Origin of the sequence: Mesorhizobium sp. M0244, from assembly GCF_040321795.1 — a bacterium.
Classification (GTDB): domain Bacteria; phylum Pseudomonadota; class Alphaproteobacteria; order Rhizobiales; family Rhizobiaceae; genus Mesorhizobium.
The window spans coordinates 1-54,865 of sequence record NZ_JAMYSE010000010.1 but is presented as its reverse complement, the minus strand read 5'-3'; the positions used below and the strand labels follow the sequence as shown (position 1 = coordinate 54,865).

59 protein-coding genes and 2 pseudogenes (1 of these 61 cut by a window edge) are annotated in these 54,865 nt (G+C 62.8%); 22 read left to right on the top strand and 39 right to left on the bottom strand.

Annotated elements, in window-relative coordinates:
* Positions 1-97: the 5' portion of a DUF982 domain-containing protein gene (locus tag NKJ08_RS10280; RefSeq protein WP_352527113.1), read on the bottom strand. It extends 197 nt beyond the left edge of the window; 97 of the gene's 294 nt are visible here — the first part of the coding sequence; it begins with the start codon at positions 95-97; its stop codon lies beyond the left edge, outside the window.
* Positions 98-224: 127 nt separating this feature from the next.
* On the bottom strand, positions 225-428 hold the full coding sequence (locus NKJ08_RS10275; protein WP_352488465.1) for a hypothetical protein: 204 nt from the start codon (positions 426-428) through the stop codon (positions 225-227).
* Between the two features lie 290 nt (positions 429-718).
* Here NKJ08_RS10275 and NKJ08_RS10270 point away from each other — a divergent pair, with 290 nt between their 5' ends.
* Complete coding sequence (locus tag NKJ08_RS10270; RefSeq protein ID WP_502896056.1) at positions 719-1,303, top strand: sigma-70 family RNA polymerase sigma factor; 585 nt, start codon at positions 719-721, stop codon at positions 1,301-1,303.
* A gap of 50 nt (positions 1,304-1,353) precedes the next feature.
* Entirely contained in the window at positions 1,354-1,482 is a 129-nt protein-coding gene (locus tag NKJ08_RS10265) for a hypothetical protein (RefSeq protein ID WP_352527114.1), read from the top strand.
* A gap of 189 nt (positions 1,483-1,671) precedes the next feature.
* On the opposite strand, the gene NKJ08_RS10260 is transcribed toward NKJ08_RS10265, so the two are convergent.
* The 10 genes and pseudogenes from NKJ08_RS10260 to NKJ08_RS10215 form a co-directional block, all read right to left on the bottom strand.
* A complete protein-coding gene (locus NKJ08_RS10260; protein ID WP_352527202.1) occupies positions 1,672-1,890 on the bottom strand; it encodes a hypothetical protein in 219 nt (72 codons plus the stop codon).
* Positions 1,891-2,112: 222 nt separating this feature from the next.
* Positions 2,113-2,718, bottom strand: a pseudogene (locus tag NKJ08_RS10255) (class I SAM-dependent methyltransferase); the annotation flags it as partial.
* 158 nt (positions 2,719-2,876) lie between these two features.
* Positions 2,877-3,866, bottom strand: a complete 990-nt coding sequence (locus NKJ08_RS10250; protein ID WP_352527115.1) for a GNAT family N-acetyltransferase — start codon at positions 3,864-3,866, stop codon at positions 2,877-2,879.
* Between the two features lie 6 nt (positions 3,867-3,872).
* The gene (locus tag NKJ08_RS10245) at positions 3,873-4,937 is read right to left on the bottom strand and encodes a glycosyltransferase family 4 protein (RefSeq protein ID WP_352527116.1); all 1,065 of its coding nucleotides are present in this window, start codon (positions 4,935-4,937) and stop codon (positions 3,873-3,875) included.
* Positions 4,938-4,957: 20 nt separating this feature from the next.
* Positions 4,958-5,890 carry a glycoside hydrolase 5 family protein gene (locus NKJ08_RS10240; RefSeq protein WP_352527117.1) on the bottom strand — a complete coding sequence of 311 codons (933 nt, stop codon included), beginning with the start codon at positions 5,888-5,890 and terminating at the stop codon, positions 4,958-4,960.
* Positions 5,883-6,644 (bottom strand): TIGR04290 family methyltransferase, encoded by a 762-nt coding sequence (locus NKJ08_RS10235; RefSeq protein WP_352527118.1) that lies wholly within the window; start codon positions 6,642-6,644, stop codon positions 5,883-5,885. The genes NKJ08_RS10240 and NKJ08_RS10235 overlap by 8 nt, the downstream gene beginning before the upstream one ends.
* Positions 6,645-6,646: 2 nt before the next feature.
* Complete coding sequence (locus tag NKJ08_RS10230) at positions 6,647-7,447, bottom strand: nucleotidyltransferase family protein (protein ID WP_352527119.1); 801 nt, start codon at positions 7,445-7,447, stop codon at positions 6,647-6,649.
* Complete coding sequence (locus tag NKJ08_RS10225) at positions 7,447-8,550, bottom strand: CgeB family protein (RefSeq protein ID WP_352776454.1); 1,104 nt, start codon at positions 8,548-8,550, stop codon at positions 7,447-7,449. Before NKJ08_RS10225 ends, NKJ08_RS10230 begins: the two co-directional genes overlap by 1 nt.
* 14 nt (positions 8,551-8,564) lie before the next feature.
* Positions 8,565-9,161: a histidine phosphatase family protein gene (locus NKJ08_RS10220; protein WP_352776455.1), complete on the bottom strand. Its 597-nt coding sequence runs from the start codon at positions 9,159-9,161 to the stop codon at positions 8,565-8,567.
* Positions 9,158-10,261, bottom strand: coding sequence for an inositol-3-phosphate synthase (locus NKJ08_RS10215; RefSeq protein ID WP_352527122.1), 1,104 nt, complete (start codon positions 10,259-10,261; stop codon positions 9,158-9,160). The genes NKJ08_RS10220 and NKJ08_RS10215 overlap by 4 nt, the downstream gene beginning before the upstream one ends.
* A gap of 159 nt (positions 10,262-10,420) precedes the next feature.
* Here NKJ08_RS10215 and NKJ08_RS10210 point away from each other — a divergent pair, with 159 nt between their 5' ends.
* Entirely contained in the window at positions 10,421-12,253 is a 1,833-nt protein-coding gene (locus tag NKJ08_RS10210; protein ID WP_352781707.1) for a hypothetical protein, read from the top strand.
* 267 nt (positions 12,254-12,520) lie between these two features.
* Here NKJ08_RS10210 and NKJ08_RS10205 read toward each other — a convergent pair whose 3' ends face one another.
* From NKJ08_RS10205 to NKJ08_RS10170, 8 genes are read right to left on the bottom strand one after another with little or no spacing between them, the layout of a single operon-like run.
* The gene (locus NKJ08_RS10205; protein ID WP_352527124.1) at positions 12,521-13,567 is read right to left on the bottom strand and encodes a UDP-glucuronic acid decarboxylase family protein; all 1,047 of its coding nucleotides are present in this window, start codon (positions 13,565-13,567) and stop codon (positions 12,521-12,523) included.
* Positions 13,568-13,589: 22 nt separating this feature from the next.
* A complete protein-coding gene (locus NKJ08_RS10200; protein ID WP_352527125.1) occupies positions 13,590-14,699 on the bottom strand; it encodes a CgeB family protein in 1,110 nt (369 codons plus the stop codon).
* Entirely contained in the window at positions 14,696-15,790 is a 1,095-nt protein-coding gene (locus tag NKJ08_RS10195; protein WP_352527126.1) for a CgeB family protein, read from the bottom strand. The genes NKJ08_RS10200 and NKJ08_RS10195 overlap by 4 nt, the downstream gene beginning before the upstream one ends.
* A complete protein-coding gene (locus NKJ08_RS10190; RefSeq protein ID WP_352781706.1) occupies positions 15,787-16,917 on the bottom strand; it encodes a CgeB family protein in 1,131 nt (376 codons plus the stop codon). The genes NKJ08_RS10195 and NKJ08_RS10190 overlap by 4 nt, the downstream gene beginning before the upstream one ends.
* A 2-nt stretch (positions 16,918-16,919) precedes the next feature.
* The gene (locus NKJ08_RS10185) at positions 16,920-18,020 is read right to left on the bottom strand and encodes a glycosyltransferase family 4 protein (protein ID WP_352527128.1); all 1,101 of its coding nucleotides are present in this window, start codon (positions 18,018-18,020) and stop codon (positions 16,920-16,922) included.
* The gene (locus tag NKJ08_RS10180; protein ID WP_352527129.1) at positions 18,005-19,297 is read right to left on the bottom strand and encodes a TIGR04295 family B12-binding domain-containing radical SAM protein; all 1,293 of its coding nucleotides are present in this window, start codon (positions 19,295-19,297) and stop codon (positions 18,005-18,007) included. The genes NKJ08_RS10185 and NKJ08_RS10180 overlap by 16 nt, the downstream gene beginning before the upstream one ends.
* Complete coding sequence (locus NKJ08_RS10175) at positions 19,294-20,373, bottom strand: NAD-dependent epimerase/dehydratase family protein (protein ID WP_352776456.1); 1,080 nt, start codon at positions 20,371-20,373, stop codon at positions 19,294-19,296. The genes NKJ08_RS10180 and NKJ08_RS10175 overlap by 4 nt, the downstream gene beginning before the upstream one ends.
* Positions 20,370-21,476 (bottom strand): NAD-dependent epimerase/dehydratase family protein, encoded by a 1,107-nt coding sequence (locus NKJ08_RS10170; RefSeq protein ID WP_352527131.1) that lies wholly within the window; start codon positions 21,474-21,476, stop codon positions 20,370-20,372. The genes NKJ08_RS10175 and NKJ08_RS10170 overlap by 4 nt, the downstream gene beginning before the upstream one ends.
* Before the next feature lie 274 nt (positions 21,477-21,750).
* Between NKJ08_RS10170 and NKJ08_RS10165 the strand changes: the two genes are divergently transcribed.
* Positions 21,751-22,023: a hypothetical protein gene (locus tag NKJ08_RS10165; RefSeq protein ID WP_352527132.1), complete on the top strand. Its 273-nt coding sequence runs from the start codon at positions 21,751-21,753 to the stop codon at positions 22,021-22,023.
* A gap of 29 nt (positions 22,024-22,052) precedes the next feature.
* On the opposite strand, the gene NKJ08_RS10160 is transcribed toward NKJ08_RS10165, so the two are convergent.
* Together NKJ08_RS10160 and NKJ08_RS10155 are read right to left on the bottom strand one after the other, a co-directional pair.
* Positions 22,053-22,649 carry a response regulator gene (locus NKJ08_RS10160; RefSeq protein ID WP_352776457.1) on the bottom strand — a complete coding sequence of 199 codons (597 nt, stop codon included), beginning with the start codon at positions 22,647-22,649 and terminating at the stop codon, positions 22,053-22,055.
* A 1-nt stretch (position 22,650) separates the two neighbouring features.
* Positions 22,651-22,848 (bottom strand): hypothetical protein, encoded by a 198-nt coding sequence (locus NKJ08_RS10155; protein ID WP_352527134.1) that lies wholly within the window; start codon positions 22,846-22,848, stop codon positions 22,651-22,653.
* Positions 22,849-22,974: 126 nt separating this feature from the next.
* Between NKJ08_RS10155 and NKJ08_RS10150 the strand changes: the two genes are divergently transcribed.
* Together NKJ08_RS10150 and NKJ08_RS10145 are read left to right on the top strand one after the other, a co-directional pair.
* Positions 22,975-26,079, top strand: coding sequence for a CheR family methyltransferase (locus NKJ08_RS10150; RefSeq protein WP_352781705.1), 3,105 nt, complete (start codon positions 22,975-22,977; stop codon positions 26,077-26,079).
* Positions 26,076-26,435, top strand: coding sequence for a response regulator (locus tag NKJ08_RS10145; protein WP_352781704.1), 360 nt, complete (start codon positions 26,076-26,078; stop codon positions 26,433-26,435). Before NKJ08_RS10150 ends, NKJ08_RS10145 begins: the two co-directional genes overlap by 4 nt.
* 165 nt (positions 26,436-26,600) lie before the next feature.
* Here the strand turns inward: NKJ08_RS10145 and NKJ08_RS10140 are convergent.
* Positions 26,601-28,901, bottom strand: a pseudogene (locus tag NKJ08_RS10140) (FdhF/YdeP family oxidoreductase).
* Positions 28,902-29,048: 147 nt separating this feature from the next.
* Here NKJ08_RS10140 and NKJ08_RS10135 point away from each other — a divergent pair.
* The 5 genes from NKJ08_RS10135 to NKJ08_RS10115 all read left to right on the top strand — a co-directional run bounded on the left by NKJ08_RS10135 (position 29,049) and on the right by NKJ08_RS10115 (position 30,567).
* A complete protein-coding gene (locus NKJ08_RS10135; protein ID WP_254818791.1) occupies positions 29,049-29,267 on the top strand; it encodes a hypothetical protein in 219 nt (72 codons plus the stop codon).
* Positions 29,268-29,293: 26 nt separating this feature from the next.
* On the top strand, positions 29,294-29,731 hold the full coding sequence (locus NKJ08_RS10130; protein WP_352781703.1) for a GFA family protein: 438 nt from the start codon (positions 29,294-29,296) through the stop codon (positions 29,729-29,731).
* A 148-nt stretch (positions 29,732-29,879) separates the two neighbouring features.
* Positions 29,880-30,038, top strand: a complete 159-nt coding sequence (locus NKJ08_RS10125; protein WP_352527137.1) for a hypothetical protein — start codon at positions 29,880-29,882, stop codon at positions 30,036-30,038.
* Positions 30,039-30,165: 127 nt separating this feature from the next.
* Complete coding sequence (locus tag NKJ08_RS10120) at positions 30,166-30,345, top strand: hypothetical protein (RefSeq protein ID WP_352781702.1); 180 nt, start codon at positions 30,166-30,168, stop codon at positions 30,343-30,345.
* Positions 30,346-30,348: 3 nt separating this feature from the next.
* Positions 30,349-30,567 carry a hypothetical protein gene (locus NKJ08_RS10115; protein ID WP_352527139.1) on the top strand — a complete coding sequence of 73 codons (219 nt, stop codon included), beginning with the start codon at positions 30,349-30,351 and terminating at the stop codon, positions 30,565-30,567.
* A 42-nt stretch (positions 30,568-30,609) separates the two neighbouring features.
* Here NKJ08_RS10115 and NKJ08_RS10110 read toward each other — a convergent pair whose 3' ends face one another.
* Positions 30,610-30,876 carry a hypothetical protein gene (locus tag NKJ08_RS10110; protein ID WP_352527140.1) on the bottom strand — a complete coding sequence of 89 codons (267 nt, stop codon included), beginning with the start codon at positions 30,874-30,876 and terminating at the stop codon, positions 30,610-30,612.
* A 491-nt stretch (positions 30,877-31,367) separates the two neighbouring features.
* Here NKJ08_RS10110 and NKJ08_RS10105 point away from each other — a divergent pair, with 491 nt between their 5' ends.
* The 9 genes from NKJ08_RS10105 to NKJ08_RS10065 all read left to right on the top strand — a co-directional run bounded on the left by NKJ08_RS10105 (position 31,368) and on the right by NKJ08_RS10065 (position 39,130).
* The gene (locus NKJ08_RS10105; protein ID WP_352781701.1) at positions 31,368-32,030 is read left to right on the top strand and encodes a GntR family transcriptional regulator; all 663 of its coding nucleotides are present in this window, start codon (positions 31,368-31,370) and stop codon (positions 32,028-32,030) included.
* Positions 32,030-33,124: an LLM class flavin-dependent oxidoreductase gene (locus NKJ08_RS10100; RefSeq protein ID WP_352527204.1), complete on the top strand. Its 1,095-nt coding sequence runs from the start codon at positions 32,030-32,032 to the stop codon at positions 33,122-33,124. The genes NKJ08_RS10105 and NKJ08_RS10100 overlap by 1 nt, the downstream gene beginning before the upstream one ends.
* Positions 33,124-33,666, top strand: a complete 543-nt coding sequence (locus NKJ08_RS10095) for a flavin reductase family protein (protein ID WP_352781700.1) — start codon at positions 33,124-33,126, stop codon at positions 33,664-33,666. The genes NKJ08_RS10100 and NKJ08_RS10095 overlap by 1 nt, the downstream gene beginning before the upstream one ends.
* 91 nt (positions 33,667-33,757) lie before the next feature.
* Positions 33,758-34,735 (top strand): TRAP transporter substrate-binding protein DctP, encoded by a 978-nt coding sequence (gene dctP, locus NKJ08_RS10090; protein WP_352781699.1) that lies wholly within the window; start codon positions 33,758-33,760, stop codon positions 34,733-34,735.
* 57 nt (positions 34,736-34,792) lie between these two features.
* A complete protein-coding gene (locus NKJ08_RS10085) occupies positions 34,793-35,305 on the top strand; it encodes a TRAP transporter small permease (protein WP_352781698.1) in 513 nt (170 codons plus the stop codon).
* A gap of 3 nt (positions 35,306-35,308) precedes the next feature.
* Positions 35,309-36,619 carry a TRAP transporter large permease gene (locus NKJ08_RS10080; RefSeq protein WP_352781697.1) on the top strand — a complete coding sequence of 437 codons (1,311 nt, stop codon included), beginning with the start codon at positions 35,309-35,311 and terminating at the stop codon, positions 36,617-36,619.
* A 26-nt stretch (positions 36,620-36,645) separates the two neighbouring features.
* On the top strand, positions 36,646-37,359 hold the full coding sequence (locus NKJ08_RS10075) for a hypothetical protein (RefSeq protein WP_352781696.1): 714 nt from the start codon (positions 36,646-36,648) through the stop codon (positions 37,357-37,359).
* 43 nt (positions 37,360-37,402) lie between these two features.
* The gene (locus NKJ08_RS10070; RefSeq protein ID WP_352781695.1) at positions 37,403-38,161 is read left to right on the top strand and encodes an HpcH/HpaI aldolase family protein; all 759 of its coding nucleotides are present in this window, start codon (positions 37,403-37,405) and stop codon (positions 38,159-38,161) included.
* A gap of 12 nt (positions 38,162-38,173) precedes the next feature.
* Positions 38,174-39,130 (top strand): C-terminal binding protein, encoded by a 957-nt coding sequence (locus tag NKJ08_RS10065; protein ID WP_352527148.1) that lies wholly within the window; start codon positions 38,174-38,176, stop codon positions 39,128-39,130.
* A gap of 238 nt (positions 39,131-39,368) precedes the next feature.
* On the opposite strand, the gene NKJ08_RS10060 is transcribed toward NKJ08_RS10065, so the two are convergent.
* The 8 genes from NKJ08_RS10060 to NKJ08_RS10025 all read right to left on the bottom strand — a co-directional run bounded on the left by NKJ08_RS10060 (position 39,369) and on the right by NKJ08_RS10025 (position 46,701).
* Entirely contained in the window at positions 39,369-39,848 is a 480-nt protein-coding gene (locus tag NKJ08_RS10060) for a MaoC/PaaZ C-terminal domain-containing protein (RefSeq protein ID WP_352527149.1), read from the bottom strand.
* Between the two features lies 1 nt (position 39,849).
* Positions 39,850-40,926, bottom strand: coding sequence for a Gfo/Idh/MocA family protein (locus tag NKJ08_RS10055; protein WP_352781694.1), 1,077 nt, complete (start codon positions 40,924-40,926; stop codon positions 39,850-39,852).
* On the bottom strand, positions 40,919-41,248 hold the full coding sequence (locus NKJ08_RS10050; protein ID WP_352527151.1) for an L-rhamnose mutarotase: 330 nt from the start codon (positions 41,246-41,248) through the stop codon (positions 40,919-40,921). The genes NKJ08_RS10055 and NKJ08_RS10050 overlap by 8 nt, the downstream gene beginning before the upstream one ends.
* 10 nt (positions 41,249-41,258) lie before the next feature.
* The gene (locus tag NKJ08_RS10045; RefSeq protein WP_352527152.1) at positions 41,259-42,371 is read right to left on the bottom strand and encodes a mandelate racemase/muconate lactonizing enzyme family protein; all 1,113 of its coding nucleotides are present in this window, start codon (positions 42,369-42,371) and stop codon (positions 41,259-41,261) included.
* Between the two features lie 4 nt (positions 42,372-42,375).
* Positions 42,376-43,473 (bottom strand): ABC transporter ATP-binding protein, encoded by a 1,098-nt coding sequence (locus NKJ08_RS10040; protein WP_352781693.1) that lies wholly within the window; start codon positions 43,471-43,473, stop codon positions 42,376-42,378.
* 1 nt (position 43,474) lies between these two features.
* Positions 43,475-44,341: a carbohydrate ABC transporter permease gene (locus NKJ08_RS10035; RefSeq protein ID WP_352527154.1), complete on the bottom strand. Its 867-nt coding sequence runs from the start codon at positions 44,339-44,341 to the stop codon at positions 43,475-43,477.
* 2 nt (positions 44,342-44,343) lie between these two features.
* A complete protein-coding gene (locus NKJ08_RS10030) occupies positions 44,344-45,240 on the bottom strand; it encodes a carbohydrate ABC transporter permease (protein WP_352781692.1) in 897 nt (298 codons plus the stop codon).
* 141 nt (positions 45,241-45,381) lie between these two features.
* Positions 45,382-46,701: a type 2 periplasmic-binding domain-containing protein gene (locus tag NKJ08_RS10025; RefSeq protein WP_352781691.1), complete on the bottom strand. Its 1,320-nt coding sequence runs from the start codon at positions 46,699-46,701 to the stop codon at positions 45,382-45,384.
* Between the two features lie 159 nt (positions 46,702-46,860).
* On the opposite strand from NKJ08_RS10025, the gene NKJ08_RS10020 reads away from it, so the two are divergent.
* Complete coding sequence (locus NKJ08_RS10020) at positions 46,861-47,649, top strand: IclR family transcriptional regulator (RefSeq protein ID WP_023716659.1); 789 nt, start codon at positions 46,861-46,863, stop codon at positions 47,647-47,649.
* A gap of 67 nt (positions 47,650-47,716) precedes the next feature.
* Entirely contained in the window at positions 47,717-48,553 is an 837-nt protein-coding gene (locus tag NKJ08_RS10015; RefSeq protein ID WP_352781690.1) for an amidohydrolase family protein, read from the top strand.
* 65 nt (positions 48,554-48,618) lie between these two features.
* Here the strand turns inward: NKJ08_RS10015 and NKJ08_RS10010 are convergent, their stop codons facing one another.
* The 7 genes from NKJ08_RS10010 to NKJ08_RS09980 all read right to left on the bottom strand — a co-directional run.
* A complete protein-coding gene (locus NKJ08_RS10010; protein ID WP_352781689.1) occupies positions 48,619-49,584 on the bottom strand; it encodes an ABC transporter permease in 966 nt (321 codons plus the stop codon).
* Between the two features lie 5 nt (positions 49,585-49,589).
* The gene (locus NKJ08_RS10005; protein WP_352527159.1) at positions 49,590-50,540 is read right to left on the bottom strand and encodes an ABC transporter permease; all 951 of its coding nucleotides are present in this window, start codon (positions 50,538-50,540) and stop codon (positions 49,590-49,592) included.
* Positions 50,537-51,280: an ATP-binding cassette domain-containing protein gene (locus tag NKJ08_RS10000; RefSeq protein WP_352527160.1), complete on the bottom strand. Its 744-nt coding sequence runs from the start codon at positions 51,278-51,280 to the stop codon at positions 50,537-50,539. Before NKJ08_RS10000 ends, NKJ08_RS10005 begins: the two co-directional genes overlap by 4 nt.
* Positions 51,273-52,010 carry an ATP-binding cassette domain-containing protein gene (locus NKJ08_RS09995; RefSeq protein WP_352781688.1) on the bottom strand — a complete coding sequence of 246 codons (738 nt, stop codon included), beginning with the start codon at positions 52,008-52,010 and terminating at the stop codon, positions 51,273-51,275. The genes NKJ08_RS10000 and NKJ08_RS09995 overlap by 8 nt, the downstream gene beginning before the upstream one ends.
* Positions 52,011-52,067: 57 nt before the next feature.
* Positions 52,068-53,255 carry an ABC transporter substrate-binding protein gene (locus NKJ08_RS09990; RefSeq protein WP_352776462.1) on the bottom strand — a complete coding sequence of 396 codons (1,188 nt, stop codon included), beginning with the start codon at positions 53,253-53,255 and terminating at the stop codon, positions 52,068-52,070.
* A 22-nt stretch (positions 53,256-53,277) separates the two neighbouring features.
* Positions 53,278-54,420, bottom strand: a complete 1,143-nt coding sequence (locus NKJ08_RS09985; protein WP_352781721.1) for an extracellular solute-binding protein — start codon at positions 54,418-54,420, stop codon at positions 53,278-53,280.
* Between the two features lie 20 nt (positions 54,421-54,440).
* On the bottom strand, positions 54,441-54,865 hold a 425-nt coding region (locus NKJ08_RS09980), incomplete at its 5' end, for a CoA transferase (RefSeq protein WP_352781687.1).

Here is a 54,865-nt window from a genome sequence, read left to right as displayed (position 1 = left end):
TTAAGACGTCATAGGCCTGCCAGATATTTTCGACATGGCGAGGGAAACCAAGGCCGACGAGAATTGGAACGGGGCGGCCAAACGATTTTTTTGCCATCTGTGTCTCCGCGAAAGAGCCTGTCGCGTCAACGCTCGAGGCGGACACGAGGCCGATGCCCTTTAACGCGGGATTGCTGCACGGGTTGCAGCGGGTTTGTTCGATCGTGCGCCGGCCGGTCCTGGCGTCACTTGTTGGTCCGCATCTTTTGCCGGGGATTGATACCGCCTTGAGGCGTGGTGTCGTTCTCGACATCGCCTTCGAACGTGTTGTTGCCCTGATCGAGCCGGTCGCCCTCCTTGATCGTTCCCTTGGAACTGCCGATGCCGGGATCGTTGGCAAGGTCGCTGTCGGCCGGCGTTTTGCCTTTGGCGTGCTTGTTTCCTGTCATGGATTCCTCCTGTTTTTTGAGGTGGCGGGCTGTCCTTGAGGGTGGCGGGCCAAGGCCCGCTGCGAGATCGCGCTTTGACGTGCCAATGGCGGCGCCCCGGATTATCGGACGACCTCGATTCGAACTCCGCGATGCCGGTGGTTGTTCCGTCAAGAATATCGCTGCCGGCTGGATTGCCCAGCCAAGCCGGTTTCTGGAGCCGGGTGATTTTCGCCAACCGGAACGATCTTTCGCCCAATGCATTTAACTGGTCTGCGCTCACGAACTCATTCTGGACGGGAGCTGGACCATTGCCTTCCACAGCCTACGCCTTGGCGAACCGCGAAACCGAAGAAGTTTCCATCGTCCATCTCATACCCGCTTTAAGGGCTTTCGCGCGTACCTTCTGCCGCACTCCCGATGATGCCGACGACCTGGTCCAGGAGACGCTGACCAAGGGACTGGCCAACATCGACAAGTTCGAGGCTGGAACGCGCATGAAGTCATGGCTTTTCACCATCATGCGGAACACTTACTACACGCGTGTCAGAGCCGCCGTGCGGGAAGCGCCCGGCCTGCTCGACTGCGCTTCCCTGCGGCCGATCTCGGAAGCGACGCAGGAATGGTCTGTCCAAGGCAAGGAAGTTCACCAAGCCATCCAGAGCCTTCCCGAGCACCAGCGCGAGGTCCTGATGCTGATAGGCGTGCTGGGCGTCAGCTATGAGGAAACGGCCGAAATATGCGGTTGCGCGGTGGGAACCGTGAAAAGCCGGCTCAACCGCGCACGCGCCGGCGTGCTGGAATACCTTGGCGAAAGCTCCTCGCAAACCCTGATGGAACGGCGCAGCTATCTGTCCGAAGGACAACTGGACTTCGAAGCCGAGAGGCGCCGCTAATACATGTCACGCTAGTTACTGGTTTCGCGCAAGCGCCTTTCGACAAGCGCATGCTGCAATTCGATCGCAAGTTTGGTCAGCCGGTCAGGAACCTTTTCCTGCTCGATGGCCGCAAGCAAGGAAGCAATTTCCCGGTCTATCGTCAGATCGGCACGCGTGTTGACGGAATCTTCCCTTGAGCGAGACATCGCGTTCTCTTGGCAAATGTTGGTCCCTTCACCTCACTCTGGTGGCAGCAGTGCGACTTTGCAAGAATTTGCACGCCATCCGTGCGAACGGCTTCGATCCTTGCACAGCTTCGTCGGCGGTTGGGCTCTCGCCGCCTGCCAATTGCTCACCGGCTGCAAGCCCACATGCGGCCGCAACGATCAGTCTTCAGGCCGCCGATCCGCCGAATGATCCTGGTACTGCTCGGATTTGACCCTATTACCGTCGAGCCCGCGCTCCTTGGTGTGCTGCTTCTTGTCTCTGTTGGACAGAACAGTGTTCTCCCCGATCTTATCCTTGGGAAGATCGGTCATTGCGCCAGCGCCAGCGCCTTTGCCGTGACTGCCGCGACCGATGTGCTTCTTGCTGCCGGACGCCATCTTGTCCTCCTTCATACTGTCGAATAGCGGCTTTTCCCGTTCGGCATCCGAACCAGCGTTGGGCCGCAATGTTCCGCTGGAAATCGTAAGCAGGAAGGCATCGCCATCCCAGTGCCGGAACGGCCTTTCGCCGCCGACGAGGACTTGCATGCCATTCGCATTAGCGAAGTCATGAACATCGGCGCGATCCAGCGCCGGCGATCCGCGATATGAATAATTCAAAAGCACGGCCATGCCCGGCCTCTTCAGCACGCGCGCGATTTCCACGAAATGCCGTTCCGCGAGGCCAGCCAGCACCAGATAGGGAAAGCTGTCGACGGCCAGCACGCGGTCGAAGCTGGCATTGCCGAAATCGGCAAGATCGAAACCCTGGGTAGGGCGGAATTCTACATTGCCGAGCCCGGTGCATCGCCGCCGGGCGATCGAGATCATCGCCGGGGATATGTCGATGCCGACGATCCGGCGCGATAGAGGGGAGAGCGCGCGTTCGAAACGACCGATACCACAGCCGATATCGAGTATGTCGCGTTCGGTGCCGGTAAAGCCTCGCCTCTCCAGCCATGCGCCGATCTCAGCCGTCGCGGCCGCGAGTTTTTCCTCATCGCCCAGCGACGACAGCTGGACGCTCGCCGCCGGGGAAATCGCCGCCGCCGCGTCAAACCCGGCTGCCAGCCGCTTGACGACCGCATCGTCCGTCTCTCCCTCACCGCGTTCGTGCCGAACGGCAGCACCCGTTTTGCGCAGCGTGGCGAAGATCTCGGGCCTACGCTGAAGCAGGTCGGCAATCCGTTGCAGTTTTGCCGTCTTTCGCGGATCGGCCGAGTGCATATTTAGCGCAAGCTCAGCCAAATCTGCAGCATCGATTCCTGTCTCGAAACGGAGTGCCAGCCTGGCGATGACGGCTTCGACACAAGCACCGTCCGCCATGCAGTCCTCCAGCACCAGCCTTGCTGAAATCGACTGCTCGGATCTCAACTGGGTCGCGCTCATCGCGCCGCGCTCCGCGTCCAGATCTTGCGCATGGTCCACCGGTCGACGGCGCCCCAGCTGTATTTGTAGGCTTCTTGTCCGCGCAGAAAATCGAACTCTTCCGCGCCTTCGCAGACCGCCTGCCTTACCGCTTGGCCAATGAGCAACGCGCCGGGACTTTCCTCGGCGTAGGCCGGATCGAAGCCACCGAGATAGGCATAGGAGCGGCCGTGATGATGGAATCCGTAATAGGCGCCCACGATCGCGCCACCAATGGCGACAAGCCAGCATCGGGCAAGCGCCTGAGCAGCCAACTGCGGCAGCGCCTTACGGTGGAATGCTTCCACGCGGCCGTCGGACAGGACACCGTCGCCGTGTGCGGCCCAGCGCGCGCGGTGAAGGCGGATCAAATGATCGAGGAATGTCTGTGGGTCGGACAGTGCGCGTTCGATGGACACCCGGCCACGTCTCGAAGCGGCTCTGTGGGCGCGGCGCAGTTGGCGTCTTCGCCGCGCCGGAACGCAGCTTTGAAGCGTCTCGTCACCACCAATGGAAAGCACCGGGCAAGCGGCGTGGCCGACAGCCTGGCTCGTTTCGAGCCCGGCATGCCTGATGGCGAGGCCGGCGCCGCCGGCCGGCAGGTCCTGCAAGATCCATTGCGACCAATCGACGGAAAGAACCGCGCCGGCGATGGCGGCGGCGACCGGTTCGGCGATCTCGGGAAGACAAAGGACGTCCAGATAGTCGCTCAACGAAATCCCGAGCGGAAGCAATCGCGCGCCGGCTTCCTGGTGTTCCAGATAGAGCGGCGCCAGGCCGACCAGATCATCGCCACGCCAGACAGCGACCGTCGCAAGCTCACCGGGAGCGAATGTCCGCCACCACGGCACCAGCCATGCGGGCGACTGGAACGGCGTCGCCGAAGGACTGCGCGACCAGAGCTCCCACCAGTGCGGTTCGAGGGCTTCGAGGCCCGCCGGATCGTCGATGATCTCGCTGCGGAACATGTCCGTTCACTTCGTCGCCGCGAGCTGTCCGCTGTTCGTGCCAAGCCGTGCCAGCGCGTGGTAGGCGTCCATGTAGGAAGAAACCATGCGGTCGAGTGAAAAGCGCCGGCGCGCCTCGGCCCGGCACGTCTCGGGATTCAGGCCGGATGCTGCAACGATGGCTTCCGCCATATCGTCGACACCCCCGACGAGATACCCGGTCTTGCCATGCTCGACCACATCGGGCAGTGCGCCATTCGGGAAGGCCACCACGGGGGTCCCGCAGGCGAGTGCCTCCATGGCGACGAGCGAACTGGTTTCCGCGGCAAGGCTCGGGATGAGCAGGCAGCGGGCCGCGTTGAGCAAGCGCCGCTTGGCGACGAAGCCAAGCGGACCGAGGAAGCGGCGCCGGTCGTCCAGCCGCGGCTCGACCTCGTCGCGAAAATACGCGGTGTGGGTTTCGTAGGGGTAGACTTTGCCGCCGATGACCAACGGCACACCGGCTTTTTGGGCCGCGTCCAGCGCCAGATGGATGCCCTTTTCCGGGCAGACGCGGCTGAGCACGAGCGCAAAGTCGCGTTTGGCCTGCCGTTCACTCAACGCATCGATGTCCACCCCGTTGGGGATCGGTTCGATCAGCCTGGCGCCCGGTGGCGCGGTTCGTTGCTGAGCCGCCGATACCGCATGCAGCCACAGATCGTTCCGCGCCGGATTGAGAGCGTCGGCCGGATACCAGTCGAGCGGCAAATGCAAGGTCACCAATGTCGGCCCGTCGCCTGGCAGATAGGCATCAAAATCGATGCCGTGCAAATGAACCACGTCGATCGGCCAGCGAGCCCGTGCGCTGGCGATTGCAGCGCGATGCCCACGCTGCGCCCGACGCTTCGCCGCTTCATCGAGCACGCCCGGTTCCGCCGGCGTCTCGATGAGAGTGCCCGCAGCGCTCGAGCCCTGGCAGCCGATCACGATCGAACGGTGTCCGGCCTGTACGAGCGCCTGGTCGAGCATCGACAGCACCTGCTCGGCGCCGCCGACCGCATCCGGCCCGACCGGGGCGAGGGGATAGGCGACGTTGAGGACGGTGAGCGTCATGGCTGGCGAGCCGAAGCTCCTCACGCTGCGGAGGCGCGCTGCCTGCCGGCGGAAGGGGCAGCGATGCTGCTGGCATAACGGCGCGTCATTGCCGCGCAGAACTCGGCGAATTCCTCCGGCACCAGCGGCGGACTGGCGTGGTGCGGCATCATTCCGCAGTGTTCCGGCGTGAAGCAGAAGGTGACCGTCACGTCGAAGTCGGCCAATGCCTCCATCTGCCGGTCGAACCAGTCAAGTGCGTTGGGCCTGAAACTGTCGGCCCAGGAAAGCCCGGTACGCAGATTGGTGACGCCGAGCCGTTTCATCCAGGCGACGGCGTCATCCAGCCGGTGATCTTCGAAATGGAACCACTGCACCAGTCCCATTGCCGGCGCGTGATGCAGGAATTCCTCGAGCGCCGGCTTTGGCGTACCGTCCTGGCGCAGCAGGCCCATGTAGAAATGGCGGTAGTAGGAAGAGCCTTCCGCCTCGCGATGGCGCGTCGTCGCTTCCCATTCTCGCGGCAGGTCGTAGAGGCTGTACCATTGGATGCGTGGCGCGTTGCCGATCAGCAGCTCCGCAGTCCGGCGCAGGCCCCAGACCTGTACCTCCTCGGCGCCGAAGGTCGACACGCCGACCTCGCTGACCCATACCGGAAGATCGGTGACAGCCGAAATCTCGCCGATCTTCTGTGGCCATGCGTGGATCTGCCAGAGGTTCCAGTCGAGCGGAAAGCCGTGCACGGCGACCGCGTCGACATGATCGAGCACGCCGAATTCCTTCATCCGTGTCATGAAGCCAGCATCGATCGGCGAGATGCCGCCAAGCACCTTGGTCAAGGCCGGATTCTCCGAGGCGATCGCGTCGGCGGCCAGAATTGCCATATTGGCGAAGCGGCTCCAGTCGGGGTCGAGCTCGGGATCCCAGTGGGATTTGTTATTGGGCTCGTTCCAGATCATCGCGGCTTCAATCATTTATCTGTCCTTTCGACGGGTAGACGGCGCCGCCACCGGCCGGTATGTCGGCGGTGCGGCAGAAATAGACCTCCTGCTCCGGATGCAGCACGATCTCGAAGCCGGCGCTGCGCAGCATGGCTTCGGTGCAGGCGCGATTGGGAATCCACCAGTTGGTCGGGTCGTCGGCGTAACGATGCTCGATGAAATGCAGCTTTGGGAACTCCGGCCGGTCGAACAGGTCGTGGGTCCAGAAATGATAATTCTGCTCGAGTGCCGGCACGTCGGTGCTGCCGCGCTGCATCGACTGGAAGATCATCAGGTCGTCGGCGACGTGCTTCCGGATCAGATCGAGAGCGAGCAAGGGATGGCGCAAATGGTAGAGCACCCCCATGAACAGCACGATGTCGAACCGCTCGCGCAAGGCGCCGACGTCGTAGACCGAGAGCTGCTGGAATTCGATGTCGCAGTCCGCTACCTCGGCGGCAAAGCGGGCCTGCGCCAGATAAGCCTCATCGAAGTCGATGCCAAGCACGCGGCCGGCGCCGCGCCGTTTCATCTCGATCGAGTAGAAGCCCGCATTGCAGCCTATGTCGAGTACCGCTTTGCCGGAAAGATTGGCGGGGATGGCGTCGGCGAATTTGCGCCATTTGATCAGCGGATAGTTACCAAGGAAATGGTCGGGAGCGGTTTCGATGCCGGCCAGCTCCATATTGTGGAACCATGGGCCGAGCGCATCGATACGGCGGCGGATTTCGGCATCGGAATGCAGCATGGCTAGCCTCCTTCGCCTGCGAGGATAGGGACGTGCTGGTGGCCGGGCAGCGTCACGGCGGCTTGGTCGTCCTTGCTCCCGGCTCTGCTTTCAAGCAGCCGAAGTGCCGTGCGATAGCCGTTGAAGGTGCCGACATCGACATAGGCGGTGCCGGCCTTGACGCCATAGGCTTCACCCCCCGCGGCCAAATAGGCGTTGACCAGCGTGCCGATATATTCATCGCACCGGTCCCGTTCCCGCCATAGCGCGGCAAGCCGGTGAAGGGTGCGGCCGGGCATCTTGAACGCACCCCAGATCCAGTTCGACGCGGCATTCTGCTGCTTGACCTGGATTTGCTTCACCCGGCTGTCCTGGTCGACAACGACGGCATCGAAGAATTCCGGCTGGTCCACCGGAAACAGCAGAAAGGACAGGCCATCGTCCGGAAGGGCCAAGAAGCCGTCTTCGGGAAACCAGATCGTATCGGGCAGCCCGACCAGAACGGTCTCGTCCGGTGCGACCAGCGGTGCGGCGCGAAAGATGGCGTCGCAAAGGCCGACTGGAGAGGGCTGCACCACAAACAGCGCAGCCGCATCGGCATAGCCGGCAGAATAATATTCGAGGATATCCGACTTACCCGAACCGATGACGAAGCAGATCTTGTCGGCCCCCGCGCGCACCATGCGGCGCACCAGATATTCGCTGACCGCGCAAGGCCGCTCGGTGTTGCCGTCGATGCGGCTGCCGACCGGCAGAAGTTCCTTCGAAAAGCCGAGCGGCTGGATGCGGCTTCCCCGTCCGGCTGCGGGCACGATGCCCAACATCAAACTGCCTCCTTCAACGGCTCGCCAAGCGTGGAGCCTTGCAGTGAATCGGACAGGATGCGATCGAATTCCTTCGCCCGCCGTGCCGAGGTGTGTTCGTCCAGCACCCGCTCCCGCGCACGGCGCCGGATCGCATCAAGCTCGGCGTCGGACAGGTCGAGCGCGGCGACCACGTCGTCAGTGCTGTTCGCCACGACGATCTCCTCGCCGGGCCGGAAAAAGGCGTCCAATCCCGGCCATGTGTCGCTCACCATCGCAGCGCCGCAAGCGGCAGCCTCGAACAGCCGGCCGGATGGGCACCAGCCCCTTTCGGCCATCGCCTCGCGGGTCACGTTCAGGGTCAGCCGCGATGATGAAAAGAAGGCCGGGTGGTCGGCGGGCGGCAGGTGACGGACGAAGAAAATATTGTCGCTCCACGGGAATTCTTGCGGATATTGTGCACCGCCAATGACGAAACGGCGCTCCGGCAGGCGCGCGGCCGGGCTGACCAGCAGCCTTTCGACCCCGGCCTGGCGGTCTGCTGCATAGGTTCCGAGATAGGACAGGTCGCCGCCGAACTCTGGCCTGGGCGGGGCCGGGCGGTGTCGCTCTGGATCGACATGGCCGTAGAGCGGCATGACGCGGCGTGCACCCAGCATCGACTTCAATGCGTCGATGGCGGTGCCTCCCGTGTAGCTCAGCACGAGATCGAAATCGCGAAGCCCTTCCGGCCCGAAATAGGCCGGAGGCGCACCTTGTTCGATCCGGGCCAGCGTCACCGGCGTGTCCAGATCGTAGAACACCTTCAGTCCGCGACAGGCTTGGTGGGCAAGGCGCGAGGCGCTCACGGCATCAGGGCAATAGGAGGTGACAATGACGACATCGGCCTCATTCATCGCCTGCTCGGCAACGCGCTGGATGTCCTCCCAGTCCGGATAAAGGACAATGCTGCCGCCATCCAGCTGGTCGAGGTCGCGCGTCCCGGCGTAATAGGGAGTGTTGCGTTCGAAGAAGGTGATGGACCAGCCCAGCCCGGCCATCGCCCGGATCAATCCGCGCCACAGCGTGGCGTGCCCGTTGCCCCACGACGATGTCACGGTAAGACCGAAAATGACCATGCGCATCCGGCAATTCCTCGTCAGGCAGCTTCATTGAGTCTGATCAGCTTCGACCCCCAGTCTCCCCAAACAACCGTGGTGATCGACGCTGGGTCGATATCGAAGCGAAAGCAGTCTCCCAGCGACAGGCCGAGCACGTTGCACACGGCGGCCTTGATGACGTCGGCATGGCTGACCAGTGCAACGCACTGGTTCTGGTATGGGCCGCGAACCTCCTCGATCAACGAGACGACGCGTTGCTGCACGTCCAGCATGGTCTCGCCGCTCGGCGTTCTCGCCTGCTGACGCTGGTCGTTCCACGCCCGCCAGTCGGCGTCCTGGTTCAGTTCCTCGAAGGTCTTTCCCGACCAGGTGCCGAAGTCGACCTCATCGAGTTCCTCATGGATCGCGATTTCACCGGCATTGCAGGCGATTGCGATCGGATTTGCTGTCTCGCGCGTGCGTTCGCGCGGGCTGCAGAAGATTGCCGCTATCGCCTCGCGTGCCATGCGGTCAGCCAGATGCGAGGCCTGTGCCCTGCCGGCTTCGCCGAGGCACACGCCAGCCATTCGTCCCGCAAGATAACAGCCGACATTATCGTGCGCGGCGTGGCGGACCAGAAAAAACGTCGTCGTCATTCCGCGGCATCGAGCATCGGCTCGTCCTTACCGGCGATGAAAGAGAGCGTGCGCAGGCGGGCTTCTGCGTCGGTGAACTGCTCGGGCGGCGATTTCATGAAATAGCTGCAGGGACCGGTCAGAGCGCCCGCGATGCCGCGGTCGAGCGCCAGCTTGGCGCAACGCACCGCATCGATCACGACCCCGGCCGAGTTGGGTGAATCCCACACTTCCAGCTTGAGTTCGGCGCTCAGCGGCACGCCGCCGAAGGTCGTGCCTTCGACCCGGATATAGGCCCACTTGCGGTCGGTCAGCCACGGAACGTGGTCGCTCGGCCCGACGTGAATGTTGCCGGGCTCCAGAGGAACGTCGATCTGGCTGGTGACGGATTGCGTCTTCGAGATCTTCTTCGATTCCAGCCGCTCGCGCTCCAGCATGTTGAGGAAGTCGGTGTTGCCGCCGAAATTGAGCTGGTAGGTGCGGTCGATACGCACCCCGCGCTCGCGAAACAGGTTGGCGAGTAGCCGGTGGACGATCGTCGCACCGACCTGGCTCTTGATGTCGTCGCCGATCAGCGGCAAGCCATGCTGTTCGAAGCGCCGGCGCCACTCCGGCCGCGAGGCGATAAAGACCGGTATGCAGTTGACGAAGGCGCAGCCCGCCTCGAGCGCACACTCGGCATAAAAGCGCGTTGCCTCCTCAGAACCGACAGGCAGATAGGACACCAGGACATCGGCGCCGCTTTCGGCGAGGATCTTGCTGATGTTGGCGACCGGCTCGTCGGCCTCCTCGATCTCGTCGCGCAAATATTTGCCGATGCCGTCCAGCGTCGGCCCGCGTTCGATGCGAACACCGGTAGCCGCCACATTGGCAAAGCGGAAAGTATTGTTGGGCGCGCTGTAGATCGCCTCCGCCACATCGCGTCCGACCTTGCCCCTGGCGACGTCGAAAGCGCAGACCACTTCGATGTCCTTGACATGATAGCCGCCAAGATCGGCATGCATCAGCCCGGGTATGGGCTCATTGCTCCTTGCGTCGCGGTAATAGGTGATGCCCTGAACAAGGGAGGAGGCGCAGTTGCCGACGCCGACTATACCGATCCGAACTTTCTTCGATCCCACGAAACCGCTGCCTATGCTGTTGAAGGTAAGTTCTTCGTGCCAAACCGCCTGCCTCCCGGATTGTTCCTTGCCGGCTGCAAAAATCGTGCAACCGACGGTGGATCAAAGTAGCGCTCGCCGAGTTGTGCAGCGGGGGGCAAGGCCAACCGGGATGGGACAATGATCGTCTATGGCGACCACAAGCAAATGGAGAGCGCGCAATATCTTCGCGGCTCGGCCTGCGAAGCGGCCGAGCACATTGCGGACATGCCAAGCGGGATCGAACGCCACGCAGCCCTGGTCGGCCTGTTCATCAAGCTCTCGGAACTGGTCCAGGGCCTTGCCGATGCTGAATTCGAAGCCAACGGCACGGACAGGAATTCCCCACAGCGGATCGCGGGCGCAAATCTCTTGGTCGGCTTGGCCCGGGACGTGGGTAGATCGTGCGAGGCCGGATTTGCAATCGACGGCCCGGTCGGTGCGGACGTGCCGCGGATGATGGCCGAACTCGATTGCGATGGCGAAATCCTGACCGGCACGGCTGAAGGCTACGCCCATTATGCGCTCTATCCGGAGAGCTATTTCGTCGCCGCGCGGCAGTCGGGTCTCGATGCGAACACATGCGTGATTGGCATCCGCAGCATCGGCCTAGGGCTGGCAGCGATGGTGGCTGCAGCCATCGACACACCGGCACCCGTCAGCGTCCGTCCGACCGGTCACCCGTTTCGCAGGCGGCTTGCCGCCGATCCGGAGCTGATCAGCGGCTGGAGGACGAAGCCGTTGGCCCGCTTCGCTGTCGTCGATGAAGGCCCGGGCCTGTCCGGCAGCTCGTTCCACGCCGTCGTCGCATGGCTGCAAGGGCTAGGCATCGATGCCGGACGCATCCATCTGTTCCCAAGCCATTCAAGTGGCCCGGGTCCCGAGGCTTCGGCGGACAGTCGCGAGGCATGGATGCGCTGCCAGAAACACACCGCCGACTTCGAACGTACTTTCCTAGCTGGATCCGCTGTCCCGACGCTGCGGGACTGGGTAGCCCGGACGATCGGCAGCACAGCGGTCAGCCTGACGGAAACATCCGGCGGAGAGTGGCGTCGCCTGCACTACGGCTCGCAGGATCATTGGCCACCCGTTCACCGCGGCTTCGAGCGGCGGAAGTTCCTCGCTTCTGCAGGCCGGGAAAAATGGTCGGTCAAATTCGTCGGCCTCGGCGAAATCGGAATGCACAAGGCCGAGACTGCAAGGAGGCTGCATGACGAAGGCTTTGCTCCGGAAGTCGCCGGGCTGTGCCATGGCTTTCTCGTAGAACGCTGGGTCGGCGGTAAAACGCTGGACCGTGCAAGGCTTTCGAAGGAAAAAGTGGTCGCTCATCTCGCGCGCTATCTCGCCTGGCGCGCAGCCAATCTGCCCGCCTCCGAGCCGGGTGCCTCGCTGGAGGCGCTTGCCGACATGGCGGTGCAGAATACAAGCGAGGCGCTGGGGGAAAGCCGTGCGGCGGAGTTGCGGAACTGGTTCTCGAAGCAGGCTCCACCCAAGAACATGCAGCGGGTCGAGATCGACGGGCGGCTTCATCCGTGGGAGTTCATCCTTTCGCCCGGTGGAAGGCTGGTCAAGACGGACGCCCTCGACCATTGCCGATCGCACGAGCTGATCGGTTGCCAGGACATCGCCTGGGACATTGCCGGCGCCCGTGTCGAGTACAGCCTCCCCGACGCGGCGACTGCGGCGCTTTGCAAAGCTGTCGAGGCGAGAGCCTCTCGTTTCGTCGACGCCAATTTGGTCGAGTACTACGAGCCCTGCTATCTTGCCTTCCAGTTTGGCTTGTGGAGCATGGCTGAACGATCTGGCGACGGTCGGGAACACGACCGGCTGGCGGCCGCGGCGGGGCGCTACACTGCAGCGCTGCTTCGTTTCCTGGATAGCCTACGGGACCTGCGGCCGCTTGAGCAGGATCAGTCCAGTCGGCGCAGCATATCCGCTTCCTTTTCGAGGATGGCGACTACCTCTTCGCGCTGAAGATGCGTCATCATCAGGCTCACGCAGCATTCCAGATAGGTGATGGAAGCCCGCCGCAGGAAGGCAGCCGTCTCCCTTGCGGCCATTTGCTCGATGTCTTTGGCGGATCGCTTCGGATGCACAAATCGTCTCCATGCCGGTACCCTGGCCGAACCAGAAGCTGGACAGCTTGTTCCCGCGACGAGAAAAAGTGACCGACGACCCGACGCGAAACGACCCGCGCTCTCCGACATGATTCGTGCGAGCGGCTGGGCGATTCCCCGCCGTTCAGGCCGGCAGGTTTTGCAGCCGGCCTGATGCGGAATGCACGCTGGCGGCAATCGGGGGTCTTCTGTCGACCATCTGGGCCGCCTCAAGCTCGGCAAAATAGCTGATTGTGCGCATCAAACCTTGCCTAAGCTGCACTTTTGGCGACCAGCCAAGAAGCTTTTTTGCACGGGAAATATCCGGTTGCCGACGGCGAGGATCGTCCTGCGGCAGTGGCAGGAATTTCAAGGCCGATTTGGTGCTGGTCATGCCTCTCACCAGGCCCGCCAATTGCAGGATGGTGAACTCCCCCGGATTGCCCAAATTGACCGGCTGGCGCGGATTGGGATCGACGTCCATCAGTCGGATCAAGCCGTCGACCAGATCCGAGACGTAACAGAACGACCTCGTCTGCAATCCGTCCCCGAATATGGTCAGCGGCCGTCTCTCGAGTGCCTGCATGATCAGATTGGAAACGATCCGTCCGTCGGCCGGGTCCATTCGGGGACCATAGGTGTTGAAGATGCGCGCGACACGGATATCGGCTTTTCCCATTCTCAAATAGTCGAAGCACAAGGTTTCGGCGGTACGCTTGCCTTCGTCATAGCAGGCGCGGGGGCCGATGCAGTTCACGTGGCCGACATAGTCTTCCTTCTGCGGATGCTGTTCGGGATCGCCATAAACTTCGCTGGTGGACGCCTGCAGGAAGCGGGCGCCGTTCCGGGCAACGAGGTCGAGCAGATTGAGCGTTCCGATGACGCAGGTTCGCGTCGTGTGGACCGGGTCGGCCTGGTAGCGCGGCGGCGAGGCCGCGCATGCCATGTTGAAGATGCGGTCTACCGGCTCGCCAAGCTCCAACGGCCGGCAAATGTCCTGCTTGATCAGCCGGAAATGCGGACGATCGGCGATCGATGCTATGTTCTCCATACGGCCGGTAAGGAAATTGTCGACGCAAATCACGCGCCAGCCGATCTGGAGCAATGTCTCGCAAAGATGCGAACCGAGGAAGCCTGCGCCGCCGGCGACAAGCACGGTCCTGGTCCGTTGCGCCTTTCTTGATTGCCGCATCTCTATTTCTCCCGTCTGCGGGTCATGCTGCACTCTCGACGTCCAGATCGAGAGCAGAACGTGGCGATTTGGCCTGCGCCAGCAGCGAAACGAATTCGCAGGCTCTCGCTGTGCCTGTGTGGGCTGCCAGGATGAGCGCGTGCGCTTGTCTGGCCATGGCAAGCCGGGCGCTATTGGATTCCGTGGACAGGATGCCGGTCACGTCTTCAGTCTTGCGCGCTGTGTGGATCGTCCGCCCCGGAAACAGGCTTTCCAGTCCGGCCCAGAAGTCGCTGATGATCGCCGTGCCGCAGGCCGCCGCCTCGAAGAGGCGCACGCTGGGGGACCAGCCGGCCGCGATCATGGAACTGCGCGTGACGTTCAACGTGTAGCGTTGGCGGCTATAAAAGGCCGCGTGGTCTGCCGGCGGCAGGTGCTCGATGCGATCGACATTGTCCGGCCAGACGATGTCGCGCGGATATTGCGAGCCGGCCACGACGAAGCGGCGCTCCGGCATGCGACGCGCCGGTTCGAACAACAGCGCCTCCAGCGTCGCCTGGCGGTCGGGGCTGTAGGTGCCGAGATAGCCGAGATCCCAGCGGATCGGATCACCCGTTCCGTGATGCCGTTCCGGGTCAACGGAACAGTAGAGCGGCTCGGCACGCCTTGCGCCAAATTCCGCCGTCAGACGGGCAAGCGTCGGCCCGCCGGTGAAGGAGAAATAGATGTCGAAATACGGGACCTGCCGCTTGGCAATGTAGTCGCAATCATCGGCCGAAAGCTTTGCCAGCGTGACCGGCGTGTCGATGTCGTAGAAGCAGAACCGACCCGTGCACAGCGACGCCACCACGTCGATGACTTCAGGGCCTTCCGGAACGAAGGAGCCGACGACCACGATATCGGCCTCGCGCAGGCAGCGCGCAAAATTGCAGCGAAGATCATCAGTCGTTTCATAGTAGCGCAAGGCGCAGAAATCGGGATCGCGCAGGTCCCGGTGGCTTGCATACCACGGCACGTCGCGCTCGAGAAAGGTGACGCGATGGCCGAGCTCATGGAGGCCTTTGAGCAGGCCACGAAAGGTCGTGGCGTGGCCGTTTCCCCAGGACGAGGACAGAGACAGGCCGAGAAAGACGATGTCGAGCGGCTTCGTCATTCCGCGGCCTCCACGGTCGGGCGCTCGAAATGGCGCCTGAAAACGGCGTCGGCCAAAACGGCCCGTGTCGTATAAGTATGTTCGCCAAGCACGCGTCGAAGCGCAGATGACCCGATCGTCTTGGCCCGTTCGGCCGTAAGGTTTCGCATGATCTCGGCGACATCCTCACCGTCGCGCGCGACCAGGATTTCCTCGCCTGGTTTCAGGAACAGCTCGACGCCGAGCCAGGCGTCGGTGATGAGGCATGCGCCGGCGCCTGCCGCCTCGAAAACGCGCGTCGCCGGCGAAAAGCCGTTGGCCGCCATACTGTCGCGGCTGATGTTCAGCACCGCCTTGGCCGTGACGTTCAGTGCATTGTGGTCACGCGTGCCGACATGGCCGAGCCACCTGACATTGGCGGGCATCTGCTTGTCGCCCCAGCCCGACCCACCGAGCAGGAAGCGCTGATCGGCCAAGTGGCTGGCGGGCTCGAGGAAGAAGGCCTCGACGCGCGCCTCGCGGTCCGGCAGCCGGTTGCCGAGAAAGGCGAGATCGCAGGCAAAGCGCATCTCCTTGCCGACCGGATGATGCGTTTCCGGATCGAGTGCATTGTAGATCGGCACGCATTCGGCGGCGCCCATGGCGCGGTACGCCCACACCACCGGGTCGCCCCCGCCATAAGTCAGCACGAGGTCGATTTCCTGTAGCGCACTATGCAGCGGATGGTCAGGCTCGTCGCGCAACTGGCCAAGCGTTGCCGGCGCATCGACATCCCAGAACACCGTCAGCGCGTCGGCGCGGGCGTGATCGAGCACCGCACGCAACAGCGCGTCGTCGGCAAAACCAACGCCGCTTGCCTTGACGACGATGTCTGCCTCGGCCGCCCGGGCCGCCACCTGCATCAGCGCATTTGGGGTGGCCTCGTAGACGACGACGGTGCACCAGTCCGGCGCTTCGATGTCGCGGTTCTTCTGGCGATCGTAGACGTCCGGCTCATAGAAGGTGATGTCGTAGCCGAGCCTGGCCAGAGCCTTGAGCAGTCCGCGGTAATAGGTGGCCGCGCCGTTCCAATAGGACGACAGCAGGCTCGACCCGTAAAATGCGATCTTCATTCGGCGGCCTCCTTTGCAAGGATCGTGTCGGCGGCTTGCCGGTGCCCGCATTCGGCGAGCACGCCGAACAGTTCATCCGCCCGGTGCCGGCATGTGTGCCGCGAGCGAATGGTCTCGAGGCCCGATGTCGCCAGAGAAGCGGCGAGATCCGCATCACGCAGCACGGCGCGGAGATGATGCCGCATCTCGAAGCCATTGTTTGCAAACAGGAAATCGGCGCCCGGCCTGAACAGACGTTCGACATCGGACCAGGGCGCCGAAACGAGCGGAATGCCGCAGGCGAGCGCCTCGAACATGCGGATGGTCGGGATGCCGGGGAGGCTTTGGCGGTATGGACGCCGCGGGATGTGCACCGTGATGCGGTTTGCTGCGAACGCCTTCGGCACGTCGGCGTTGGCGATCCAGCCTTCGTAGTGCAGGCCGGCGGCCGCAAGGTCGGCGAGCGCATCCCGTGGATAGCGGACGCCGTGGACGGTGCCGCTCAGGCCGAGCTCATACACCGGGTCGACCAGGAATTCCCTGATTTCGGTGCTGCGCTCGTCGTCGCCCCAATTGCCGATCCAGATCAGGTCGGCGCTGCGTTCGATTTCAGGATGTGGCCGGAACAGATGGTCATCGGCTGCCTCGTGCCAGGTGAAGACCCGCTTGCCCCATCCGGCGCGAAGATAGCTTTCCCGCAGCGCTTCGCCGAAGGCGAGCACGCCGTCGTAATGTTCAAGCTGCAAGGCAGAAATCGCTTGCGTGGCCGAGATGGCGCGATGGTGCGTGTCGTGGAACAGCAGCGTGAAACGGCTGCCAGTCGCTTTCGCCCTGCCCAGGCGCGCAATAAGGTCCGGCTCGGTCCACTCGTGCACGATCACCACATCGGCATCGGAGATCCAGGCTTCGTGGTCGAAGGCGGCATCGTAGGTCACCGGCATCAACTCGGGGAAATCCTTCCTGAATCGCTCGATCGCAAAGGACCCTTTCTCGGCAACCAGGTTCGACCGGCTCCAGCCTTCGGCGGGCTCCAGCGCGATCGCCTGGTGTCCGCGCGCGACCAGCTCGCGCATGATGCCGCGCAGGAAATGTGCGTTGCCGTGGTTCCAGTCGGAAACGATCGAATGGGTGTAGAATAAAAACCGCATAATCAACTATCCGCCATGGTGGCCAGGGCCGCCTTGTCGTAGACGCCGCGCATGGCGGTCGCTTGTCTTGCTAGCGAAAATCTGCGGCTTCGGCGGGCCGCCGCTTCACCGAGCTCTCGCCGGCGCTGCGCGTCGCTGCAAAGATCATTGATGCATCTGGCGAGATCGCGCGGATCGCGCACGTCGTAGAACATGGCGGCGCCGTCCCACAATTCGCGATAGGTCGCGATATCGGCGAGCACCAAAGGCGTTGCCGACATTGCCGCTTCCAGCGTGGCCAGGCCGAACGGTTCATAGAGCGACGGCGAAACGAAGATTCCGGCCCGCGCCATCAACGAGCGCACTTCCTCATGCGGCACCGGCCCGACGGGAACCGCGTGACTGAAGCCAACATGCTGGCCCTCCGGCCCTTGCAGCGAACCTGCGACGAAGACTGGCCATTGCGTCAGGGAGGCGGCCTGGTCCAGCACCGCCGCGTTCTTTCCTTCATCCCACCAGCGCGCAGCGGCGAAAACGACCGATTCCCGCCTTTCGCTCTTCGGGCCGGGCCGCGCGCCATTGCCGACGACACTCAGGCGCGCGATCGGCCCGTAGCAGGTTTCCAGCATGGCGGCATGGCTGCGGCTCGGCGCAACGACCATGCCTGCTTTGTCGAGACCGCGCCGGTTGCGGTCCTTCTGCCAGATCCATTCGCCGTCCGCCGCCTGTCCCTTGACGACATGGAACCATGTCACCACGCAGGAATGCGAGACCGCTACGACGGGGCAAGGCACATCGAGCCCCGCAGCCTGCGTGGGCGCGTTGAGATGGACGACGTCGATGGCGTAGTCACGTATGAGTGGGTGCAGCTCCTGCTGCAATGCGTCGAGGTCGTGCTCGTTGCGGGTCATCCAGTCGGGCGGCGTGTTGAGCCATGTCAGCGCCGCGAAAGACTGGGCCTCCTCGGCCTGCTGCCTGGACGGTTCCGGACCAAGCCCGGCAAGCACGACGCTGTCGCCGCCGGCGACCAGTTGCCTGGCCAGATCGAGCGCATAGCGCCAGACGCCGCCAACGGCATCGACGGTCATCAGGATGCGCCGCGGCGGGCTCAGTGTCCGCAACATGTGGCCTCCAATTCGGCCAGCGGACGCGGACGCTTCTCCTGGATGTCGCTGAACGTTCGGAAGGATGCGAGGTAATGTTCATGCGCGCGCTCCCAGGCGAGGTCGTCGGGCTCGCCCCAAAGCTCGCGATAGCTTGGCGAACTCGGATAAGGATAAAGCGGCACCGGCTCGTTGGCCCAAACGCCGTTGTCGATCAGGTGCTTGCGCCAATAGTCGACCAGCGCGGGATCGTCCTCGACCACACCGATCAGATTGGCCTGCACGAACGGCACGTGGCGCCTAGCGTCGACCAGCAACGCCGCCAGTTCCTCGGTGCCCAGCCGGCAGCGTTTTGCCAGCATGGCGCGGCCTTCCACCGTCAGGCTTTCGAGGCCCGCTTCGATCGAGACGCATCCGGCGGCACCGAGCAGTCTCAGCAGCTCCGGCTTCCAGAGGTCGATGCGAGTCTGCACGCCGAACTTCACATCGCGATCGACCAACGCCTCCAGCAACGCCTTTTGCGGCAGGAAAATCTCGTCGATGAAGTAGATGTAGCCCACGCCCTGTGCGATGAGCCGATCGATCTCCGCGATCACTGCTTCGTGGTTCCGGCGGCGGTAGGCATCGCGGAAATCGATCTTGGCGCAGAAGCTGCAATTATACGGGCAGCCGCGCGACGCTTCGACCTCCGCTCCGAAACCGACCTGATTGTCGTCGAAGCGATGGTGGTGGTGCGAATGCGCGGCAATCCAGTCCGACGGCCATTCGAGCGGTGGGTGATTGATGAACGAACTCGCATGGGCGCCGCCGTTCGAAACCAGTTTTTCATGCTCGAAATGGGCGGTGGACGGCACCGCGCTCCAGTCGTCGCGCAGGGCAAGTTCCGCGACCACTTCCTCGCATTCGCCGCGCACGACAATGTCGACCCCAAGCTTGCGCAATGTCGGCGCCGGCGTCGCCGAGCCATGCGGGCCGACGGCGACGGTGCGGCCGCCGTGGCGGGCAAGACGGTTGAGGAAATCGGCCGGCACGCGCAACTCGGGCGGTGCGCAACGCCAGAACAGATAGGTCGGCGCGGTGCTGACGACGGTCATGCCAGGCTCGAAGGCGGCGACGCGATCAGCGAGCGCGGCGTTGTCGAGCTTCTGGATCTGCCCGTCCAGCATCAGCACCTCGTGGCCGGCGGTTTCTAGCAGGGCTTTCGAATAACCGAGTTCGAGCGGCAGATGCGGCTGACGGCAGCCGAAATAGATGCTGTCCTGGTATGTCCAGGACGGATTGACCAGGGCGACCTTCATGCCACGTACCTCGCCGGTTCGGGACGCGGGTCGATGCGATGACGCTGCAGCCAGTCGGCGAGGTCACGAATACCGTCGCGCCAAGAGATGTGCGCTCTCCACCCCAGCGCAGCGGTGATCGCCCGCGTGTCGGCGACGAAGAACGGTTGGTCGCCAGTGCGTTCGCGGTCGTAACGGATCGAAACGTCCCGTTTCGTTATGTCGCGAATCTCCTTCAGCAGCATGCGCAGGCTGACGGCGTTTTCCGGTCCGCCGCCGAGGTTGAATGCCTGGCCCTTGATCGTCTCGATCCGGTCGAGCACGGCGCGATAGGCCGCGACCGCATCGGAAACATGCAGGATGTCGCGCACCTGCTTGCCGTCGCCGTAGATGGTGATCGGCCGGTCGGAGAACGCGCTGAGCAGAAAATGGGCGACCCAGCCCTGATCCTCCGTCCCGAACTGGCGCGGTCCATAGATGCAGCTCATGCGCAGCACCGCCGTCGGCAGATCGTATGACTTGGCATAATCGAGAACATACTGGTCCGCCGCGCCCTTCGAGCAGCCATAGGGCGTGCAGAAATCGAGGCCGCGCGTCTCGTCGACGCCGTGCGCACGGATGCCCGCGTCGCAAGGCGCGTATTTGCCGTCCTCTTCTCGCATTGCGAGGTCGGCGAGGCGGCCATAGACCTTGTTGGTGCTGGCGAAAACGACGGGGATGCGCTTGCCGCTGCGGCGGGCGGCTTCCAGGACGTTGAACGTCCCGCGCAGGTTGATGTCGAAATCCTCATCCGGTTGAACCAGACTCGTGGTTACGGCGGTCTGCGCGGCAAGGTGGAAAACCGCCTTCGAACGTGCCACCGACGGCGCGAGCGCCTCCGCGTCGCGGATATCCGCTATTTCGACGGTGAGGCGGTTGCCGTGCTTTCGCGTCAACCATTCGAGGTTCTGCTCGACGCCGGGACGGCTCAGATTGTCGATGACCAGCACCGGCTCGCCGTCCGACAACAGGCTGTCGGCGAGGTTCGAGCCGATGAAGCCGCTGCCGCCGATAATGGCGACGGGCGCTTCGCGAAAATTGCGTGAATCCGGTCTCAAGATACCAGCCCTCGCGCTTCGAGTTCCCGCTTCATCTCGGCGCTGCGATCGATGGCAACCGTGTTACGCACCCATGCGACGAAATCCCCGAGCGAATGCTCCAGCCGGTACTGCGGCTGGAAGCCGAGCAGTTCGCGCGCCTTCGAGATGTCGGCAAAGCAGTTGCGGATATCGCCGGAGCGTGCCTTGCCGAGGATTTCCGGCGGGCGGCCAGGCACGCCCATCGCTTCGGCGAGCAGCCGGGCGACTTCGCTGACCGCATAGGCCCGCCCGCTGCCGATGTTGATGACGTGGCCGCGCGCCTGGGGCTGTTCCAGCGCCAGCCGGAAGGCGCGGGCAACGTCGCGTACATGAACGAAGTCGCGCTTCTGTTCGCCGTCTTCGAAAATCAGCGGCCGCTGGCCATTTGCGATGCGCGAGGCGAAGTTCGCCAAGACGCCGGTATACGGGTTCGAGAGTGCCTGTCCGGCGCCGAAGACATTGAACAGGCGCAGCGCGACCGCATCGACGCCATAGGCTTCGCCGAAGATCAGTACGGCGCGCTCCTGAGCGTATTTCGTCAGCGCGTAGATCGAGGCGAGATCGACCGGTTTTTGCTCGTCGGTCGGCAACGGCGACAGGACTTCACCTTCCGGCGACAGGGGATTCCATTGGCCGCTGCGGATATCGTCCGGCTGCCGTCTCGCATTGTCGATGCGCCGGCCATCCGGCGTGGCATAGAGACCCTCGCCATAGACGCTCATCGACGAAGCAACGACGATACGTTCGATCGGGCGTTTGATCAGCACTTCCAGCAACGTGGCGGTGCCGAGGTCGTTGGCGCCGACATAGCGGGCGATCTCGTACATGGACTGGCCGACGCCCACTTCAGCCGCCAGGTGAATGATCGCGTCGACATCTTCGACTGCCTCTGTGACGGCATCGCGATCGCGAACGTCGCCTTTGATCAGCTTGGCGCCTGGCGGCAGGCTGATTGCCTCGCCGCCATGCACCTGGTCCAGCAGCGCATCGAGAATTGAAACCCCATAGCCATGTTCAACGAGTTCCTGGGCGACGTGGCGGCCGATGAAACCGCAGCCTCCCGTGACCAGTATACGTTTCACGACAACTCCTCATACGAATGGCTTTGCCGCCCCAAACTTCCGGGCGAAAGGTTTGTTCCCTTGCTTCAACAAAGTTCCCGGAACGCCGTGTGATCGCGAAAGTGTCCCGGCCGGCTTGGGCTGGGGACGGGAACATCGAAGCGCGCTTGGTGTTAGGAGCCATATTCGACTGACCGCGCGCACATGCCGACAGCGATGCATCTGCTGGTTGTGTGAAGGCAGACCGGCAACGCGGGGGTCTCGCGGTCTGCGGTGGAATCGAAGGGAGATTGCGATGTCTGAATCGAAGACGACCACCGATCATAACGAAATCCGCCGCTGGGCCGAGGACCGCGACGGGCGGCCGGCGGTGGTTCGCACCAAGGGCGAGGGCGGCATACTGCGCATCGACTTCGGCGAGCCTGAAGAGACGTTCGAGCCTGTCGAATGGGACGAGTTCTTCAGGATATTCGACGAGAACGAACTGGCCTTCCTCTATCAGGACGAGACCAGCGGCGGGAAAACCAGCCGTTTCAACAAATTCGTCGAGCGCAGCCGGAAAGGCTGACCGCGTCTAGTTGCCGGCAACGGCCGCGGTCAGTGCAGCAGGTTCGCTCCACGTGCCCTGACGATGTTTCGCATGATGCCGTTGAGCCAGTCCTCGGTGGAGGAGCCGGATCGTCTCCTGTCGATCTCGCCGATGGCCTGCTCGAGCGTTCGCTCAACCAGCCGGTCGGAAGCATCCATGTCTCCCAGCAGCAGGCGTGCAGCGAGCCTGAGCTTGGGCAGCAGTGAAAATACGTCGTCCGAGGGCTCCGACGCTCGACCTCCTTTCGATGCAGGCGTCTCGGCTGGGAAGAGAGCATCGAAAACAGCCTGGCCGTCCGAGGATTTTCGGAGGCTGCTGGCATACCGAAGGCGCTCAGGAATAACGATGTCTTCATCGCCGCTGAAAAACACGAACGGCACGCCACGGCGCATTAACTCGTCGGCGATCGGGAATACCCGTCGTCCGTTGAGATTGACGTCCAGGATCGCGGCCTCCGCCTCGTCCGTATGTTTCGATGCCTGTTCGACCGTCGCCACTGGGCCAAGCACGACGGCGCCCATCTTGCTGAAGTAACGTGCAAGATCGCCCGCCAGCATCCATTCGTCCTCGACGATCAGGATATGCAAGCCTTGCAGGTCGCGCACCTCATTGTTCCTTCTTCCTGCGGGATTTACGGCTGTCGGCGCGGACTTCTGCAAAATGGCGGGCCAGGACCTCTTGCAACCGTTCCGCGAGCGCGAGCAGGCGAGGCGGGATGTTTTCAGATACCGGGAACCTGGTCAGATCCGGCGAGGGCAACAGGATTCGCTTGGCCGGCTTTATTTCAGGTGGTCGTCTTGCCATTGGAACCGCCTCCGAAGTCAAATGTTAATGCCACCGGCGGTGCTTTGTTCCGTTATTGGACTATTTACTGGCCTCAGGCTCGGCCCGGTCTTAGTCTGAGGCGTGATTTGGGTCTAAGGGCTTGGCGTGGCATCCCAGAATGGAAGATTTCCCATAGTCGGCGTCGGTGCATCGGCCGGCGGCATTCCCGCGATGGAGGGCCTGTTCAAAGGACTGACCGGCGACACCGGCATGGCGTTCGTCGTCGTCACGCATCTCAGCCCGGAGCGGGAAAGCCTGCTGCACGAGGTCATCCGACGTTATACCGAAATGCCGGTCTTGGTGGCCGAGGAGGGCGCGGCGGTCCAGCCCGGCCAAGTCTATGTGATGCCGCAAAACGTCGTCCTCACCATCCGCAAGGGCGCGCTTTCGCTGCGCCGGCCGAACACGCTCAACCGCGAGCGCAAGCCGATCGACATTTTCTTCAGCGCATTGGCCGAGGACCAGGGCGAGTATGCCGTCGGCATTATCTTGTCGGGTGGCGATTCGGACGGCACGCTCGGCGCCAGGGCGATCAAGGAGCATGGCGGGCTGACGATTGCCCAGGCCTCCAACGGTTCCGGCCCGCGCAATCCGGACATGCCGCAGAGTGCGATTTCGAGCGGCCTGATCGACATAGCGGCGCCCGCCGAGCAGATCGGGGCAAAGCTTCAGGCGTTTGCCCGCGGTTTCGATGTGCTGAACGGACTGACCGAAGCCGACGACGAGCACAAGGCCGAGATGGATCAGGCCCGCGATGAAATCTACGCCATTTTGCGCAGCCATTCCGGTCACGACTTTTCCGGCTACAAGACCAAGACTTTTCTGCGTCGCGTAAAGCGGCGCATGCAGATAACGCAGCTGCAGTCGATCACCACCTACATAGAACGGCTGAAAAGGGATCCGGACGAGGTGGCGAAGCTGTTTCGCGACCTGCTCATCAACGTCACCAGCTTTTTTCGCGACGCCGAAGCGTTCAAATTGCTGGAGAAAAAGATCATACCGCAGATTTTCGAAGGCAAGAACGCCTCCGATGCCGTGCGTGTGTGGGTGCCCGGCTGCGCCACCGGCGAGGAGGTGTTCTCGATCGGCATGCTGATGCGCGAGCGCATGGAGAAGCTCTCCGCGCCGCCGCGCGTCCAGATATTCGCGACCGACATCGATGAGCCGGCGCTCGCGGTGGCGCGTGCGGCACGTTATCCAGAAGCGCTGCTGCACGGGCTTTCGCCCGAGCGCAGGCAACGCTTTTTCCACAGTGACGGCGAGAGCTATGTGCTCGGCAAGGAGGTGCGCGAACTGTGCATCTTTTCCCCGCACAGCATTATCCGCGATCCTCCCTTCTCGCGCATCGACATGATTTCGTGTCGCAACCTGCTGATCTATTTCGGCCCGCAAATCCAGAACCGGGTCATTCCGATCTTCCATCACGCGCTGAGGCCGGGCGGCTACCTGTTCCTCGGCAACTCGGAAAGCATCGGTCAGCACGGTGACCTGTTCGCCACGGTCGACAAGAAGCAGCGGATATTCCAGGCGCGGGAACATGCCACGCCGCGGCCGCCGGTCCTGATCGGCAATGGCCGCACGGGTGCCCTTCCGGTTGGACGCGGCGGCTCGAAGAAGGATGCGGCCAGCCATTCACTGCGCCAGGCGATCGAGGCTCAGGTGCTGGAGCGGTTCGCCCCGCCTCACGTTCTGGTCAATGGCGATGGCGACATCGTCTACTATTCGGCGCGGACGGGCAAATATCTGGAAGCGCCACAAGGCGCCCCGAGCCGGCAGTTGCTGACCTTGGCCCGCCGCGGGCTGAGACTGGAACTGCGCGCCGCGTTGCGGGAAGCAGCCACGACGCGCCGCACGGTCGTGCGGGAGAACATAGCGGTCGAGGAAGACGACGGACAGGTTCAGTTCATTACACTGACGGTCGAGCCATACACGGAACGCAGTAATGGCGAGCCCCTCTACCTCGTCCTGTTCAATCCGGTGGGACAGGCCCAGATCCGCTCCGATCCGACACGGGAAAGCCGCGGCACCGAAGATGCGGCCTATCTCGAACGGGAGTTGCGCGACACTCGCGAGCGGCTGCAGTCGACAGTCGAGGAATACGAAACCGCGCTGGAGGAAGTAAAATCTTCGAACGAGGAACTCGTCTCCGTCAATGAAGAGGCACAGTCGACCAATGAGGAGCTTGAGGCCTCGAAGGAGGAAATGCAGTCGCTCAACGAAGAGCTCAACACCATCAATGCGGAACTGACCGGCAAGATAGAGGAACTCGATCGCGCCAACAGCGATCTCAGAAACTTGTTCGAAAGCACGGAAATCGCCACCATCTTCCTCGACCGCAACCTTGTGGTGCGGACCTTTACTCCCGCCGCGTCGTCGTTCTTCAACTTGCGTCCGTCCGATGTCGGCCGACCGCTGACCGATCTTTCGAGCCAGCTCGACTACCCCGAGTTGAAGCGGCACATCCAGGCGGTGTTCGAGACGGGAGAGACCCTGAACCATCACCTTGCGCGCGACGACAAGGGCCGGTTCTACCTGGTTCGCATCAACCCTTACCGGGACAAAAGCGGCAGCATCCAAGGCGTGGTCGTGACCCTGATCGACGTGACGACGCTGGCGCAGGCTGAAGAGCGTCAGCAAGTGCTCATCTCGGAGCTGAACCATCGCGTCAAGAACATGCTGGCGGTTGTCGCCAGCATCACCAACCGGACGCGTGAATACTCGGCGTCGAAAAACGAGTTCGCTGAAGCCTTGATCGGCCGTCTGCATGCAATGTCACGAGCCTACAGTCTGCTCTCGCGCGAAAGCTGGACGGAAGCCTCCGTCGAGGAACTGCTGCGCCAGGAGCTTGATCCCTTCGGGGCCGAACGGTTCGAGCTCGATGGCAAGCGGGTAAGCCTCAAGCCTGTACAGGGGCTTTCGTTCGGCATGGCAATCCATGAACTGGCGACCAATGCCGCCAAATATGGCGCACTGTCGAAGCCTGCCGGGCGGATAATTGTGAAATGGTCGGTGGTGGATGGAACCTTCAAGCTCGTCTGGCGCGAGAAGGGCGGCCCCCGCATCAAGGAGCCAACCGACAGCGGCTTCGGCCTTACCCTTCTGCGCGGAGAAATCGGCTACAGGCTGGGCGGAAAAGTTGAAACAAGTTTCCGCTCAAATGGTTTGGAGGCGGAAATTGCATTCCCTCTGACCCGCGAGGGCTCGTCGTGACCGGAAAGGTGCGTGTGCTGATCGTCGAGGATGAATGGCTGATCGCCGACGACGCGGCGGCTTACCTGCGAAAAGCCGGCCATCAGGTGGTTGGACCTGTTTCGTCGGTGACGGCGGCACTCCGGCTCGTCGGCGAAGGCGGGATCGACGCCGCGTTACTGGATATCCAGCTGAACGACGAAACCAGCTACCCGATTGCCGAAGCGTTGCGGATGCGTGGTGTTCCGTTCGCCTTCCTCTCAGGCTTTGGCGAACGGGAAATTCCGGCCTGGTTCCGCGCCTGCAGGATCGTGCAGAAGCCGGCGAGCCAGAGTGCGATCCTGAACGCCGTAGATGAACTCGCGCGGGCTTCCTGAATTCCTGGCATTCCAGCGGCTTTGTCGGTCGGGCGTGGCGTGGTGCCAGCCAGCCGTCGCCGGCCAGCGTATCGCCGGCTTCGATGCAGATTTTCCATCACGCTGCCGCCGAACCTGTGGCAGGCCGCATTGCTCCGCCATTGCGAGCCAGACCCCATGGCCGGCCTATGGCAATATCCGCACCGGTACCGATTTGACTGCCGGAACATGAGCCTTCTCGGCTCTGTGCCACAAAGGAACCAGCGGGTTGAGCTCGGGATAATAGCCGGCACAATTTCCTTCCGGAACCGAGAAAGGCGTGATGCGCAGCCCGCGCACGCGGCGCTCCACACCATCCTGCGCATTGGCTTCGAGATCGACCTCCTGTCCCGCGCTCAAACCGAGGCGCTGGATATCCTTCTCGTTCATCAACAGCACCATGCGTGTGCCGCTGATGCCGCGCAGCCGGTCGTTGTAGCCGTAGACGGTCGTGTTGAACTGGTCGTTGGAGCGGACCGTGATCAGTGTCAGCACATCGCGGCCGGCGACATCGATGTCAGGATCGGTTTCAAGGCCACTTGGCAGCTTGAAGTTGGCCTTCTTGTTCGGCGTCTCCCATACCCGTTTGCTGGCCGTGATGTCGCGATGGAAGCCGCCGGGTGTCAGGAAACGCTTGTTGAAGTCGCGGAAATGTTGGGGGTAGCAGCGCTCGATCTCGTCACGGATGCGGGAATAATCCCCAACCCACTCATCCCATTGGATCGAACTCCTGCCTGGCACCGTCGCCTTGGCAAGTTCGGCGACGATCCTGGGCTCGGAAAGCAGATGTGACGAAGCCGGAGGTCGCGATCCGAACGAGCCGTGGATACAGGCGGTGGAATCCTCGATCGACACCCTTTGGTCGCCGCTCGCCTGATGATCTCTTTCCAGCCGTGACAGGCAAGGCAGCAGGTAGGTTGTCCGGCCGGCGATCAGATGGCTGCGGTTGAGTTTGGTCGCGATCTCGACATGCAGGTCGAGCCCACGCCAGGCTTTCTCGACCAGGCCGGTTTCCGGAACGGCCCGCACGAAATTGCCGCCCAGCCCGACGAAGCCCTTGACCGATCCATCGATGACGCCTTCGCAGGTCTCGACCGTATCGAGGCCTTTTTCGCGCGGCGGTTCAAAGGCGTAGAATTCGGCGAATTTGTCGAGCGGGACGAGCTCTGGTTTTTCCGATATGCCGACGGTGCGCTGCCCCTGGACATTGGAATGGCCGCGCAGCGGCGAAATGCCGGCGCCGGATTTTCCGATATTGCCGCGCATCATCAAAAGGTTGCACAGCATCTGGACGTTCTCTGTGCCGTGCCGATGCTGGGTCAGGCCCATGCCGTAATTGCCGATCACGGCGTTGGAATGGCTGTAGACCTCGGCGACATGCTCCAGGTCGGTCTGCGCAATGCCGGATCGCGCCACCATATCGCTCCATTGGGCGTTGCGCAGGAAGGCCTCGAACTCGGCGAAGCCATGCGTGTGCTCGGCGATGAAAGCCGTGTCGAGGACACGCGTCCTGCCGCTTTCGCGGGCGGCATCATCGAGCGCCAGCAACGCTTTGGCGATGCCCGTCATCGCGGCAATGTCGCCGCCGGAACGAACCTGGAAGAAGTCGCTGGACATTTTGGTGCCAGGCCCGGGCGACAGCATGTCGACAGGGTTTTGCGGGTTCTTGAAGCGCTTCAGTCCCCGCTCGGGCAAGGGATTGAAGGTGAAGACGGGCACGTTGCGTCGACGTGCCTCCTGCAGCGGATGCAGCAGGCGCGGCGCCGTCACCCCGGTGTTGTGTCCGAAGAAGAACATCATGTCGCATTTCGCAAAGTCTTCGAGCTGCACGGTCCCGACCGGCGAACCGATCGATTCCGGCAAGCCGACCGAGGTCGATTCGTGGCACATGTTGGACGAATCGGGCAGGTTCGAAGACCCATATATCCGCGCAAAGAGCTGGTACATGAAGGAAGCCTCGAGCGAGGCCCGGCCAGACGTGTAGAACACCACCGATTTTGGATCGAGCCGCTGCAGCTCGGCAGCTATGTCGCGGAATGCATCTTCCCAGGAAACCGGCTCGTAACGGTCGACGGCGGCGTTGTAGCGCATGGGCTCCGTAAGCCTGCCCTGCTTCTCCAGATCGTGGTCCGGCCAATCGAGCAATTCCGTCACCGGGTGCTCGGCGAAGAAAGCGGGTTCGCAGCGCAGCTTCGTCTGCTCCCACATCGTGGCCTTGGCGCCGTTTTCGCAGAACTCGAAAGGCCTCGGCTGGGCTGGCTTTGCCCATGAACAAGACACGCACATATAGCCGTCGGCCTTGTTCTGCTTGAGCAGCGTGCTCCATATCCCGGACAACAGCAGGCCTTCGCCACGCGCCTTGCGGACGAGGGATTTAAGCGATCCTCAGCCGCCTGTCGGGTGGTCGTATCTCTTGGTTTCGATGCGATCGGTTACGGCGGGTTTCATGCAAGCCACTCCCTGTAAGAAGAGCATTCATAAGAACCCGCCGTAAGGCTGAATGTTCCGGGCCGGGTCCCTACCGTCACACCGTTCCGTCTCGCCGGAACCATATCCGCCATCGTTTGTTCGGCTCGAAGAAAGGAGTCGCGCGAAATGGAGCGACGTAACGCGTTAATTGCGATGGTGATTTCGGCCATCATCATCGTCGGCTTTCTCATAGGCTTTTTGTACGGCGATATGGGCTGGCAGACGTCGCCGCTCAAACGAGCCCCTGAGCAGAACCAGGGTGGCAATGCTCCGGCAGATACCTCGCCTGCCGCCGGCATCAAGAAGAACCCCAAGGAAAATACCGAAATGCCAGGCCAGCAATGAGTGAGACTCAGCAATGAAGGTAGGCAATGCCACGAACTGAAACGGGGTCCTGTTTTTGCGGCGCCATAACGGCGGAGATGCGCGGCGAGCCTTTCTGGATTTGCTCCGATCACGATGACGACTGCCGCAAGGCGATAGGAAGCCCTCTGACGGTGTGGGTTGGTTATCGGCCTTCTGAACTCACTTTGCTCACCGGCATACCGAAGACCTTTTCGAAAACCCCCGGCGTGCTCCGGTCCTTCTGTGCGGATTGCGGAACATCGATCGGCTATGTTGACCAGGGCCTGCCCGACGAACTCTATCTGGCGATCGGTTTTCTCGACCACCCCGAACGGTTTCCGCCACAAGCTCACGCATATTGGGACATGAGGCTGCCCTGGGTCGACTTTCCAGACGACCTGCCGCGGGTGGCGACGTATTCGAGGCGGCGCGATCCGGCGTTCGGAAATCCGGCAGACCGATAGACTACTGCCCGCCTGCAGGTGGAAAACGTACCGTTCGCAGCTTCGTACGAAAACGACAATTGGCGCGCGGCCGAAAACGCGCAATTATCGGCTAATGGGCCGCCGTTTGGATGACAAGCTCGATTGCAAGGCGTGCGGGACGATCCTGATGGAGATTCCCGACAACGCGAAGGATTCGACGCCGATCCATTGCAGCAATTGCGGCGCCTATCTCGGCGAATGGGGCGATCTGCAGGAGGATTTCTTCAGGCAGGCATTCGGTGCCCAGGCCTTCGATCTGAACAACGGAAACATCATCAAGAAATAATCCTGGATCCCGCCGGCCCCAAGCCACGGCCTGTGGACCCGGCTCGTTGCGGCAATCACCGTTAGTGTCGGACCCTCGGGAACCTTTCTCCCGAGCCGCTTGTTTGGGTGGCGGAAGGACAAACGCCATGAGCACAAAACCTCCCCCTGTGCCGCCGAAGAATCTGAGCCCAAAGGGCGCCGGTGACAAAAAATCGATAGCAGCCGACCAGGCACCGCAATCTGCCGTTCCGGATCCCAACAAGCAGGGCCAGCAAGGCAATACGAGGGTCAACACCACCCATCAAGGCAACGTCCAGGATCGCTAGGTCATGTCCACGTCGAAGAAGACTCCTGCCAGCATCCGCCAGGGCGGTCCCGGCGCCGCGCACGAAAACGCCAAGAAGCCGCTGAGCGTCGAAAAGCCGCCGGCCGACTCCGACCGTCGCAGCCACAGCAAGATCTCCGGCGGCGGCGGCGAACGCGACAGCCACCATACCCACGACCCCGAAAAGAAAGGCGACACTCGGCCCGCGCATCAGGACAAGTGAAGTCGGGCGGCGACGCGACGATCGGCGGGGTCGAGCGAAGTGTCAGCGGGGACGCCGCGCCGAGGCGAACGGAACGACATTGTCGACATTTACCACGGGCAAATCGAACAACATCGGAAGCCCTCGCGTCGCGGCCATCTCCACGATCAACTCTTCGATGGAGTGATTGGTCAGACGCGTCTCGACGCCCAGCCGGATCATCGCCGCCAGCTTGTGCACCGGCACCGGCACGGACTTCGCCCGGTCGTCGAGCAGCTTGCTGATTTCGATCACGACGTCTGCGTCGATATTCCTGGGCAAGTCTCGCATAAGTGCCTCCCCGCCAAACGAAACGAAAAGCCCGCCGCACCTTTCGATACGGCGGGCGATCCAGTAATGCGTACCGGCGAGGGGATCGGGGTGGGCGTGCCGGCGCGCGCAGATCGCAAGTAATTTTAGTTAAATCCACCAGCTTCGATGTGTCACGGAAAAACGTCCGTACGTTTTTTACCGAACCGCGCGGATCGTTAGCTGTCCCCGCCGTCGCGCGGCGCGGCAGCACAGATGGCGCGATCCTCCGCCCCCGGACAGCGAACTCAAACAGTATACATTATACACTTAAAACATCTTGCCAGGTGATCCAGCCTGTGCTCCACTTGAGCCGGGAACATGGCTGACAGGTGGATTTCTGCCGATACGTGGCTGCATTTCAACGGCACGACCGCGAGAACACAGCCTCAAACGATATACGAAATCTCCGCATGGGAAGGCGTGGATGACGGAAACGATAGAGCTCAAACGGGTTGGCGAGGGCAATCTGCGTGCCCAGGTCTATCCGCCTGACGATACAGCGCGGCGAACTGGCGCCCGGCCGGAAACTCGTCGACGTCGATATTGCCGCCCAGCTCGGCATTTCCAGAATGCCTGTCCGCGACGCGTTGATGCAGTTGGTGCATGAGGGCTATCTCGTCGGCACGACACGCGGCTTCACGCTGCCCACGCTTACCGCGACGGATGTCGCCAACATCTTCGAGGTCCGCCGCTTGCTCGAGCCGCGGGCCGCCGCACACGCCGCACGGACACTTGACGCCGTTGGCCTCAAGACGCTGGCAGCCGCGCTTCGGGAGGCAGAGGCAGCGGCCGCCGCCGGGGATGCCGACCGCTTTTTCCAGGCCAACTCGGCATTCAGGAATTGTTGGCTCGGTGCCGTCGAGAACGAGCGCCTTTCACAAACGATTGCCCGCTTCGCCGACCACGTGCTCGTCGTCCGTTTAAGGACGCTGTCGCACCAGCCGACGCAGGCCGTTATCGTTGCCGGCATGCGCGCCATCTACGAGGCATTCGTCAAGCGCGACGCCGTCGCCGCTTACGACCGCATGACCCACTTCATTCAGAACGCCGAGGAGCGTTTCATGAAGCTGAGCCCACCGTCTCAACATTCCACCGGCGAAGGTGAGAGCATGTCGCAGCGGGGGAAATCATGATCAGGAAGCAGCACCCGCTGAAAGGGCCGAACAGGTTCAAGCTCGGCGTCTTTTCCATGAACGCCGATGGCGGCCTGGCAATGACCACCGTTCCCGAGCGCTGGCGTGCCCGCTGGGAAGACAATCTCAATGCTGCCTGCGTCGCCGATCGCGCCGGCCTGGAGTTTCTGCTGCCGATCGCCCGCTGGCGCGGCTTCGGCGGTTTGACGCATGTGCGGGAATGGTCGTTCGAGACTTTCACCTGGGCGGCGGGTCTTGCTGTCGCCACGGAAAACATCGGCCTGTTCATGACGGTGCATGTGCCGCTGGTTCATCCGCTGCAGGCTGCAAAAGCGCTGGCGACGGTCGACCACATCTCCAATGGCCGGGCCGGCTTGAACATCGTCTGCGGCTGGAACCCGGACGAGTTCGCCATGTTCGGGCAGACGGTCGGCGATCGAACCTACGATCAGGCCGAGGAATGGATCAACATCATCGTGCGTGCCTATCAATCGAGGGAGCCGTTCGACTTCGGCGGAGAGTTCTATGATCTGAAGGGGGTCGTCAGCCGCCCGCCAAGCCTGCAGGCGCCACGACCGGTGACCATGAACGCCGCCTTCGGCGCGCCGGGGCGCAACTATGCAGCGCGCCACTGCGACTATTTGTTTTCGACTTTTTCCGAAATCGCCGACGGCCGTGCGCATGTGGTCGACATCACAAACCGAGCGGCCGAAGTCGGACGCGAAGTCGGCGTCTATACGGTCTGTCACGTCGTCTGCCGGGAGACCCAGCAGGAAGCCGAGGACTACTACCGGCACTACGCGCTGGAATGCGCGGACGAGGGTGCCGTCGACGAGCACATGCGCAAGAAGAAGGAATTCGCGAACTCGCACGATGCGAAGGCTTTCACCGAATATCGGCAAAGGTTCGCCGGCGGTGCCGGAACGTTCCCGCTCATCGGCACGCCGGAAAAGATCGTCGACGATCTCACTGAGATCATGGACCAGGGCTATTCCGGTGCCGCCCTCACATTCGTCAACTACACCTACGAATTGCCCTTCTTCTGTGACCGCGTGCTGCCGCTGATGCGCCAGGCCGGGCTTCGAGTAAATTGATGCCGGCGGCCGCCATTCCGACGTGGGTGCATGGGCACGACGCCATCAATCCGCGCGCCTTCAAGCAGGCGATGCGGGCCGTGGCGGGCTCGGTCGCCGTCCTCGCGTCGGAACATGACGAGATCGGTTTTTGCGGCATCACGGCGACGGCTCTCTGCTCGTTCAGCGCCGAGCCGCCGTCGCTGCTGGCCTGCGTCAACCGCGGCAGCACCTTTGCCTCGGCCATTCGCGAAGGATTGCCGTTTTCGGTCAATCTTCCCGCCGGCGACCAGGAGAACGTTGTACGTGCCTTTGGCGGCATGACCAAAGCCAAGGGCGCCGCGCGGTTCTCGTCCGGATCATGGGTGCGTGGCGAAACCGGCGCGCCCTTGCTTATCGGCGCGCGTGCAATGTTCGAATGCCGGGTGGCCGAAATCATTGTGCGGGCGTCGCACATGATCGTCATCGGCATCGTCTCAGGCGTCGCGCTGGATCGCGCTGACCGGTCGCCGGTCTTCTATGCGCATGGGCGGTTCCTGACAGTAGGAGATGATGTCAACTAACCGCCGTTCACGCGACGGCGCAGCGATTGCAATTTTAGATCGACCCGATCATGGGCCAGATCATGGGCGAACTATCAGAGGGAGTACGGCAATGCGCATTTGGAAATCCCTTGTTCTGGCTGCACTCATGTCGGGTGTAGCGGGTATCGCCACGGCCGAAGAGGTTGTCCTCAACGCCGTGCATTTTACGCCGACGCAGAACGGCTACGCCCAGAGCTTCCTGAAGTTCGTTCAGAAGGTGAACGAAAAGGGCAAAGGCGTGGTTCAGATCAATGTGCGTGGCGGGCCGGAGGTCATTCCGCCGATTCAGCAGGGCGCGGCGCTCAGGAGCGGCCTGATCGACGTGATCGACACGCCGGCAGGGCAGTTCCTGGAGCTCGTGCCCGAAGGCGAGGTTTTCTCCGCGTCGACGAAGACGCCGTGGGAGGTCCGCGACAATGGCGGCTGGGATTTCATCAACGGAATTTTCGAGAAGAAGGCCAATGCCTACCTGCTGGCGCATGTCGACGCGGGCTCGGGCTTCAACGTCTTCACCGTTGACGAACCCAAGCTCAACAGCGAAGGCAGCATCGACTGGAGCGGTCTGAAGATCCGCTCGTCGCCGCTCTACCGCGATTTCCTTGAATCCTTGGGCGCAACGGTGATCGTGCAAGCGCCGGGGGATGTCTACACCTCGCTCGAGCGCGGCGTCGTCAATGCCAACGCGTATACGGTATTTGGCTATGCGTCCTTCGGCTGGGACAAATTCACCAAATACCGTGTCGACCCGCAATTCTTCAAAACCGATGTGCTGATCTCGATCAACAAGGCGAAATGGGACACGCTGTCGCCCGAGGCGCAGAAGCTGCTTGCCGACACGGCCGTCGAATACGAGCGCGCGAGCTACGACGCCAATCTCGCCGAGTCCGAAAAGCAGGCACAGGCGATGATCGGCGGCGGGCAGAAGGTGATCAGCTTGACCGGCGCCGGCCGCGACAAATTCCTGGCGGCTGCCACGCAGGCGAGCTGGGCGAGAATGACCAAACGCGATCCCACCAACATCGATCAGTTGAAGAAGTTCTTTCAGTAGTCCGAACGGAGGGCGCTGGTGCGCCCTTCATCAAGGTGGACATGAGGGTCGTCGGGAATGGACAGATTGTTTGCAGCGATCGGAAAGCTGAGCCTTGCGCTTGCCGCGGCGGCAAAAGTGGTGCTTGGCCTGATCATTGTCGCGGTGGTCGCTGATGTGTGCGTCCGCAATCTGGGCCTGAGGCCGCTTGCCTGGGCGGTGTCGGCGACGGAATACGGTCTGCTCTACGCGGCATTTCTGCCAATGCCCTGGCTGGTCCACAGCAAGGGCCATGTCTTCGTCGAGTTCCTGCGCCAGGCGCTTCCGGTGCGGGCACGGGCGGTGCTTGAAAAGCTGGTCTATCTCGCCTGCATTGCCGTCAGCCTCTACCTTGGCAGCGTCGCTCTGTCTTCCCTGATAAGCGCCGTGGCGGGCGGCGAATATGAAACGCGCAGTTTCGATATGCCGAAATGGCTGGTCTTCCTGCCCATCATGCTCGCCTTCTATCTCTCGGCGCTGGAATGGCCCAGATATCTGCTCGGCCGTGACACGCTGTACACGCTCGATCCGCTGGAAATGGAAGGGCTCTGAGTAGTGGCCTGGCTGTTTCCATTCGCCGTGCTCGTTGGCACCATTCTTGTGTTGATGGGCCTCGGGCTGCCAGTCGCCTTCGCGTTTTTCGTCACCAATGTGATCGGGCTGTACCTGTTCTTCGGCGGTTCGATCGGCGTGACGCAGATGGTCGCCAACTTCTCCGACGCTGTCTCGACCTATGCGCTTGCCCCGCTGCCGATGTTTCTTGTCATGGGCAGCCTGTTCTTCCGCTCCGGCCTCGGCGAGAAGGTCATCTACGCGCTCGACCTGTGCATCGGCAATCTGCGCGGACGTCTTGCCTATGTCGTCCTCGCCGCCGGCACCATCTTTTCCGCGCTATCAGGCTCGAGCCTCGCCAATACCGGCATGATGGGCTCGCTGATGGTGCCCGAGATGCTGAAGCGAGGTTACAAGTCGCATATGGCCTACGGCCCGGTGCTTGGCGCCGGAAGCCTTGCCGTCATCATCCCGCCATCCTCGCTGGCCGTCTTGCTCGGCTCGCTGGCCCAGATTGACGTAGGCGCGCTGCTCATAGCGGGGGCTTTGCCCGGACTGCTTCTCGTTGTCATGTACGCGGCCCTGATCTTCGCACAGACGAAGATCGACCCGGACGCCGCTCCGCACTATCCGGTGCCCGCCGTTCCTGCGGCCGAGAAGGTGAGGGCGGTTGCCGTCAACATCATTCCGATGAGCGTCATCGTGTTCATGGTGGTCGGCACGATCATCCTTGGAATAGCGACGCCGACCGAGTCGGCAGGGCTTGGCTGTGCCGCCGTCTTCGCCTTGTTGTTTGTCTACCGGCGGTTCAGCTGGTCGGTTGTCTGGAAGTCGCTGGACGACGCGATGAAGGTCACCGGCATGACCTTCCTGATCATCTCGGCTTCGACGACGTTCTCGCAGATATTCGCCTTCTCCGGCGCCTCCAACGGCTTTATCCAGTTCATCGTCGGCTACGATCTTGGACCGTATCCCATGCTGCTCATGATGGTGCTTGTCATCCTGCTGCTCGGCATGTTCATGGATCAGGTCTCGATGATGCTGATCACGCTGCCGATCTTCCTGCCGATCGCCCAGCAATTCGGCTACGAGCCGGTATGGTTCGGGCTGATTCTGCTGCTCGCCTACGAGGTCGGCTTCACCACGCCGCCGTTTGGTCTGCTGCTGTTCATAATGATCGGTGTTGCGCCGAAAGGCACGTCGCTCAAAACGGTTGCCATGGCCGCAGCGCCTTATATCGCGCTGACGCTTCTGCTGATCCTGCTGATTGTCCTCTTTCCGCAGATCGCCCTCTTTCTTCCGAATTTGATCTAGTCGAACTCGATCCAGCAGGTGTCCACATGCGCTTTGCCTATCTTGCTTTCTTCCACGATGACCGCGAGGCAAATTTGGTCATCGCCCGTGACGATGTGGACGCTGTGCGGCGCGTGATCGCATCAACGCCGGGCCTTGCGCTTGCAAACATCTATCTGCCCGAAGTGGCAACGGACCTGTTCAACAAGGATGGTCCACCGCCAGTCTTTGGCTTCCAGCTCTATTTCGACGAGTTGGCAGACATGGAGGCGGCGCTCGCGCCGTCCGGACATCTGCAGGCGCTTGCTGCACCGGGTATGCTGTCGAGCATCGCCGGTTCGAGGCCGACGCAGCAGGCAATGTGCGTGCGTCCGTTTCCCGTCGATGACGCTGGCGTCAAGACGTCTGGGCTCCCTTGCAGCTATCTTGTCCACTATCCCGGGCCGGCCGAAGACATGAATGTCTGGCTCTACCATTATGTGACGCATCATCCGCAATTGATGCGGGGCTTCCCCGGCATTCGCCACATCGAGGTCCTGTCGCGACTGGATTGCTGCGGCTCGCTGCCCTGGCCGCGGGTCGACCATATGCAGCGCAATCGCGTCATGTTCGACAGTCCCGCGGCGCTGACGCACGCGCTGCAATCGCCGGCGCGGCTGGAGATGCGCGCCGACTACAAGACCTTCCCGCCGTTTTCAGGCGGCAGCCGGCATTTCCCGATGTCGACGGAAGCCGTGCATCCTTTGCCGCGGGCCACATAGCGCGAACAGGTTTTGCCGGCACCGAAAAATCTCTGGAGATGTCATGTACGACTTTCGCAAGAAATGTGTCTCTCTCAATCGCCTCATCGGCACCTTCTGCGCCATCCCGCATCCGGTGGCGGTCGAAGTGGCGGCCGCAAGCGGGGTCGATTTTCTGTGCATCGACTGGGAGCATTCGCAGATCGGCCGCGAGCGGCTTGAAGATCTGATCCGAGCAGCCGATGTCCACAGGGTTCCTGCGATGGTGCGTGTGCCGGGCCACACGCCGGAGTGGATAGCCGCCGCGCTCGACGCCGGCGCGTCGGGCGTCCTGGTACCGCGCGTCTCGACGGCCGAGCAAGCGCGCATGGCGGTCATGGCCTGCCGTTACCCGCCTGTCGGCGCACGCGGCGTCGGTCCAGGCCGCGCCGCCGGTTATGGCTACAGGATTCCGGACTACCTCATGTCGGCTAACGATGTCCTGACGGTCGCCATCCAGGTCGAGACGGCCGAGGGCCTCGCCAACATCGACGACATTGTCCAGGTCGACGGCGTCGACGTGATCTTCATTGGCCCCGGCGACCTGTCTGTCTCGATCAACGCCATGGGGCCGGCCGGTCAGGACAAGCTCAATGCCGCGATCGTCAGGATCGCGGCTGCGGCGCGTGCGGCCCGCAAGGCCGTCGGCATCTTTCGCCCTTCGGCAGACGATGTCGGGAAATGGTCGAAGCACGGCATCAGCTTCTACATGCTGGCCAGCGACACGATGTTTCTTGGCGCCGGCCTTGCCGCCGGCGTCGCCTCGGCGCGCAGCGCCTCATAGCAAGAGTTTGGCATGAAGATAATCAAGACCGACGGCGTGCTGTCAGTCGAGGAAGAGCAGCTAAGCTACCTCGACGGCTTGAACGCCGAGTTTATCGAGAAGACGCTCCTCACAGAAGATGCCCTGATCGAACACTGCCGCGACGCCGACGCGTTGATGATATTGCGGGAGCCGATCACGGCTCGCGTTCTGGCAGAACTGAACAACCTCAAGGTCATCGGACGGTTCGGCGTAGGGCTCGACTCGATCGACGTCGAGGCCGCCAGCCGTGCCGGTGTTCAGGTAACCTATGTGCCGGACGCCAATCTGGTGGAGGTCAGCACCCATGCCATGGCCTTGATCCTGGCCTTGACGCGCAGGCTGAAGCAGTTCGACAGCGCGGTGCGCGCCGGCCGCTGGGCTGCAATGACCGATGGCGCCGGCATCACGCGGCCCGACCGGCAGATCCTCGGCCTGATCGGCTTCGGCCAGATCGGGCGGCTGACTGCCGAGCGGGCGCGGGTCTTCGGCTACCACATCATCGCCTACGACCCGCATATGCCGGCAGAGCGCATCGCGGCCGGTGGTGCCGAACCGGTCGGCTTCGACGAGCTGCTGGCCAGGGCCGACATCGTCTCGCTGCACGTTCCCGCGACACCGGAGACCAGAAACATCATGTCGGCGCAAGCCCTGTCGCGCATGAAGGAAGGGGCAATACTCATCAACGTATCCCGTGGCGGGCTGGTCGACGAGGTCGCGTTGGCGGATTTGATCCGGCGCGGCCATCTGGCAGGCGCCGGCATCGACACGTTCGAGCAGGAGCCGCCTTCGCCCGACAATCCGCTGCTGGCGCTGGACACCGTCCTGGTCAGTCCACACGCGGCGCATTACTCGACCCAGTCTTACGCCGAGGTTCGCAACAAGGTGTTTGCCGATGTCGCATCGGTCCTGCGCGGCGGCAAGCCGGTATATCCGGTCAACCGGATATGACCAATTCCCGATGTCGGCACCATCCGCTGCCTGTCGACAGTTCCACCTTAACGTTCCGGGGCAGGCGCCCTTGAGCGCGACCTCGGCAAACGGATAAAGACGGGAACAGGTAAAGTGAATTCGCATTTTTTGCCGACAGCGCCACATGTTGTTCTTGCTTTGTGCCGGCAGCTATGCTACTAATTTACGTATGGTGCTGATTCGCACCGAGGACCGCCGCAAGGCGGTTTTTTTGGCTTTAGATTTCAGCGCCATCCGTCGAGGCTCTGCTCGGCTTATCGCGACGCTCGACGATATAGATGTGGTCGGCGACCAGCACCACATCGCCATGCTGGTTGATGACTTCGCAACGCTCGATGACGCGACCCGAATCCGGCCGCTTCGGGTCGTCTTCCCTAGCCGAGATGGTGGTGCGGGTCTTGATCGTGTCGCCGATGAACACCGGTTTGATGAAGCGCAACCTATCGTAGCCATAGGAAAAGGCGACCGGGTTGACGACGCTCGCCGTCAGCCCGACGCCGACCGAAAAGACCAGCGTGCCATGGGCAATACGCTGGCCGAACGGCGTCGTCTTCATGAATTCGGCGTCCATGTGGTGGGGAAAGAAATCGCCCGTGTGGCCGGCATGGACGACGAAGTCGGTCTCGGTGATGGTGCGCCCGCTGGTCATGCGCGACGAGCCGATCTGATAGTCCTCGAAATAGACAGTCTGTTCCATGTCAGGGCCTCGCCGCGATCGGTGTTGCCGGCGCCGCGCTCGATTGGTACGCGGCCTCGACCAGCGCCATGGTATTCCAGCCATCCTCGACGGAACTGACAAGCTCGCTGTCCTCGCCCGCTGCGTAGCGCTGGACATTGGCCATGCGGCCGACAAAGGCATCGGGAAACCATTCGCCGACGAGCGGCACCGCAATCCAGTCGGAGCCGCCCTTGGGGTAGATTTCAAGGATGTCCGGCTCGCCGCGCGGATAGTCGAGATTGAGCCCCAGTTTGAGATAGGCGGCGCCCTCGGTGCCGCAGATGCGGAATTCGCAGGCCTGGTGTTTTCGACCGAATTTGTGATCATGGTTGATCGACAGTGCACAGCGCACGGTGTCGCCATAGTCGAGGATCGCGCTGGTGCGCGTTTGCGCAACCTTGTGGCCGGGGTGGCCGAGTGTCTTGGCGTGAACCCCCTTGGGGTCGCCGAGCAATTGCCGGATCAGGTCGAGATAATGGATCGAATGCATTGCGATCTCGACGCGCGGTGCCGCCAGCAGAAATTCCCAAAGCTGCCAGGGTGTCGCCAGCGCCAGCCACGCGTCGAAATCGACCACGTCGCCGAGCCAACCCTTGGCGATCGCATCCCTGAGCGCCAGCATCATCGGCGCGAAGCGAAGCTGGAAGTTCACCGCTGCCTTGAGATTTTTGGAGCGGCAGATTTCCAGGATTTCGGTCGCCTCGCGGAGGTCACTGCCCATCGGCTTCTGGATCAACGCCACAGCATTGTCGGGTAACGCCCTGAGCACGCCGGCATGATGGGCCGGCGGCGTCGCCAGATCGAAGACGACGTCATCGATTGACGCTGCTTCCTCGACCGACCGGTAAGCTGTGACGCCCCATTTCTCTGCCAACCTTCCGGCCTTGGCGTGGTCGGGATCGAAAAGCCCGGCGACCGGAAAGCCGGCTTTCCCATAGGCTGGGAAATGCGCATCGCCGACGATCGAGCCTGCGCCAAAAATCACGATCGGTCTGGGCTTTGACGGCTGTGCCCAGGCCTGAGCAAGCGAGGCGGGATCGAAAACATCATCAGTCATGATGGAAGACTTCGTCCATCGTCGCCCACCACTCGCCCTCCTTGCGGGTCGGCAGCGGCTCCTGGCAAGGCATGCAGAGCGCCCACCATTCCTGCGTCCTGGGATCGGCTGCCATCTTCGCCATGTCGGCGGCATAGTCGGTGCCGTGATATTCGAAGGTGCTGAACAGCAGGTGCTCCGGCTCCCTGAGATAGATCGAATAATTCTTGATGTTGCAGGCGGAAATCATCCTGAGAACATCCGGCCAGACGGCGGCGTGAAGCCGCACATATTCAGCGACTTTCTCCGGCTTGAGACCAAGCACCATTCCCATTCGCTGCATGTCCGGCTCCCTATTTTGTTATATCGGTCGTGAATTCCGCGATGCTCTTGGCCTTGATCGCATCCCAGTCCCAGTCGATGCCAATGCCGGGCTCGTCCGGCGCCAATGCGTGCCCGTCCTCGATGCGCATTTTCTTCCCGGTCAGCTCGTCGAGCTGCGGAATATACTCGACATATCGGCCGTTCTGAATGGCGCAGGTCAGGCTGACATGCAGTTCCATCAGGAAATGCGGGCAGACCGGGATGTCGAACGCCTCGGCTGCGTGCGCTACCTTCAGCCAGGGCGTAATGCCGCCGATGCGACCGACATCGACCTGAACGATCGAGCACGCGCCCTTCTGCATATATTCGCGGAAATGCCGGATCGAGTAGAGCGACTCGCCGATGGCGATCGGCGTCGAAGTCGCATTGGACAGACGGACATGGCCGTCAATGTCGTCCGCCGGCAGCGGTTCCTCGATCCAGGCGAGGTCGAGCTCACGCAGCCGCTCGGCCCGGCGGATCGCCTCGTCGACCGAAAAGCCCTGGTTGCAGTCGGTCATGATCTCGTAGGAGTCTCCAACCGCCTGGCGCACCGCCGTCAGCCGGGCGAGATCTTCGCAGCCGTGCGGCTTGCCGATCTTGACCTTCGACCCGCGAAAACCCTTGGCTTTGGCGGCCAGCGCGTCCTCGACCAGCGCCTCGGTCTCGATGTGCAGCCAGCCGCCCTCGGTCGTGTAGAGCGGGCAGCGGTCCTTGGCGCCGCCGGCCAGCTTCCACAAAGGCAGGTTTTGCTTCTTCGCCCGCAGATCCCAAAGTGCGGTATCGACGGCCGCGAGCGCGATTGCGGTGATCGCGCCAATCGTCGTGGCGTGGGTGGCGAACTCCAGCGCGTGCCAGATCGCCTCGATCATATCCGCATCGCGGCCGATCAGCCGCGGCGCAAGGTGATCGGCCAGGAGCCGCATCACCGATGAGCCGCCGGTGCCGATCGTGTAGCTGTAGCCGGTGCCGACGGCGCCGTCGGCGTCGGTGATGGTGACGATCGGTGTCTCCTGCGAGACAAAACTCTGGATCGCATCGGTGCGCTTGACCTTCGGCACCAGGTCGACCATCCGCAGTTCAATTTTTTCGATCTTTGCCATGACGTTAACCTCGCAATGTCTTGCCCGTTTCGGCAGAAAACAGATGGGCCTGCGACAGGTCCAGGCTCATCTTAACCCAGTCGCCGGCTTTGAGCGGCTTTGGATTGAGCATCCGCGATACCCAGTCGCCGCCGTTGAATTCGGCGAACACCAGCGTTTCGTTGCCGAGCGGCTCGGTGACGGTCACCGGCAATTCCACCTGGTGGACGTCGACCTCTTCGCCGGAGCTGATGCCGTGTCCGGTCGGATAGATGTCGTCGGGCCTCAGGCCGAACACCACCTTGTCGCCGGTTCCGACATTGGCCTTGAATTGGCTGGGCAGAGGCAATCTCTCGCCGCTGGCGAACAGCAGCTGTCCGTCGTCGACAACCGCCTCATGCAGGTTCATCGGCGGCGAGCCGATGAAGCCGGCCACGAAACGGGTCTGCGGACGGCGGAAGACCTCGTCGGGCGTGCCGACCTGCTCGATGAAGCCGTCGCGCATGATGACGATGCGGTCGGCGAGCGTCATCGCCTCGACTTGGTCATGGGTGACGTAGATCACCGTCGACTGGACCTTGGCGTGCAGCTTCTTGATCTCGGTGCGCATCTGCGTCCGAAGCTTGGCGTCGAGGTTGGAGAGCGGTTCGTCGAACAGGAAGACGTCGGGATCGCGCACGATGGCGCGGCCCATGGCGACGCGCTGGCGCTGTCCGCCCGACAACTGCGACGGCCGGCGGTCGAGCAATTGGTCGAGGCCAAGAATGCCGGACGCCTCGGCCACGCGGCGGTCCATTTCCTCTTTCGCGGCGCCCGCGATCTTCAGCGAGAAGCCGAGGTTTTCGCGCACGGTCATGTGCGGATAGAGCGCATAGGATTGGAACACCATCGAGATGTTGCGCGAGCGCGGCGGCAGATCGTTGACCTTGCGGCCGCCGATCTCGATGACCCCGTCGCTGATCGCCTCGAGGCCGGCGATCATGCGTAGGGTTGTCGACTTGCCGCAGCCGGACGGTCCCACCAGCGCGATGAACTCGCGGTCCGCGACCTCGAGGTCGATGCCGTGCACCACCGCCACCGGGCCATAGCTTTTGGTGAGTTTTTTCAGCGATACTGTTGCCATGTCAGCCTTTCACCGCGCCGGAGGTGAGGCCGCCGACGAGGTGTTTCTGGACGATGAAGGTAAGCGTGAGCGCCGGTATGATCATGACCACGGCCAGCGCACACATGCCGCGCCAGTCGATGGTGAACTCGGCCGTATAGTCGAGCAGGCCGACCGGCAATGTCTTGGAGTTGATCGAGCGCGTCAGCTGCGAGGCCAGCGCGAACTCGTTCCACGAGGTGAGGAAGGCAAAGATGCCGGCCGAGGCGATGCCGGGCCCGGCGAGCGGAAACTCGACTTGCCAGAAGGCCTGCCAGCGCGTGCAGCCGTCGATCTGCGCGGCCTCGGCGAGGTCTTTCGGCACCTGGCGGAAAAAGCCGTCGATCAGCCAGACGGTGAAGGGCACGTTGAGCGCGACATAGACGAGGATCAGCCCGAAATGCGTGTCGATGATGCCGAGCCGCGCAAAGACGAAGAACAGCGGCAGCGACAGCGCGATGCCGGGCACTGTGCGCGTCAGCATCAGCCCGAGGAACATCGCCGACTTGGCGCGGAAGCGGTAGCGGGCAAAGGCGTAGCCGCCGGCCATGCCGATGACGATGGCGATGACGGTCGAGGTCACCGAGATGATCAGCGAATTGCGGAAATAGTCGAGCACCGGGATGCCGCCCTTGCCGACGCCGCTGAACATGGCGACGTAGGCGTCGAGCGAGAGGTCCCGCGGGATCCACACCGGCGGCTTGGCCATGATCTCGACGGTCGGCCTGAGCGACGACAGCACGATCCAGATGCCGGGCAGGCAGATGACCAGCATGGCCAGAAACAGCCCGACGCCATGGACGATCCGAAGCGCCTTGTTGCCGAGACGATGCAGGCTGTTCTGGTCCATCCTCACCACTCAGCCGCGATCTGCGTGCGTGCCGTGGCGAGCTTGCGGTAGAAATAGACGGTGAACAGGATCGACAGCAGGATCGAGAAATAGGCCATGGCGTTGGCCATCCCCATCCTGGCGTCGCTGTAGGCGGTGCGGGCGACGAGCGTCCAGACGAGCTCGGTGCGGCCGGCGGGGCCGCCGTCGGTCATGATCTTGACGATGTCATAGGCGCGCGCCACGTCGAGCGAGCGGATGGTCATGGCAATGAAAGCAAACGGCATGATGAACGGCCAGGTGACATAGCGGAATGTCTGCCATGGCGTGCAGCCGTCGACGCGGGCCGCCTCGACCGGCTCGCGCGGCATCGCCAGCAGCCCGGCAAGGATGAGGATCGCGAACACCGAAGTCGATGACCAGATTTCCGCGGTCAGTATGGCGATGAAGGCGAGATTGCCGTCGATCAGCCACGGAATGGCGCGATCGGTCAGGCCGAGTGCCTGCAGGGCGTTGTTCACCAGGCCGATATTGTCGTTGAACATGAATTTGAACTGGAAGCCGACCAGGATCGGCGAAAACATCATCGGGAACATCATGATGGTGCGCAGGATCCGCTGTCCGCGCGATGCCTTTTCCACCAGGAGCGCCAGCCCGAGCCCGATCAGCATTTCAAGGTTGAGCGCCACCGTCAGCAGCACCACGGTACGGGCAAAGGCGATCCAGAAATCGCGGCTGGCCAGGATGGTGACGTAGTTACGCGCGCCGATGAAAACCCAGAACGTCTCCGGCTTGGTCAGCCGGAACGGCGTGAAGCTGGAATAGAGCGAGAGCAGCAGCGGCACCACCACTACCGCCGCCAGAACGATCACCGCCGGCAGCAGGAGCAGCAATGGCGGCGAGGGTCTCCAGCCTTTCATGTCGATCCGGTTCTGGTTGGTGCCCGGACGCCGAAGGCCGCCATCGGCGAACTGGGATCAAGACAAAGAGTGTTGCGCATGGTTCGGAAAAAGTTCGGGGCGCCGCTCGTCGATAAGCGCGGCGCCCCCTTGCGAGAATGGTCAAAGCTTGCCGGCGTCCTCGAGTATCTGGGTAGCCTTGGCGGCAGCGTCGTCCAGCGCCTGCTTGGAGGTCTTGTCGCCGAGAATGGCGGCCTGCAATTCGGGATAGACGGCGTTGGAGATTTCGATCCATTCAGGTGTCTGCGGTACGGCAAAAGCGTGCTTTGCCTCTTCCTGGAAAGCCGCCAGCACTTCCTTCTTGTAAGGATCATTGGCCGCTTGCTGGATGTCCCAGTCCCATACCGCCGTGCGGGTCGGTAGCGGGCCGCCTGCTGCTTCAAGCTTCTGGCTGTCCTCATTGGTCAGGAACCAGACAAGCGACGCCGCAGCTTCCTTGCTTGCGCAGTTTTGGGTGACCGAAAATCCGTGGTGCCCCGACCAGCCGGTGCGAATGCCGGCCGATCCCTTCGGCGCCACCTTCACCCCGACATTGCCGGCGACCTTCGACGACTTTGGATCGTTGAAGAAGCCGGCCCAGCCCGGCCAGTCGAGGTTGATCGCGACGGTGCCTGAGGCAAAGCCCTGGCCGAGATCGTCCCACAGATAGTTGGTGGTGCCGGCCGGCACCGCCTTGGCTTTGTAGAGATTGACGAACCAGTCGAGCGCGTGCACGCCGGCCTCCGAGTTGAAGGCGGGCTTGCCGTCCTTGTCGAGATACTCGCCGCCGTCGGCAATGAGCATCTCGTAGAAGCGCCCGTTGATCGCCTCTTCCTTGCCGGCGAACTGGGTGCCGTAAAAGTCCGGCGGGCTGGCGAAGAATTCCGCCTGCTGGGCGACCTCGTCCCAGGTGTCGGGCGGGGTCAGCTCCTTGCCGTATTTGGCCTTGTAGGCAGCCTTCTTGGCTTCGTCCTGATAGAGGCTCTTCTGGTAGTAGAGCGCCGAGACATCGAACTGCGCGCGCGGCAGCATCACCAGCTTTCCGTCGAGCGTCGAGGCCTTGATCGTAGACGGCACGAAGGCGTCGATCTCCTCCTTCGGCAGCAGCGCATTGAGATCGGTGTAGATATCAGGATATTGCGGCGCGAAGGATGAGTGGTTCGAGCCGACGCACCAGTTGATGCTGCCGGAGGCGATGTCCGACTTGATTTCCTTGTCGAGTTCGAAGTGGTTCTTCTTCGAGATCACGTTGACCTTGGCGCCGGTCAGCTTTTCCCACTCGCCGATGCGCGCGTAGAGCCCTTCATATTGCTGACCGCCGATCAGCTTGGCGTCGATGGTGACGCCATCGAATTTGCCGGGCAGTTCGGCAGCAAAGGCAGCACTCGCACCAAGTGCGAGCAACGTTACGCCGGCCGACAGGCAGCAAAACAGTTTCGTCATTGGTATCCTCCCAAAGAGTCTGCGTCGATCCATAGCGAGGGCTGATCGGCAGCTTCATTCATATACAAACAAAACATTTACATAATCGTCAAGCGAAAGTTCTTTCGGAAGCAATGCTGTTATGCGTATATGAAAAGCAAAATTCACTGGAGAGGCCCAATGGCAGAGGACGAGGAAGACGACCGTTATCGAGCCCCGGCGTTGGACAAGGGGCTCGACATCCTCGAGCTGCTGGCTGGCGTCGATGGCGGCCTGACGCAGGCGGAAATCGCCAAGAAACTCGACCGCAGCCCCAATGAGTTCTACCGCATGCTGGATCGGCTGGTGCGGCGCGGCTACGTCACGCGTCCCGATGGCGACCGTTATTCGCTGACGCTCAAACTGTTTGGCCTGGCGCAGCTGCACGCGCCGGTGCGCCGGCTGGTTTCCTATGCGACGCCGCTGATGCGCGAGCTGGCAGAAACCTCACAGCAGGCAAACCAGCTCGTCGTCTTCGATCGCGGCTCCGCCGTGGTGATCGCACAGCAGGAGGCGCCGGATTACTGGGGCATCTCCATTCGCGTCGGCTCGCATATCAGCCTGTTCGACACCGGCTCCGGTCATGTGCTGCTGGCGTTCCGCCCGCCGGAAGAGCGGCAGATGATGATATCCGAACATCTGCGCAGCACCGACAAGCCGCCTCAATCGCCGGAGTTCTTTGCCCGCCTCGACCAGATCCGGGAACGCGGCTACGAGATGATGGCGTCGATGCAGACCGCCGGCGTGTTCAACCTGTCGACGCCCGTTCTTGGCTCGGACGGCAAGGCGATCGCCGCGCTGTCGATCCCCTACATAACCCTGGTCAACGCACCCAAGGCGCCCGATATCACGAGGACGATAGAGCTGTTGCTGGCAGCGACCGAAAAGCTATCCCAACTGGCGGGGTCGACCGTCAAGCAATCGAGGTAAATTCTTATTTGAATGAAGAATTTCTCCGTGAGATGATCTCGAAGCCGCCAAGGAGGAGAGCGCCGCCATGATCTTCGACACCCATCTGCACCTCATCGACCAGTCGGCGCTGCGCTACCCCTGGCTTTCCGGCGTGCCGGCGCTCAACCGCGATTTCTCCTATGACGAATATGCAGTCCAGGCCCGGCGGGCCGGCATAGAGGGCGCATTGCATATGGAGGTCGATGTCGATCCAGCCGATATCGAGGCCGAGACCAGCCATGTGAAAACGCTGTCGCAGCAGAAGGACAGCCTGCTACGCGGTGCAATCGCCTCCTGCCGTCCGGAAGTGCCGGGCTTTGCCGCGTATCTCGAGCGCCAGCGCGCCGATCCTTTCGTCAAGGGCTTTCGGCGTGTGCTGCACGTCATGTCGGATGAACTCTCGGAGGGCGCGCTGTTTCGTGAAAACATCAAGCGGCTTGCCGGCACCGGCCTGACCTTCGACCTTGTCGTTCTGCCGCACCAGATCCCCAAGGCGACGGCACTCGCCGACCTCGCGCCGGACGTCCAGTTCGTGCTCGACCATTGCGGTGTGCCGGACATCAAGGGCGGTGGCGAGCATCCGTGGCGCGAGCACATCGCGGAGATCGCAGGGCGCCCGAACGTCGTCGGCAAGATTTCCGGTGTGGTCGCCTATGCGGATGCCGGATCCTGGACTATCGATACGCTGCGTCCCTATGTCGAGCACACCATCGAATGGTTCGGCTGGGATCGGGTCGTCTGGGGCAGCGACTGGCCGGTCTGCACGCTTGGCGGCGGCCTTGCGACCTGGGTTGCGGCAACGCACGCGCTGCTTAGCGGCGCCAGCGACGATGAACGGCAAAAGCTGCTGTCCGGCAATGCAAAGCGGCTGTGGAGTTTGTAGAGCATTTTGCAGCCAAGTGGGATCACTTGGCGTCGCACAAATGCGGCTAAAACGAATAGGCGGCCTCAGATCGTCGCTGACACATGCCGCTCGCGGCCGTAGAGCGAAACCAAGAGCACGATGACCAGGCCAAGTGCCGCCTGCACAGTCGAGGGCCGGAAGCCGAGGCCGATCAGCAGCGTGTTGATCTCCGTCAGCACCAGCACGCCGGCAATGGTGCCGAAATAGCTGCCGCGGCCGCCGACAAGGGCGGCGCCGCCGACCACCACCGCCGCGATGGTCTGGAACAGATAGGGCTGGCCGACATCGCCATAGGCAGAGCCGGTGAAGCCGAGCAGCAGCACGCCGGCGGTGGCGGCGAAAAAGGCGCTCGCGGCATAGGTCACCGTCCACATGCGGACGGGATCGATCAGCGCCAGCGGCGCTGCGCCGGGGTTGCTGCCGAGCGCATAGAGGCGGCGGCCATAGGGTGTGCGCGCCAACACCAGCGCCACCAGCAAGGTCAATACCGCGACGCATGGCACCAGCCCAGGGACCGGCAATGGCCCGATAGAACCGCCGATCGAGACGAAGGCGGAAACTGCTGCAGGCGCCGATCCGGATGGAAAGCCGCCGGTCCATAGCAGGACGGCGCCTTGCACGATCATGCCGACGCCGAGCGTGACGATCAGCGGATAAATGTCGAGCCCGCGCGAAATCAGGCCGTTCAGCGCTCCGATCAGCATGGCGAGCACGCCCACGGCCGCGCAGACCAGGGCAAAGTTCCAGCCGGCGCCGTAAAGCTGTGCCGCGACGACATTGGCAAAGCCGATGACGAAGGGGATCGACAGATCGATGCCGCCCAGAATGACGACAAGGGTCTGGCCGATCGATGCGACGGCCAGCAGCGAGGCGATGACCAACAGCGCCCGGATGGCGAACGGCTGCGAATAGCCCGGGATGAGCAAGGTGCCAAGGAGGTGCAAAGCGGCAGCGACGGCAAAAGCGCCGGCGACACGGGCATTGGTGGACTGAAACCAGGTCTGGCGCATCCTTCTCAGCCTTTCCGTCCCGAGAGCCGCTCCTGCAGCGCCGTCATGATGACGGCCACAACCAGAATGACGCCATAGGCGATCTGCAGCACATAGGTGGAGACGTTGAAGGCGGTCAGCACGCTCTGCAGCAGGAAGATGTCGATAGCGCCGATAGCGGCCCCGGCGAGCCCGCCGCGTCCGCCGGCAAGGCTGACGCCGCCGAGCGCCACCGCGGCAATCGCGATCAGCGTGTAGGTCGGTCCGATGTTGGGATCGGCCGAGCCGATCAGGGCGGTCAGCATCAGGCCGGCGCAGGCGGCGAGAATGCCGGTCATGACATAGGCGATGAAACGGACTTTGGTGACTGGAACGCCGGCGGTGTAGGCGGCGCGGTCGTCGCTGCCCACTGCCATCAGCTGGTCGTAATAAGGCGTCTGGCGAACCAGCGACCAGGACAGGAAGATCAGCGCCAGCGGCAGTGCCGACCAGGGGCCGGCCATCGCCTTCAGCCAGCCCGGCGCCGGGCCGATCGGCGCCGGCAGGATGGTCAGCGTCGTGCCGGTGAGGATCAGATAGGTGCCGAGCGTCGCAACGATCGGCTGGATGCGGACGATGGTCGCCAGGAAGCCGTTGGCGGCGCCGACGATCGTGCCGATCAAAAGCGCTGCCGGCACGATGACCAGCGGCGAAGACATTCCAAACTTGAGAAACAGCACCTGGATCACGATCGCATTGACGAACCCCATCAGCGGCCCGACGGAAATGTCGACGCCGCCGCGCCCGGCTAGGATGACTGGAGCCGAGGCGAGCGCTGCGCCGATCAGAGGTGCGGCGAGCCCGATCAGCGCGCCCCAAGCGGAAGGATGGAAGCGCGCCGGATTGAGCAGCAGATTGACCGTGATCAGGATAACCAGCAGCACGGTCGCAAAGCCGGCGCCGCGCCATCGCTCGGCCATGCGTCGAAACCCGCTCATGCCGCGCGTCCGAACATGGCAGCGATGACGGCGTCGCTGATCATCGCCTCACCGCTGATTTCAGCCGCCACCTGCTGTTCGCGGAACACCAGCACGCGATGGCAAAGCAGCAGGATCTCCTCGATCTCGCTCGACAGGATGACCAGAGCCATGCCGTCCGCCGCCAGCCCGCGGAACACGTCGTAGAGGACATGGCGCGTCGCCACGTCGACACCGCGTGTCGGATCGTTGAGGAGCAGGATCGCCGGCTCCAGTGCCAGTGCCCTGGCCAACAGCACCTTCTGCTGGTTGCCGCCGGAAAGCGTCGTGATCGAGGCATCCGGCCGTGGCGCGACGATGGAGAGTTTTTCGCGGTAGGCCTCGTAGCGCCGCCGCCGTGCGGCGAAGTTGAGCAGGCCGAAACGCATGTCGCGCGACAGTGTCGAGACGGCAAAATTATCGAGCACCGACTGGGTCGGAAAGATGCCGGTGGCGCGCCGGTCGCGTGGCAAATAGGCGATGCCGCTGGCGACCGCCTTGCGGAAGCTGGTGATGGCGCGGGGTCCCTCGAGTGCCTCGACGACCACCTCGCCGGCGACGGCCTGTTCCAGCCCGGCTAGTATTTTCAGGAAACGCTCCTGTCCGTGGCCGTCGAGGCCGGCCAGCCCGACGATCTCGCCCGGCGCAATCGTCTGTGTCACCGGGCTTGCGCTCGGCGCGATCACCAGGCCACGCACCGAAAGGGTGGCGCGATCAGCCATGCGCCAGCTCCGCCGCGGTGCGTGGCGCCATCGCCTTGAGAAGCTCGGATGCGGTGGAAACGCCGCGTTCCTCGGTCGTCACGACGCTGCCGCCGCGCAACACGGAAATCCGGTCGGAAAGCGCCATCACCTCGTCCATGCGATGGGTGATGAACAGGATCAGGCAGCCTTCCGAAGCGAGCTTGCGCATCATGGCGAAAACCGCCTCGCGATCGGCGAAGTCGAGCGCCGCTGTTACCTCGTCGAGAATGAGAATGCGCGGGTTGCGAACCACGGCGCGGGCGAGCACCACAAGCTGCTGAACGGCAAGCGGCAATTGCCCGGCCAACTGGTCGAGCGGGATCTCGGTCACCGCGAAGCGCTTCAGCACCGCTTGTGCGCGTTGCCGCCGCTCCGCGCGCGGCACGGTGCGCGTTAGCAAACCGTCGAGGCCGAGCAGGATGTTGTCCGTCACCGAACGGTCAGGCGCGATCAGCACTTCCTGGAACACGGTGGCGAAACCGGCGGCCTGGAAGGCCGCCGGCCCGAAGCCGGCAAACGGCTTGCCTTCGAGCCTGATTGTGCCGCTGTCCGGCTGCACGATTCCCGACAGCAGCTTGACCAGGGTACTTTTGCCCGAACCGTTCTCGCCCAGGATGGTGTGGATCGTGCCGGCGCGGAATGCGATGGAGGCTTTCGCCAGCGCAACCGTTTCGCCGTAGCGCTTCGAGATGGCCTGGACTTCCAGCATGAGCGATCCTGATGGAAGAGCCGGCGCCGCCCGAGCGGAGCCGGCCTTCGTAAAGTCTTACTTTGCGCAGGCGTCCGGCACCTTCGAATAATCCCAGCCCTTGGTCGGTGCAGGATTGGCGAAATAGGCATCGAGCCATTCCTCCGGCATCGGATCCTTCGGCGGGACCGGGAAGATCGAGACGGCGTCGGCCGTCATGCAGTCCTTGTACCATGCGCCGAGGTCGGCATTGTGCACGGGCGGAATCGGAATCAGCAGCGTGTTGAGCTTCGGCTTCTGCCCATCCAGCATGCGCTCGCCAACACGAAACAGCGTCTCGGCTGTCCAGTGCGGCAGAACCGCATGGCCTTCGAAGCGGTATTTGTCCGGATTGGCCTTCCAGTAGCCGAGCGCATCGCCGGTGATCGAGCCAGTGATCAGCGGGGCAGGGCGGCCGGCCTCGGCAAAGGCCTCGGCGACGACGCGGCTTTCGCTGCCCGTCGTCCACACCGCATCGATCGGCGCCGGATTGGTGGCGATCGCCTGCAGCACCGCCGTCTTGGTGACGTTGGCCGTCCAGTTGCCGTTGACGCTGCGCGACACCGTCAGCTTCGGGTTCTCGGCCAGCGCCTTGTCGCCGCCCTGGCGCTCCTGCACGACGATCGGATGACCGGCGATGCCTTCGACCAGAAGCACGCTGCCGCCGTCCGGCATAGCTTTGCCGATCGCCGTCATCATGTCGTAGCCCCAGCGGGCATAGTTGGAATCGACATTGATGGCATTCGGGCTGGTCACCGACCCAGCTGCCGTGAGGAAGGGGATGCCGGCTTTGGCTGCGGCATCGATGGCATCGTCCAGCGCCGTCGCCGAGCCGGGGATCGAGGTGATGATCGAGCATTTCTTGTCGATGAAGGCGCGGATCTGGTTGATCTGCTGACTGGCGTCGTTGTTGGAATCCGACACTTCGAAGCTCGCCACGGTGCCGTCGGCGATCAGCCCGTCGACCAGCCGCTTCAGCTCCTTGGTGACGGTGACGCGCCACGGATTGCCCTGATAGGACTCGGAGTGGCACCATTTCCACGGCTTTGGCGGCGGCGTGAAATTGTCCCAGGCCGATGGCAGCACCTTCTGCGGCGCGCCGTCATATTGCGCCTTCAGTTCAGTCGGCAATCCAGCAATCACGCCCGACACGTCTTGAGCGCAGGCTATTGTCGTGACCGAAGCAAGTGCGGTTGCGGCCATAAGGCCGCGGATCAGGCTGTTCATGTTCTCCTCCGTTCGGTTGTTTTCAGGCTCCTCCGCCGGCAACGCCGGACACCTGTGTCGAAAAGCTCTCCCGAAACAGGCGATTGAGATCGGCAACGACGCGAGCGGCATTGTGCCTTTCGCTCAGGCCGAGATTGATGCGGTCGGACGCCGCCTGCTGGAACGCCATGTAGCCGTCATGCCGCGGCCTGACCCAGGCACCTTCGAGCGTGGCTCGCGTGGCGACGTAGAACTTGCCGGTGGCGGCATTGACGGCGGCATCCTCCCAGGCCGCGGCGGGGCCGGGCTGGCCGCCGGCCGAGGCGTAGGGGCCGCGCTGCACGTCGCCGCTGGCGATCCAGTAGGCGAAGTCGATTGCCGCCTGCCTGGCCTTCGAAAAGGCCGACACGGCAATGCCGGTCCCGCCGAGCGCCGAGCCGATCGGGCCGGCATTGCCCGCAGCAGGGATATCGGCGAAAGCCACGCGGTTGGGCCGGAATCCGGCGATGGCATAGGAGACATAGCCATAGATCAGCGGCGCACAGGCGATCCGTGATGCCGATCCGGCCATTTGCTCCAAGACGGCGATCGGGTCCATGCCAAGGCAGGCCGGATCGACGAGCGCCGCGATCTCGCGCATCATCTCGAAAACCTGCTTGCCGGTTGCCGGGTCCACATGGTCGCCAGGTCCTTCGCCGGCAGGCCGGCCGAGACTGCCGGCAAGCGTATAAAGCACCATCAGCGAATGCGGCGGCCGGAGCGGCAACAGCACGCGGCCCTGCCGGGCGAGATCGAGCGCATCAGCCCAGTTCGCCGGCGCAGCCGAAAGCATGTCCGGCCGCCACGCCTGCACCTGGCTCGCTGTGTCTATCGGAAACGCCCATTGCCTGCCTTGCCAATTGTAGCTTGGATAGGACTGGCCGACGCTGCCCGCCGCAAGTGCTGCACGTTCGGCTTCCCGGCCGGCGACATCGAGCGGCGCCAGGCAATTCTCGGCGGTGATCCGGCCGACATGCGGATGATCGATGACGATCAGATCATAGGCACGGGCCAGTTCCTCGACCGGGAAGGATTCGAAATCCTGCAGCGAGCGCTTGTCCCATTCGATGGCGACGCCGGTGCGTTCCCTCCACAGTGCCGAACAGGCGACCATCGGGTCGTAGCCGCGCGGATGGCTCCAGGTCATGCCTTTGAGCGTCACCTCGCTCACAGCCCGAACTCCTTGCGGATCTTCGCGCTGTGCTCGCCGATGCGTGGCGCAGCCCGCTCGACCTTCGCGCGGATGCCGTCGACCCTGAGCGGCGAGCGCGTGGTGAGGATCGAAACGTCATCCTCGCGCGTCACCGTCTGCAGCATGTCGAGGACCTGAAAGCCCTCGCTGGCCATCATCTCCGGCCAGGTCAAAACCTTGGCGCACCAGATGTCGGCGGGCTCGAGGATCGCAAGCCATTCATCGACCGTCTTCGTCGCGATTTTTTGCGCGATGATCGCCTTGATCTCGTCGCGGGCGGTGAACCAGGTCGACGGCTGGTCGCGATAGGGCGCAAGCTCTTCGAGCCCCAGGAGGGCGGCGAGTTTCGAGATCGGCGTCATGGCGATCGCCAGATAGCCGGCCTTGGCCGGATAGCCGC

Excerpts from the sequence above, each read along its gene's own strand:
- NKJ08_RS10185 (WP_352527128.1), bottom strand. The coding sequence starts at position 18,020 with ATGTTGCGGACACTGAGCCCGCCGCGGCGCATCCTGATGACCGTCGAT.
- NKJ08_RS10205 (WP_352527124.1), bottom strand. The coding sequence starts at position 13,567 with ATGCGGCAATCAAGAAAGGCGCAACGGACCAGGACCGTGCTTGTCGCC.
- NKJ08_RS10085 (WP_352781698.1), top strand. The coding sequence starts at position 34,793 with ATGGACAGATTGTTTGCAGCGATCGGAAAGCTGAGCCTTGCGCTTGCC.
- NKJ08_RS10275 (WP_352488465.1), bottom strand. The coding sequence starts at position 428 with ATGACAGGAAACAAGCACGCCAAAGGCAAAACGCCGGCCGACAGCGAC.
- NKJ08_RS10260 (WP_352527202.1), bottom strand. The coding sequence starts at position 1,890 with ATGGCGTCCGGCAGCAAGAAGCACATCGGTCGCGGCAGTCACGGCAAA.
- NKJ08_RS10060 (WP_352527149.1), bottom strand. The coding sequence starts at position 39,848 with ATGGAACAGACTGTCTATTTCGAGGACTATCAGATCGGCTCGTCGCGC.
- dctP (WP_352781699.1), top strand. The coding sequence starts at position 33,758 with ATGCGCATTTGGAAATCCCTTGTTCTGGCTGCACTCATGTCGGGTGTA.
- NKJ08_RS10005 (WP_352527159.1), bottom strand. The coding sequence starts at position 50,540 with ATGAGCGGGTTTCGACGCATGGCCGAGCGATGGCGCGGCGCCGGCTTT.
- NKJ08_RS10250 (WP_352527115.1), bottom strand. The coding sequence starts at position 3,866 with ATGTTCCGCAGCGAGATCATCGACGATCCGGCGGGCCTCGAAGCCCTC.
- NKJ08_RS10265 (WP_352527114.1), top strand. The coding sequence starts at position 1,354 with ATGCTGCAATTCGATCGCAAGTTTGGTCAGCCGGTCAGGAACCTTTTC.
- NKJ08_RS10120 (WP_352781702.1), top strand. The coding sequence starts at position 30,166 with ATGAGCACAAAACCTCCCCCTGTGCCGCCGAAGAATCTGAGCCCAAAG.
- NKJ08_RS10075 (WP_352781696.1), top strand. The coding sequence starts at position 36,646 with ATGCGCTTTGCCTATCTTGCTTTCTTCCACGATGACCGCGAGGCAAAT.
- NKJ08_RS10025 (WP_352781691.1), bottom strand. The coding sequence starts at position 46,701 with ATGACGAAACTGTTTTGCTGCCTGTCGGCCGGCGTAACGTTGCTCGCA.
- NKJ08_RS10190 (WP_352781706.1), bottom strand. The coding sequence starts at position 16,917 with ATGCGGTTTTTATTCTACACCCATTCGATCGTTTCCGACTGGAACCAC.
- NKJ08_RS10210 (WP_352781707.1), top strand. The coding sequence starts at position 10,421 with ATGATCGTCTATGGCGACCACAAGCAAATGGAGAGCGCGCAATATCTT.
- NKJ08_RS10230 (WP_352527119.1), bottom strand. The coding sequence starts at position 7,447 with ATGTTGGGCATCGTGCCCGCAGCCGGACGGGGAAGCCGCATCCAGCCG.
- NKJ08_RS10020 (WP_023716659.1), top strand. The coding sequence starts at position 46,861 with ATGGCAGAGGACGAGGAAGACGACCGTTATCGAGCCCCGGCGTTGGAC.
- NKJ08_RS10125 (WP_352527137.1), top strand. The coding sequence starts at position 29,880 with ATGGAGATTCCCGACAACGCGAAGGATTCGACGCCGATCCATTGCAGC.
- NKJ08_RS10115 (WP_352527139.1), top strand. The coding sequence starts at position 30,349 with ATGTCCACGTCGAAGAAGACTCCTGCCAGCATCCGCCAGGGCGGTCCC.
- NKJ08_RS10200 (WP_352527125.1), bottom strand. The coding sequence starts at position 14,699 with ATGACGAAGCCGCTCGACATCGTCTTTCTCGGCCTGTCTCTGTCCTCG.
- NKJ08_RS10010 (WP_352781689.1), bottom strand. The coding sequence starts at position 49,584 with ATGCGCCAGACCTGGTTTCAGTCCACCAATGCCCGTGTCGCCGGCGCT.
- NKJ08_RS10180 (WP_352527129.1), bottom strand. The coding sequence starts at position 19,297 with ATGAAGGTCGCCCTGGTCAATCCGTCCTGGACATACCAGGACAGCATC.
- NKJ08_RS10095 (WP_352781700.1), top strand. The coding sequence starts at position 33,124 with ATGCCGGCGGCCGCCATTCCGACGTGGGTGCATGGGCACGACGCCATC.
- NKJ08_RS10065 (WP_352527148.1), top strand. The coding sequence starts at position 38,174 with ATGAAGATAATCAAGACCGACGGCGTGCTGTCAGTCGAGGAAGAGCAG.
- NKJ08_RS10135 (WP_254818791.1), top strand. The coding sequence starts at position 29,049 with ATGGAGCGACGTAACGCGTTAATTGCGATGGTGATTTCGGCCATCATC.
- NKJ08_RS10165 (WP_352527132.1), top strand. The coding sequence starts at position 21,751 with ATGTCTGAATCGAAGACGACCACCGATCATAACGAAATCCGCCGCTGG.
- NKJ08_RS10070 (WP_352781695.1), top strand. The coding sequence starts at position 37,403 with ATGTACGACTTTCGCAAGAAATGTGTCTCTCTCAATCGCCTCATCGGC.
- NKJ08_RS09995 (WP_352781688.1), bottom strand. The coding sequence starts at position 52,010 with ATGCTGGAAGTCCAGGCCATCTCGAAGCGCTACGGCGAAACGGTTGCG.
- NKJ08_RS10000 (WP_352527160.1), bottom strand. The coding sequence starts at position 51,280 with ATGGCTGATCGCGCCACCCTTTCGGTGCGTGGCCTGGTGATCGCGCCG.
- NKJ08_RS10220 (WP_352776455.1), bottom strand. The coding sequence starts at position 9,161 with ATGACGACGACGTTTTTTCTGGTCCGCCACGCCGCGCACGATAATGTC.
- NKJ08_RS09990 (WP_352776462.1), bottom strand. The coding sequence starts at position 53,255 with ATGAACAGCCTGATCCGCGGCCTTATGGCCGCAACCGCACTTGCTTCG.
- NKJ08_RS10245 (WP_352527116.1), bottom strand. The coding sequence starts at position 4,937 with ATGACGCTCACCGTCCTCAACGTCGCCTATCCCCTCGCCCCGGTCGGG.
- NKJ08_RS10050 (WP_352527151.1), bottom strand. The coding sequence starts at position 41,248 with ATGCAGCGAATGGGAATGGTGCTTGGTCTCAAGCCGGAGAAAGTCGCT.
- NKJ08_RS10225 (WP_352776454.1), bottom strand. The coding sequence starts at position 8,550 with ATGCGCATGGTCATTTTCGGTCTTACCGTGACATCGTCGTGGGGCAAC.
- NKJ08_RS10015 (WP_352781690.1), top strand. The coding sequence starts at position 47,717 with ATGATCTTCGACACCCATCTGCACCTCATCGACCAGTCGGCGCTGCGC.
- NKJ08_RS10040 (WP_352781693.1), bottom strand. The coding sequence starts at position 43,473 with ATGGCAACAGTATCGCTGAAAAAACTCACCAAAAGCTATGGCCCGGTG.
- NKJ08_RS10045 (WP_352527152.1), bottom strand. The coding sequence starts at position 42,371 with ATGGCAAAGATCGAAAAAATTGAACTGCGGATGGTCGACCTGGTGCCG.
- NKJ08_RS10130 (WP_352781703.1), top strand. The coding sequence starts at position 29,294 with ATGCCACGAACTGAAACGGGGTCCTGTTTTTGCGGCGCCATAACGGCG.
- NKJ08_RS10055 (WP_352781694.1), bottom strand. The coding sequence starts at position 40,926 with ATGACTGATGATGTTTTCGATCCCGCCTCGCTTGCTCAGGCCTGGGCA.
- NKJ08_RS10035 (WP_352527154.1), bottom strand. The coding sequence starts at position 44,341 with ATGGACCAGAACAGCCTGCATCGTCTCGGCAACAAGGCGCTTCGGATC.
- NKJ08_RS10240 (WP_352527117.1), bottom strand. The coding sequence starts at position 5,890 with ATGATTGAAGCCGCGATGATCTGGAACGAGCCCAATAACAAATCCCAC.
- NKJ08_RS10030 (WP_352781692.1), bottom strand. The coding sequence starts at position 45,240 with ATGAAAGGCTGGAGACCCTCGCCGCCATTGCTGCTCCTGCTGCCGGCG.
- NKJ08_RS10155 (WP_352527134.1), bottom strand. The coding sequence starts at position 22,848 with ATGGCAAGACGACCACCTGAAATAAAGCCGGCCAAGCGAATCCTGTTG.
- NKJ08_RS10110 (WP_352527140.1), bottom strand. The coding sequence starts at position 30,876 with ATGCGAGACTTGCCCAGGAATATCGACGCAGACGTCGTGATCGAAATC.
- NKJ08_RS10195 (WP_352527126.1), bottom strand. The coding sequence starts at position 15,790 with ATGAAGATCGCATTTTACGGGTCGAGCCTGCTGTCGTCCTATTGGAAC.
- NKJ08_RS09985 (WP_352781721.1), bottom strand. The coding sequence starts at position 54,420 with ATGACCTGGAGCCATCCGCGCGGCTACGACCCGATGGTCGCCTGTTCG.
- NKJ08_RS10235 (WP_352527118.1), bottom strand. The coding sequence starts at position 6,644 with ATGCTGCATTCCGATGCCGAAATCCGCCGCCGTATCGATGCGCTCGGC.